Origin of the sequence: Methylobacterium sp. CCH7-A2 (assembly GCF_001557075.1) — a bacterium.
GTDB lineage: Bacteria > Pseudomonadota > Alphaproteobacteria > Rhizobiales > Beijerinckiaceae > Allobosea > Allobosea massiliensis.
In genome coordinates this window covers 55,588-111,776 of record NZ_LSKN01000308.1, presented here as the reverse complement: position 1 = coordinate 111,776, position 56,189 = coordinate 55,588, and the positions used below count along the sequence as shown (strand labels likewise).

Annotated in this window: 51 protein-coding genes (2 of these 51 only partly in view); 20 read left to right on the top strand and 31 right to left on the bottom strand. The window is 69.3% G+C overall.

The genetic code is table 11. The features are described from left to right. Positions 1-820, top strand: the 3' portion of a protein-coding gene (locus AX750_RS24180; RefSeq protein ID WP_066721029.1) for a 3-deoxy-D-manno-octulosonic acid transferase. Its footprint begins 485 nt before the window's first position; only the last 820 of its 1,305 coding nucleotides appear in the window; its start codon lies off the left edge, out of view; it ends in the stop codon at positions 818-820. Next, on the top strand, positions 820-1,833 hold the full coding sequence (lpxK, locus tag AX750_RS24175; protein WP_066721027.1) for a tetraacyldisaccharide 4'-kinase: 1,014 nt from the start codon (positions 820-822) through the stop codon (positions 1,831-1,833). Before AX750_RS24180 ends, lpxK begins: the two co-directional genes overlap by 1 nt. On the opposite strand, the gene AX750_RS24170 is transcribed toward lpxK, so the two are convergent. Further along, the gene (locus AX750_RS24170) at positions 1,810-2,031 is read right to left on the bottom strand and encodes a DUF2093 domain-containing protein (RefSeq protein ID WP_066721024.1); all 222 of its coding nucleotides are present in this window, start codon (positions 2,029-2,031) and stop codon (positions 1,810-1,812) included. The genes lpxK and AX750_RS24170 overlap by 24 nt on opposite strands. Before the next feature lie 55 nt (positions 2,032-2,086). On the opposite strand from AX750_RS24170, the gene AX750_RS24165 reads away from it, so the two are divergent. Then, positions 2,087-2,965, top strand: coding sequence for a dienelactone hydrolase family protein (locus AX750_RS24165; RefSeq protein ID WP_245282510.1), 879 nt, complete (start codon positions 2,087-2,089; stop codon positions 2,963-2,965). 9 nt (positions 2,966-2,974) lie between these two features. Here AX750_RS24165 and xseA read toward each other — a convergent pair whose 3' ends face one another. Then, positions 2,975-4,564, bottom strand: a complete 1,590-nt coding sequence (xseA, locus tag AX750_RS24160; RefSeq protein WP_066721021.1) for an exodeoxyribonuclease VII large subunit — start codon at positions 4,562-4,564, stop codon at positions 2,975-2,977. A 112-nt stretch (positions 4,565-4,676) separates the two neighbouring features. Between xseA and purD the strand changes: the two genes are divergently transcribed. Genes purD through AX750_RS24135 form a run of 5 tightly spaced genes read left to right on the top strand, consistent with a single transcriptional unit; the run spans position 4,677 to position 8,519 of the window. Continuing rightward, positions 4,677-5,960: a phosphoribosylamine--glycine ligase gene (gene purD / locus AX750_RS24155; protein WP_066721019.1), complete on the top strand. Its 1,284-nt coding sequence runs from the start codon at positions 4,677-4,679 to the stop codon at positions 5,958-5,960. Between the two features lie 59 nt (positions 5,961-6,019). Further along, the gene (locus tag AX750_RS24150) at positions 6,020-6,271 is read left to right on the top strand and encodes a type II toxin-antitoxin system VapB family antitoxin (protein WP_066721016.1); all 252 of its coding nucleotides are present in this window, start codon (positions 6,020-6,022) and stop codon (positions 6,269-6,271) included. Continuing rightward, complete coding sequence (locus AX750_RS24145) at positions 6,268-6,678, top strand: type II toxin-antitoxin system VapC family toxin (RefSeq protein WP_066721014.1); 411 nt, start codon at positions 6,268-6,270, stop codon at positions 6,676-6,678. Before AX750_RS24150 ends, AX750_RS24145 begins: the two co-directional genes overlap by 4 nt. Beyond that, on the top strand, positions 6,675-7,589 hold the full coding sequence (locus AX750_RS24140; protein WP_066721011.1) for an alpha/beta hydrolase: 915 nt from the start codon (positions 6,675-6,677) through the stop codon (positions 7,587-7,589). Before AX750_RS24145 ends, AX750_RS24140 begins: the two co-directional genes overlap by 4 nt. A gap of 27 nt (positions 7,590-7,616) precedes the next feature. Next, positions 7,617-8,519: a patatin-like phospholipase family protein gene (locus AX750_RS24135; protein WP_082735042.1), complete on the top strand. Its 903-nt coding sequence runs from the start codon at positions 7,617-7,619 to the stop codon at positions 8,517-8,519. Here AX750_RS24135 and AX750_RS24130 read toward each other — a convergent pair. Further along, positions 8,479-9,222: a helix-turn-helix transcriptional regulator gene (locus tag AX750_RS24130; protein WP_082735041.1), complete on the bottom strand. Its 744-nt coding sequence runs from the start codon at positions 9,220-9,222 to the stop codon at positions 8,479-8,481. The genes AX750_RS24135 and AX750_RS24130 overlap by 41 nt on opposite strands. A 104-nt stretch (positions 9,223-9,326) precedes the next feature. On the opposite strand from AX750_RS24130, the gene AX750_RS24125 reads away from it, so the two are divergent. Next, a complete protein-coding gene (locus AX750_RS24125) occupies positions 9,327-10,085 on the top strand; it encodes a sulfite exporter TauE/SafE family protein (protein ID WP_066721008.1) in 759 nt (252 codons plus the stop codon). An 18-nt stretch (positions 10,086-10,103) separates the two neighbouring features. On the opposite strand, the gene AX750_RS24120 is transcribed toward AX750_RS24125, so the two are convergent. Continuing rightward, positions 10,104-10,511 (bottom strand): DUF882 domain-containing protein, encoded by a 408-nt coding sequence (locus tag AX750_RS24120; RefSeq protein ID WP_066721006.1) that lies wholly within the window; start codon positions 10,509-10,511, stop codon positions 10,104-10,106. Between the two features lie 414 nt (positions 10,512-10,925). Here AX750_RS24120 and AX750_RS24115 point away from each other — a divergent pair, with 414 nt between their 5' ends. After that, positions 10,926-11,294 (top strand): hypothetical protein, encoded by a 369-nt coding sequence (locus tag AX750_RS24115; RefSeq protein ID WP_066721004.1) that lies wholly within the window; start codon positions 10,926-10,928, stop codon positions 11,292-11,294. An 11-nt stretch (positions 11,295-11,305) separates the two neighbouring features. On the opposite strand, the gene AX750_RS24110 is transcribed toward AX750_RS24115, so the two are convergent. Beyond that, on the bottom strand, positions 11,306-11,782 hold the full coding sequence (locus AX750_RS24110; protein ID WP_245282509.1) for a nucleoside deaminase: 477 nt from the start codon (positions 11,780-11,782) through the stop codon (positions 11,306-11,308). Positions 11,783-11,913: 131 nt separating this feature from the next. Between AX750_RS24110 and AX750_RS24105 the strand changes: the two genes are divergently transcribed. The 5 genes from AX750_RS24105 (at position 11,914) to AX750_RS24085 (ending at position 16,721) form a co-directional block, all read left to right on the top strand. Continuing rightward, the gene (locus AX750_RS24105; RefSeq protein ID WP_156446539.1) at positions 11,914-13,935 is read left to right on the top strand and encodes a pseudouridine synthase; all 2,022 of its coding nucleotides are present in this window, start codon (positions 11,914-11,916) and stop codon (positions 13,933-13,935) included. A gap of 10 nt (positions 13,936-13,945) precedes the next feature. After that, positions 13,946-14,512 (top strand): 16S rRNA (guanine(966)-N(2))-methyltransferase RsmD, encoded by a 567-nt coding sequence (gene rsmD, locus AX750_RS24100; RefSeq protein ID WP_066721001.1) that lies wholly within the window; start codon positions 13,946-13,948, stop codon positions 14,510-14,512. Between the two features lie 83 nt (positions 14,513-14,595). Beyond that, entirely contained in the window at positions 14,596-15,501 is a 906-nt protein-coding gene (locus AX750_RS24095) for a DMT family transporter (RefSeq protein ID WP_066720998.1), read from the top strand. Between the two features lie 189 nt (positions 15,502-15,690). Further along, on the top strand, positions 15,691-16,353 hold the full coding sequence (locus AX750_RS24090; RefSeq protein ID WP_156449849.1) for a hypothetical protein: 663 nt from the start codon (positions 15,691-15,693) through the stop codon (positions 16,351-16,353). Next, the gene (locus tag AX750_RS24085; protein ID WP_066720985.1) at positions 16,350-16,721 is read left to right on the top strand and encodes a DUF2019 domain-containing protein; all 372 of its coding nucleotides are present in this window, start codon (positions 16,350-16,352) and stop codon (positions 16,719-16,721) included. The genes AX750_RS24090 and AX750_RS24085 overlap by 4 nt, the downstream gene beginning before the upstream one ends. Positions 16,722-16,730: 9 nt before the next feature. Here AX750_RS24085 and mutL read toward each other — a convergent pair whose 3' ends face one another. The 8 genes from mutL to AX750_RS24045 form a co-directional block, all read right to left on the bottom strand. Further along, on the bottom strand, positions 16,731-18,536 hold the full coding sequence (gene mutL / locus AX750_RS24080; RefSeq protein ID WP_066720982.1) for a DNA mismatch repair endonuclease MutL: 1,806 nt from the start codon (positions 18,534-18,536) through the stop codon (positions 16,731-16,733). 262 nt (positions 18,537-18,798) lie between these two features. Continuing rightward, on the bottom strand, positions 18,799-20,094 hold the full coding sequence (locus AX750_RS24075; protein ID WP_066720979.1) for a pitrilysin family protein: 1,296 nt from the start codon (positions 20,092-20,094) through the stop codon (positions 18,799-18,801). A gap of 52 nt (positions 20,095-20,146) precedes the next feature. Further along, positions 20,147-21,433: a pitrilysin family protein gene (locus AX750_RS24070; RefSeq protein WP_066721182.1), complete on the bottom strand. Its 1,287-nt coding sequence runs from the start codon at positions 21,431-21,433 to the stop codon at positions 20,147-20,149. A 169-nt stretch (positions 21,434-21,602) separates the two neighbouring features. Continuing rightward, positions 21,603-22,247 (bottom strand): hypothetical protein, encoded by a 645-nt coding sequence (locus tag AX750_RS24065; RefSeq protein WP_066720974.1) that lies wholly within the window; start codon positions 22,245-22,247, stop codon positions 21,603-21,605. Between the two features lie 75 nt (positions 22,248-22,322). After that, complete coding sequence (gene lspA, locus AX750_RS24060; protein ID WP_066720972.1) at positions 22,323-22,805, bottom strand: signal peptidase II; 483 nt, start codon at positions 22,803-22,805, stop codon at positions 22,323-22,325. Next, complete coding sequence (gene ileS, locus AX750_RS24055) at positions 22,802-25,807, bottom strand: isoleucine--tRNA ligase (RefSeq protein ID WP_066720970.1); 3,006 nt, start codon at positions 25,805-25,807, stop codon at positions 22,802-22,804. The genes lspA and ileS overlap by 4 nt, the downstream gene beginning before the upstream one ends. 246 nt (positions 25,808-26,053) lie before the next feature. Beyond that, on the bottom strand, positions 26,054-27,022 hold the full coding sequence (locus tag AX750_RS24050; RefSeq protein ID WP_066720967.1) for a bifunctional riboflavin kinase/FAD synthetase: 969 nt from the start codon (positions 27,020-27,022) through the stop codon (positions 26,054-26,056). Between the two features lie 105 nt (positions 27,023-27,127). Continuing rightward, complete coding sequence (locus AX750_RS24045) at positions 27,128-27,571, bottom strand: MaoC family dehydratase (protein WP_066720964.1); 444 nt, start codon at positions 27,569-27,571, stop codon at positions 27,128-27,130. Positions 27,572-27,834: 263 nt separating this feature from the next. Here AX750_RS24045 and AX750_RS24040 point away from each other — a divergent pair, with 263 nt between their 5' ends. Continuing rightward, positions 27,835-28,218, top strand: a complete 384-nt coding sequence (locus AX750_RS24040) for a response regulator (protein WP_066720961.1) — start codon at positions 27,835-27,837, stop codon at positions 28,216-28,218. Positions 28,219-28,245: 27 nt separating this feature from the next. Here AX750_RS24040 and AX750_RS24035 read toward each other — a convergent pair whose 3' ends face one another. The 3 genes from AX750_RS24035 to AX750_RS24025 form a co-directional block, all read right to left on the bottom strand. Further along, positions 28,246-29,115, bottom strand: coding sequence for a TIGR01459 family HAD-type hydrolase (locus AX750_RS24035; protein WP_066720958.1), 870 nt, complete (start codon positions 29,113-29,115; stop codon positions 28,246-28,248). 84 nt (positions 29,116-29,199) lie between these two features. Beyond that, positions 29,200-30,699 carry an EAL domain-containing protein gene (locus tag AX750_RS24030; protein ID WP_066720955.1) on the bottom strand — a complete coding sequence of 500 codons (1,500 nt, stop codon included), beginning with the start codon at positions 30,697-30,699 and terminating at the stop codon, positions 29,200-29,202. 148 nt (positions 30,700-30,847) lie between these two features. Continuing rightward, complete coding sequence (locus AX750_RS24025) at positions 30,848-32,647, bottom strand: hypothetical protein (protein WP_066720952.1); 1,800 nt, start codon at positions 32,645-32,647, stop codon at positions 30,848-30,850. A gap of 176 nt (positions 32,648-32,823) precedes the next feature. Here AX750_RS24025 and AX750_RS24020 point away from each other — a divergent pair, with 176 nt between their 5' ends. Next, positions 32,824-34,164, top strand: coding sequence for an aspartate aminotransferase family protein (locus AX750_RS24020; RefSeq protein ID WP_066720949.1), 1,341 nt, complete (start codon positions 32,824-32,826; stop codon positions 34,162-34,164). Positions 34,165-34,312: 148 nt separating this feature from the next. Here AX750_RS24020 and AX750_RS24015 read toward each other — a convergent pair whose 3' ends face one another. The 5 genes from AX750_RS24015 to AX750_RS23995 form a co-directional block, all read right to left on the bottom strand. Then, positions 34,313-34,807, bottom strand: a complete 495-nt coding sequence (locus tag AX750_RS24015; RefSeq protein WP_066720946.1) for a peptide deformylase — start codon at positions 34,805-34,807, stop codon at positions 34,313-34,315. Between the two features lie 7 nt (positions 34,808-34,814). After that, positions 34,815-37,019 carry an FAD-dependent oxidoreductase gene (locus AX750_RS24010; RefSeq protein ID WP_066720944.1) on the bottom strand — a complete coding sequence of 735 codons (2,205 nt, stop codon included), beginning with the start codon at positions 37,017-37,019 and terminating at the stop codon, positions 34,815-34,817. An 11-nt stretch (positions 37,020-37,030) separates the two neighbouring features. Continuing rightward, positions 37,031-38,239, bottom strand: a complete 1,209-nt coding sequence (locus tag AX750_RS24005) for an acetyl-CoA C-acetyltransferase (RefSeq protein WP_066720942.1) — start codon at positions 38,237-38,239, stop codon at positions 37,031-37,033. Between the two features lie 148 nt (positions 38,240-38,387). Beyond that, positions 38,388-40,184 carry an acyl-CoA dehydrogenase C-terminal domain-containing protein gene (locus AX750_RS24000; RefSeq protein WP_066720940.1) on the bottom strand — a complete coding sequence of 599 codons (1,797 nt, stop codon included), beginning with the start codon at positions 40,182-40,184 and terminating at the stop codon, positions 38,388-38,390. 238 nt (positions 40,185-40,422) lie between these two features. Next, complete coding sequence (locus tag AX750_RS23995; protein ID WP_066720938.1) at positions 40,423-40,878, bottom strand: MerR family DNA-binding transcriptional regulator; 456 nt, start codon at positions 40,876-40,878, stop codon at positions 40,423-40,425. A gap of 357 nt (positions 40,879-41,235) precedes the next feature. On the opposite strand from AX750_RS23995, the gene AX750_RS23990 reads away from it, so the two are divergent. The 3 genes from AX750_RS23990 (at position 41,236) to AX750_RS23980 (ending at position 46,516) form a co-directional block, all read left to right on the top strand. After that, positions 41,236-44,619: an SEL1-like repeat protein gene (locus AX750_RS23990; protein WP_067255129.1), complete on the top strand. Its 3,384-nt coding sequence runs from the start codon at positions 41,236-41,238 to the stop codon at positions 44,617-44,619. Between the two features lie 197 nt (positions 44,620-44,816). Then, positions 44,817-45,746 (top strand): sulfite exporter TauE/SafE family protein, encoded by a 930-nt coding sequence (locus tag AX750_RS23985; RefSeq protein ID WP_066723753.1) that lies wholly within the window; start codon positions 44,817-44,819, stop codon positions 45,744-45,746. After that, a complete protein-coding gene (locus AX750_RS23980) occupies positions 45,743-46,516 on the top strand; it encodes a TIGR02186 family protein (RefSeq protein ID WP_066723765.1) in 774 nt (257 codons plus the stop codon). Before AX750_RS23985 ends, AX750_RS23980 begins: the two co-directional genes overlap by 4 nt. Before the next feature lie 7 nt (positions 46,517-46,523). Here AX750_RS23980 and glp read toward each other — a convergent pair whose 3' ends face one another. The 10 genes from glp to AX750_RS23930 form a co-directional block, all read right to left on the bottom strand. Then, positions 46,524-47,777, bottom strand: coding sequence for a gephyrin-like molybdotransferase Glp (gene glp, locus AX750_RS23975; RefSeq protein WP_066723768.1), 1,254 nt, complete (start codon positions 47,775-47,777; stop codon positions 46,524-46,526). Positions 47,778-47,784: 7 nt separating this feature from the next. Then, positions 47,785-48,315, bottom strand: a complete 531-nt coding sequence (gene mobB / locus AX750_RS23970) for a molybdopterin-guanine dinucleotide biosynthesis protein B (protein ID WP_066723770.1) — start codon at positions 48,313-48,315, stop codon at positions 47,785-47,787. A gap of 81 nt (positions 48,316-48,396) precedes the next feature. Next, entirely contained in the window at positions 48,397-49,404 is a 1,008-nt protein-coding gene (locus tag AX750_RS23965; RefSeq protein ID WP_066723773.1) for a formate dehydrogenase subunit gamma, read from the bottom strand. 151 nt (positions 49,405-49,555) lie between these two features. After that, positions 49,556-50,152, bottom strand: coding sequence for a formate dehydrogenase FDH3 subunit beta (fdh3B, locus tag AX750_RS23960; protein WP_066723776.1), 597 nt, complete (start codon positions 50,150-50,152; stop codon positions 49,556-49,558). Between the two features lie 14 nt (positions 50,153-50,166). After that, entirely contained in the window at positions 50,167-53,145 is a 2,979-nt protein-coding gene (locus tag AX750_RS23955) for a formate dehydrogenase subunit alpha (RefSeq protein ID WP_066723778.1), read from the bottom strand. Between the two features lie 13 nt (positions 53,146-53,158). Then, entirely contained in the window at positions 53,159-53,359 is a 201-nt protein-coding gene (locus AX750_RS23950; protein ID WP_066723781.1) for a hypothetical protein, read from the bottom strand. Between the two features lie 44 nt (positions 53,360-53,403). Then, the gene (locus AX750_RS23945; RefSeq protein ID WP_066723784.1) at positions 53,404-54,210 is read right to left on the bottom strand and encodes a Cro/CI family transcriptional regulator; all 807 of its coding nucleotides are present in this window, start codon (positions 54,208-54,210) and stop codon (positions 53,404-53,406) included. Between the two features lie 108 nt (positions 54,211-54,318). Next, positions 54,319-55,032 carry a DUF3306 domain-containing protein gene (locus AX750_RS23940; RefSeq protein ID WP_066723787.1) on the bottom strand — a complete coding sequence of 238 codons (714 nt, stop codon included), beginning with the start codon at positions 55,030-55,032 and terminating at the stop codon, positions 54,319-54,321. Further along, entirely contained in the window at positions 55,029-55,559 is a 531-nt protein-coding gene (locus tag AX750_RS23935) for a DUF3305 domain-containing protein (RefSeq protein ID WP_066723789.1), read from the bottom strand. The genes AX750_RS23940 and AX750_RS23935 overlap by 4 nt, the downstream gene beginning before the upstream one ends. Before the next feature lie 10 nt (positions 55,560-55,569). After that, positions 55,570-56,189: the 3' portion of a DUF6352 family protein gene (locus AX750_RS23930; protein WP_066723797.1), read on the bottom strand. The gene runs 391 nt beyond the window's last position; the window shows 620 of its 1,011 coding nt (coding positions 392-1,011); its start codon lies beyond the right edge, outside the window; it ends in the stop codon at positions 55,570-55,572.

Sequence of the window (56,189 nt, the reverse complement as noted above, 5' to 3'; positions counted from 1 at the left end):
CTCCTTCGCGCGCTGGTACAAGGCGCCGCAGACCTCGCGCTTCCTGCTGTCCTGCTTCGAATCCTGCCTCGCCCAGTCGCAAGGGGACGCCGAGCGGCTGGCGCAGCTCGGCGCACCACGCGTCAGCGTCGCCGGCAACCTGAAGTTCGACGTGCCCGCCCCGCCGGCCGATGCCGACACGCTGGCCATCCTCGACGGGCTGACGACGGGACGCCCGATCTGGGTGGCGGCGAGCACGCATCCCGGCGAGGAGGAGCAGGTCATCGCCGCCCATCTCGGGATGAAGCCCTATCTGCCTAACCTGCTGACGATCATCGCGCCGCGCCATCCGCAGCGGGGCGTCGAGATCGAGGCGCTGGCGGAGGCCAACGGCATCGCCCTTGCGCGCCGGGCCGCGGGCCAACTGCCGGAGCGCTGGGCGGAACTCTATATCGCCGACACGGTCAACGAGCTCGGCCTGTTCTACCGCCTCTCGCAGGTGGCCTATCTCGGCGGCTCGCTGGTGCCGATGATCGGCGGGCACAACCCGATCGAGCCCGCCAAGCTCGGCTGCGCGCTGCTGCATGGGCCGTTCGTCCACAACAACGCCGAGATCTTCGCCGCTTTCGACCAGGGCGGCGGGGCGCGCGAAGTCGCCGACGCTCAGGCGCTGGCGGGAGCCGTGCATCGCTGGCTGAGCGATCCCGCCAGCGCGCGCCAGGCGGCGCGGGCGGCCGCACAGACGAGCGGCGAACTGGGCGGCGCGCTCGGCCGCACGATCCAGGCGCTGGAACCGCTGCTGATGCGGATCGCACTCGGCCAGCGCGACGGCGCGGCCTGATGCGGGCGCCCGCCTTCTGGTGGCGCCGTCCGGGCCTGCTCGCCGGGCTGCTCGCCCCCTTGGGCTGGCTCTATGGCGCGATCACGCTGCGACGGATGCGGCAACCCGGCACTGATTGCGGCATCCCGGTGATCTGCGTCGGCAATTTCGTCGCCGGCGGGGCCGGCAAGACGCCGACCGCGATTGCGATCGCCGGGCTGCTGGCCCAGCGCGGCGAGACGCCCTTCGTGCTGATGCGCGGCTATGGCGGCAGCCTGCCCGGCCCGGTCGAGGTCCATCCCGAGCATCATGCCGCCCGTGCCGTGGGCGATGAGCCGCTGCTGATGGCGCGCCATGCCCGCACCGTGATCGCGCGCGACCGCGTCGCCGGGGCGAGCCTGGCGCGGGCGTTCGGCGCGAGCGTGATCGTGATGGATGACGGGCTGCAGAACCCGGCGCTGACCAAGCGGCTGAGGCTCGCGGTGATCGATGGCGCCTCGGGCGTCGGCAACGGCCTGTGCCTGCCGGCCGGCCCGCTGCGCGCGCCGCTGGCGGAGCAACTCGGCGAGGTCGATGCCGTGCTCGTCATCGGTGCGGGCGAACCGGGCGCGGCAGTGGCGGCGGCCGCCGCGGCGCGGGGCGTCCCGGTCCTGCGCGCGCGGCTTGACCCGGACCCGGCCGCGGTCGCGCGGCTCGCGGGCCAGGCGGTGCTGGCGGTCTCGGGGATTGGGCGACCGGCGAAGTTCGCGGCGACGCTGCGCGAGGCGGGGGCGCGGATCGTGGCGGAGCGCGCCTTCGGCGATCATCACGCCTACAGCCCCGCCGATGTCGAGAGGCTGGTGGCGGAGGCCGCGCTCTATGACAGCCTCGTCGCTACCACCGAGAAGGACTTGGTGAAGCTCGCGCCGATCTGGCCGGATGCAGAGCGCGGCCGGTTGCTGCCCGTGCCGGTCAAGCTCGCCTTCGATGCGCCGGAGCCGATCGCGGCGCTGCTTGCGGGCGCGACCGGCTCAGGGGCGGGCGCCGCGCCTTAGCCGCAGCTGCACGGCCTCCGGCGAGGCATAGGCCTCCTGCCAGTCGACGGACCAGTAGCGCAGCTCCTCCAGACGGATCGGAACGCCCGTCACGGCGCAGCGCACGAAAGCGCCCGGACGCACGACGCGAAACTCGCCATGGCCGTAATCGAGGGCCGCTTCGGACCCCGGCACCGGGGGGCGATCGCTGATGTTCATGACGATATATCTAAACCGTTGATCCGCGGAGGCAATGTCGGGATAATCCCTCCCCGTGATAGCGCCGCGCCCGACGAAGTCCAGCCTCGTGATTGCCTGCGTCGCGCGCCTCGCCGCGGCGATAGCGGGACTGTCGCTGCTGGCCGGGGCCGCGCTGGCCGGCGGCTACGAGCGTGTGCGCCTGCCGAGCTATGACGGCGATCTCGACGCCGTGCTCTACCGCCCCAAGGGGCCGGGGCCGTTTCCGGCCGTCGTCGCGCTGCATGGCTGCGGCGGGCTGTTCCGCGAGAACGGCAAGCTCTCGCTGCGTCATTCCGACTGGGGCGAACGCCTCGCCGCCGAGGGCTATCTGGTTCTGATGCCGGACAGCTATGGCTCCCGGCGGCTGGGCTCGCAGTGCGGCATCAAGGAAATGACGGTGCGCGCCAGCCGCGAACGGGTGGCGGACGCCGCCGCCGCGCGCCATTGGCTGCAGATGCGCGGCGACGTTCGCCCGGACCGGATCGCCCTGCTCGGCTGGTCCGGCGGCGGCTCGACGGTTCTCGCCGCGGCCCGCAAGGACCGCCGCCCGGCCGACGAACAGCCGGATTTCGCGCGCGCCATCGCGTTCTACCCGGGCTGCCGGGTGCAATCCGAATCCGCGAGCTTCGCAGCGCGCCTGCCCCTGCTGATGCTGATCGGCGATGCGGACGACTGGACCCCGCCCGGCCCCTGCGACTATCTCGCCAAGGCCGCGAAGGCCCGCGGCGAGAAGGTCGAGATCGTGATCTATGCCGGCGCGCTGCATGATTTCGACCACCCGCGTCTCGAGGTGAAGGAGCGCAGCGACATCGCCTTCTCCGCCACCGGAACCGGCAAGGCCACGGTCGGCACCAATCCGGAAGCGCGCGAGGATGCGATCAAGCGGGTTCGGGCGTTCCTGAGCGGTCTCTGATTCAGCCGATCAGAACAGATCGCCCTGCCCCGTCTTCGGCCCCTCGCGCCGGGCGGGACGCGCCGGACGGGCCGGCCCCTCCCCGCCACCGGCCACGACCACGCCGAAGCGTCCGCCCGCGACCTGCACGCCCAAGGCCTGGCCCGCGCGCAGCTGCCCCGGGTCGCGGATGACGGCCCCCGCTTCGTCGCGCACCAGCGCATAGCCGCGCGCCAGCACCGCCTCGGGACCGAGCGAGGCGAGCAGCGAAACAGAAGACCGCAAGCGCTCGCGGCGACGCATCAAGCTCTGCGCGAACGCGCGCTGCAGCCGCGCTTCCAGTGCCGGAAGCCGCTCGCCACGCAGGATGACGCCCCGCGCCAGCGCCCTTGCCCCGCGTTGCTCGAGCTCCTGAAGTCGCCGCCGGGCATCCGCGATGCGCCGGCTCTCGGCCGAGAGCGCCGTGTTGCGGGCCTGCGCCAGCACGCGCCCATAGCCGTCGAGCTTTGCCCGCAAGGCCGCCAGCCTCGCCATCGGAGACTGCCGCGCGAGGCGCTGGGCGGCGAGGCCGAGCTTCTGTTCGTGGACGCGGGCGTTCCGCGCCAGCGCCGGCGCCAGCCGTGCCGCCGCGAGATCGAGCCGCTGGCGCGGGCCCGACAGCACCGCCTCGGGGCCGGGCAAGGCGCGGGCGAGCGCACGCAGATCACTGCGGCGGCGGTCGGAGAGGCGACGCATGGCGCCGGCCTGGCGACGCGCGAGATCGGCGACGAGGCTCATCAGCTCGGCGCGCACCGGCACGACCTTCTCGGCCGCGCCGGTCGGGGTGGGAGCGCGCAGATCGGCGGCGTGGTCGATCAGGGTGATGTCGGTCTCGTGGCCGACGGCGGAGACGAGCGGGATCAGCGAGGCGGCCGCCGCGCGCACCACGATCTCCTCGTTGAAGCCCATCAAATCTTCGAGCGAGCCGCCGCCGCGCGCGACGATGATGACGTCCGGCCGCGGAATGCGCCCGCCCTCGGGCAAGGCGTTGAAACCGGCGATGGCGGCGGCGACCTCCGCGGCGCTGGTCTCGCCCTGCACCCGCACCGGCCAGACCAGCACATGGCGGGGAAAACGATCCTCCAGCCGGTGCAGGATGTCGCGGATGACGGCGCCGGTGGGCGAGGTGACGACGCCGATGACGCGCGGCAGATAGGGGATGAGCTGCTTGCGCTCCTGGGCGAACAGCCCTTCGGCGGCCAGCTTGCGGCGGCGCTCCTCGAGCAGCGCCATCAGCGCGCCGATGCCGGCGGGCTCAAGCGAATCGATGATGATCTGGTAGCTCGACTTGCCGGCGAAGGTGGTGATCTTGCCGGTGGCGATGACCTCCAGACCTTCCTGCGGCCGTGTCTTCAGCCGGCCGAAGACGCCCTTCCAGATCACCGCGTCGATCTTGGCGTTGGCGTCCTTCAGCGAGAAATAGACATGGCCCGAACCGACCGGGCCGCGATAGCCGGAGATCTCGCCGCGCACGCGCACGAAGCCGAAGGCATCTTCCAGGGTGCGCTTGAGCGCACCGGAGAGGTCCGAGACCGACCATTCGGGCGTATTGCCGACGGGCTTGGGCGATTCGCTGTCCATGGCGCGACCATAACGGCGTGACGGCGGCTGCAGAAGCGTTGCCGTCCGGGCGCGCGGCGGCTATTGGCCAGCCGACCCTTTGGCCCACCCAGCCCTGCGGATTGAGACGACGATGAAGATTCTTCTGATCGGATCGGGCGGCCGCGAGCATGCTCTGGCCTGGGCGATCTCGGCCTCGCCGCTCTGCGACCGGCTCTTCATCGCGCCCGGCAACCCCGGCACCGCGCAATGCGGCGAGAATGTCGTCCTCGATATCGCCGACCATGCGGCAGTCGCCTCCTTCTGCAAGCTGCAGGGCGTTTCCTTCGTCGTCGTCGGTCCCGAGGGGCCGCTGGTCGCCGGCCTCGCCGACGATCTCGCGGCCGCCGGCCTCAAGGTCTTCGGCCCCTCGAAGGCGGCTGCCCAGCTCGAAGGCTCCAAGGCCTTCACCAAGGAGCTCTGCGCGGAGTTCGGGATTCCCACCGCCGGCTTCGGCCGCTTCGCGGACGCGGCGTCCGCCAAGGCCTATGTCGCGGCGAAGGGCGCACCTATCGTGATCAAGGCCGATGGCCTCGCCGCCGGCAAGGGCGTGGTGATGGCGGAGACGCTCGAAGAGGCGAACGAGGCCATCGACATGATGTTCGGTGGCGGGCTGGGCGCAGCCGGAGCCGAGGTCGTGATCGAGGAATGGATGATCGGCGAGGAGGCGAGCTTCTTCGCGCTCTGCGACGGGACGAACGCCCTGCCGCTCGCCTCAGCGCAGGACCACAAGCGCGTCGGCGATGGCGACACCGGCCCCAACACTGGTGGGATGGGCGCCTATTCGCCGGCGCCGGTGATGACGCCCGCGATGGAAGCGCGGGTGATGAAGGAGATCATCGCGCCGACTCTCGCCGGCATGGCGCAGCGCGGGACGCCGTTCAAGGGCGTGCTCTTCGCCGGGCTGATGATCACAGCGCAGGGCCCCAAGCTGATCGAGTACAATGTCCGCTTCGGCGATCCCGAATGCGAGGTGCTGATGCCGCGGCTGAGGAGCGACATCGTGCCGGCACTGCTGGCCGCCTGCGACGGCGTGCTCGACCAGATCACCCTGCGCTGGTCGGACGAGGCCGCGCTGACGGTTGTTCTGGCGGCGCGCGGCTATCCGGCCCAGCCGGAGACCGGGAGCGTGATCAGGAACATCGACAAGGCCGCGGCGCTCGACGACGTGCTCGTCTTCCATGCCGGCACGAAACAGGAGGCAACGGGTGCGCTGCTGGCGGCGGGCGGGCGCGTGCTCAATGTCGTGGCGCTGGGCAAGACGGTGAGCGAGGCGCAGGCGCGGGCCTATCGCGGCGTCGATGCGATCGACTGGCCCGATGGATTCTGCCGCCGCGACATCGGCTGGCAGGCGGTCAAGCGCGAGCGCGAAGGCTGACAGAGGCAGGCGCCTAGCGTATATATCGTTGCCGCGTTCGATATATACGGAAGGGCGCCATGGCAATTCTGATCAAGGATGCCCACACGGACCGCGTCGTTCGGGAGTTGGCAGCGCGGACCGGTCGTACGATCAAGGAGGCGGTGCGCCTTGCCGCGGAACGCGAACTGGCCGAGCTCCCGAGCGACAAAGGGCGCATCGATCCCGTGAAGCTCGCGGAAACGCTTGCGCGGCTTCGTTCTTATCCGGTGACAGACGAGCGATCGGCCGACGAGATCCTCGGCTATGATGACAACGGACTGCCGAGGTGATCGTCGCCGACAGTTCGGCGATTGTCGCGATTGCCTTCGGCGAGCCAGAGGCTGCCCTTTTCCAAAGGCTGCTGACCGAAGCGTCCGACTGTGTCTGCTCTGCCGTCACCTTCACTGAATGCGTGATGGTCCTGATCGGCAAACGGGCCGCGACGCCCTTGCGCGAAGTGGAGGCCCTGTTCGGCGACCTCAAAGTTCGGCCTGCCGCCCTCGATCCAGAGCAAGGCCGCCTTGCGGCCGAAGCTTTCATCCGCTTCGGCAAGGGCCGCCACTGGGCCGGCCTCAATCTCGGCGACTGCTTTTCCTACGCTCTTGCCAAATCCCTGCAGGCCCCTCTGCTCTACAAGGGTGAGGATTTCGCCAGAACCGACATTGCATCTGCGCTGACGGCAGGAGCCCGACCATGAGCAATATCGACAGCCTCTTTCCCGGCTTCACCGGGCGCTGGATCAACGGGCCCGTGGGCAAGATCTTCGCCCGCGTCGGCGGCGAGGGGCCGCCGGTCGTGCTGATCCACGGCTTTCCGCAGACCCATGCCGAATGGCACCCGATCGCCGCCGAGCTGGCCAGGACCCACACCGTGGTCTGCCCGGATCTGCGCGGCTATGGCTGGTCGATGGCGCCGCATGGCGATGGCGGGCGCGAGACCTACACCAAGCGCGCCATGGGCGAGGACATCGTCGCGGTGATGCAGGCGCTGGGGCATCTGCGCTTCGCGGTCGTCGGCCATGACCGCGGCGCGCGGGTCGCCTACCGTCTGGCGCTGGACCATCCCGGCCGCGTCGAGAGGCTGGCGCTGCTCGATATCCTGCCGACGATCTCGATGTGGGAGGGCATGAATGCCGGCCGAGCCCTGCAGGTCTATCACTGGACCTTCATGGCACAGCCCGAACCGGTGCCGGAAAACCTGATCAAGGGCGATCCGCTCGGCTGGCTCGACCACACCATCGCGAGCTGGACGCGGGCCAAGTCGCTCGACCTGTTCGATCCGCTGGCGATGCAGGCCTATGGCGAGTCCTTCAGCGACCCCGCCCGGATCCATGCCGCCTGTGAGGATTACCGCGCCGGGGCGACCACCGATGTCGAGCATGACCGGGTCGATCTCGCCGCCGGCAACCGCATCCTCTGCCCGACGCTAGTGCTGTGGGGCGAGGCCGGCATCCCGGCCAAGGGCGCCAGCCCGCTCGAGATCTGGCGCGAGACCTTTGCGCCCCAGGCAGACGGACAGGCGATCGCGAGCGGGCATTTCCTGCCCGAGGAAAACCCGAAGGCGACGCTGGCGGCGCTCGCACCCTTCCTGTCGCAACCCATTGCCTGAGGCGACGCGAAGGGCCAGATCCGGCTGATGCCACGCAGCGAGCACCGCCCTCCCGATGCCACGCCGCAGGACGCCATCGCGGTCCGACGGCAGCAGCCCGGCCAGCCCGAACTCGTCCTCGTGCTCGGCGCCGGCGGGGCGCGCGGACTCAGCCATATCGTCGTGCTGGAGGCGCTCGACGAACTCGGCATCCGGCCGGCCCTGATCGCCGGCTGCTCGATGGGTGCGATCGTCGGCGCGGCCTATGCGGCCGGACTTTCGGGCCGCGATCTGCGCGAGCACGTCACCGCCTCCTTCAGGGACCGGGCCAAGGTGATCGCGCGGCTGCTCGACGCCCGCATCGGCAAGTTCACCGATCTCATGCGCGGGCTCGGCAACCCGGTGCTGATCGATGGCGAGCGGATGCTCGACCTGTTCTGGCCCGAAGCCGTGCCGGACCGCTTCGAGGATCTCGCCATCCCGTTCTTGGCGACGGCGACCGATTACCATCTTCATGCCGAGGTCGCGCTCGGCCGCGGCCCGCTGACGCCGGCCGTGGCGGCCTCGCTGGCGATCCCCGGACTGATCCGGCCGGTGGTGATCGAGGGGCGCGTGCTGATCGACGGCGGCGCGATCAATCCCCTGCCCTATAACCGGCTGATGGCGCCGGGCCGGATCGTCATGGCGGTCGACACCAGTGCGCCGGCCACCATCAGCGAGACCCGGGTTCCGAGCCCACTGGAGGCCATACTCGGCGTCAGCCAGATTCTGACGCGGACGATCGTGCAGCGCATGATCGAGCGCCAACCGCCGGACATCCTGATCCGCGCCGGCGCGGATGGCATCGGCGGGCTGGACTTCTTCAAGGCGAAGGCGATCCTGGACGCGTCCGCCGCGGTGAAGGACGAGGTCAAACGGCGGCTGACGCAAGCGCTGGAACAGGCGAGCTGAGAGCCTCCGGCGCGTCGCAGACGAAGCCGGGGAGCGCTGCGGCCAGTGCCGCCCGCCCGGATGCGGTGAGCGTCACCGCGCGGCTGTCCTTGCGGCGAAGGACCCAAGCCTTTTCGAAGCAGCGGCAGGCCAGGGCGGCGGCGAGATGGCCCGCGAGATGCGGCCTGCGCTCGCTCCAGTCGAGACAGGGGCGCAGAAGCGCGCGGCGCGGCGGCCTGTCCGGCAGGGCGATCCCGAGCGCGGCGAAGACGCCCTCGCCCGACGCCGTCAGGCCGTAGCCACCCTCCGCGACCGCAAGATGCCCGCCCGCCACAAGTGCGTCGTGGATATCCGTACCGAGCCGTCCGGCGAAATGGTCGTAGCAGGTCCGCGCCTGGCTGAGGTCGGCACCGACGCGCTGCGGCAGCTTGCGAGCGGCGGGCCCGGCGGCCGCGAGCACCATCAGCCCTTCCAGCGCCTGCGCGACCTCGGCACCGGCCAGGCGGTAGTAGCGGTGGCGGCCCTGCGCCGCGACGGCCAGAAGGCCACCTCGCAGCAACTGCGCCAGATGGCCACTGGCGGTCTGCGGGGCGACGCCGGCGAGGAAGGCGAGTTCCTTGGCGGTCAGCGCGCGGCCGTCCATCAGCGCGTGCAGGATGTTCGCACGAGCGGGATCGCCCATGAGGCTGGCGATCTCCGCGAGGTAGGGGCCGCTGGCGTTCATGACGCGAGGATGCGCCGTCCCGCCGCCAGCGCAAGAGGCGATGCTACGGCCCCGGCCGTTGCGTCCTGCAGAGACAGCGGGCCGCGGCAATGCGACAACACGGCATGCTTCAGCCTCTCAGCACCGATCCCACTCTCCTGCTGTTCATTGCCGCGACCTTTCTGCTCGCCGGCTTCGTGAAGGGTGTCATAGGCCTCGGTCTGCCGACCATTGCCGTCGGCGTGCTCGGCGTCGTCATGGCGCCGGCACAGGCCGCGGCGCTGCTCGCCGTGCCCAACCTCGTCACCAATGGCTGGCAGCTCGCGACGGGGCCGGGCCTCCGGCGCATCCTCTCGCGGCTCTGGCCGATGCTGGCGGGGATCGTGGCAGGAACCTGGCTGGGCGCGGGGCTGATCGAGCAGCAGAAGAACGGCTCCGCGACCTTCTGGCTCGGCCTCGCTCTGGTGCTCTACGGGCTCGTGGGGCTCAAGGCCGCGAAGCTGCGCGTTCCTGCCGGCGCCGAAGGCTGGCTGGGGCCGCTCGTCGGCCTGGCGACCGGTGTGGCGACGGCGGCGACGGGAGTCTTCGTGCTGCCGGCCGTGCCCTATCTGCAGGCGCTGGGCCTCGACAAGGACGAGCTCGTCCAGGCGCTCGGCCTGTCCTTCCTGGTTTCGACGCTGGCGCTCTCGGTCGGACTGCTCGAGGCCGGCGTCCTCGATGCCCGCGTCGCGCTGCAGTCCGGGCTCGCTCTCCTGCCCGCACTCGCCGGCATGGCCGCTGGCGCGGCGCTGCGCGCCCGCATCTCGGCCGCGAGCTTCAGGCTCTGCTTCTTCGCCGGGCTGCTGGCGCTCGGCGGCTATCTCGTGCTGCGCGCGACCGGCTGACGCCGGTCGCGCCGGGCCTCAGCGGCCGCGGGTGTTGTAGGCGAAGCGGCGATTGCTGCGCTTGATGCCGTACCAGGCCAGTTGCCGGTCGCCGACATCGACATGGACGAGCCCGTTCGAATAGGAGCCGACGCCACCGACAGCGTCCAGCGTCTTCGCCACCGCCGCGGCCTTGCGCGGCGTCGTCGCCAACGGGCGGAAATCGATGGCCTTGCCTTTGTAATGCTGGGAGTTGCGGGCGTGGCGCCCGCCGCAGGTCGAGGTGATCTGGATCGGACCGATCTTCTCGACGAGCTCGCGGATCATGGCGACGGTTTCGGCCTTGAGGCAGCGCAGCCCCTTGACCTGGGGCTGGAATGACACCTGCTCGATCGCGGAGTCGGCGCGCGCAAGAACAGGCACCGAGACCGTGAAGATCACGGCCATGACAATACAACGCATTACTAACCTGACGTGATGGGGAGAGAGGAAGGCTCAAGCCACCATCGCATGGTCTGGCTGAGCGGTTCGGGCGCTTCACTAGAGCGATCACGCGGCCAAAACAAGGCAGATCATCTGACATGATCTGAAACTGTAGCCTTCCCGTGGTCGGCACGATTCGAGATGATGGCTGAAACGCTCCGGAATCGACGCGGATTATCAATGGTTACAAACGCATTTATCAGCCTGCGCCGGTTTCGGCCGCTGGCCGACGGATTTCGGCCGACGATAAGAAGACCTCGCCCGGAGGATTCGCGGCATCGCATTGACGCAGCGCTAACCGCAGGGGCTCTCGGCGAGAGCAAGGGCTGTTCACGCGTGCTACCGTTCGACCGTCCGATCCTGCGGGGAAGACGGAGGATGACCGACGAGACGCGCAACTATCTCCTCTCCGAGATAGAGACGCTGCAGGCCACGGTGTTCAAGGCCGGGGCGCTGAACGCCAAGACGCTCGGCATGGCGGCCGAGAAGCACATCGAGAACGTGCTGCCGCTGGTGGCGCTGTCGCCGCCCCTGGAGGAGGCGACCTACCTTGCCGTAGCCCAGATCGCCCAATTCGCGCGGCTGCTCTATGGCCAGGCGCCGGTCGCCGAGATCGAGCAGGCGCGGCGCAGCACATTGGTCGCGGTCGATGCGCTGGCGGCGCTGCTGCTGGCCTCGCTGCAGGATCAGCCAGCGCAGATGCAGATGGCCGAGCCCGCCGCCGAAGCGCTTCCCCTCGCCGGCTGAGCCAGGCGCTCCTAGCGTCGATCGCTGAAGAAGTCGCGCAGCAGAGCCGCCGCCTCGCTCTCGCGCAGGCCGCCATAGATTTCGGGCGCATGATGGCAGGTCGGGCTGGCATAGAGCCGGACCCCGTTCTCGACCGCCCCGCCCTTGGGATCGCCCGCGCCGAAATAGAGCCGGCGGATGCGGGCGAAGGAGATCGCCGCCGCGCACATCGGGCAGGGCTCGAGCGTGACATGGAGATCGCAGCCGATCAGGCGCTCCGAGCCCAGCGCCTCGCAGGCCAGCCGCAGCGCTAGCATCTCGGCATGGGCCGTCGGATCCCTCAGTTCCAGCGTGCGGTTGCCGGCGCGGGCGAGCACCACACCGTCCCGGCTGACGACCGCTCCGACCGGCACCTCGCCACGCGCGGCAGCGGCGCGCGCCTCGTCGAAGGCGATGGCCATCGGATCGGTCGCGGGCATGGACAGCGGCGCGGGCTGCTGCAGGGCCATCTCACCTCCGTTTTTGACGCTCGCGGCGCCGGGAACGCTCTGCTACAAGCGCCGGCTACACAGCCAATTTCGAGCCTGTCCAGCGTGCGAAGCGGATCTCCGCCCGCGAGACGACCGGCTCAGGAGCCATCATGAGCGACGACAACAATCAGAAAAGCCGGGGCCCGCGCAAGGGTGGAACCGGCGGACGCGGCGGCGGGTCCGGCGGCGGCCGCGATGGCGGCGGCTTCGGCGGCAGGGGTCCACGCAGCGGAGCGGCCGGCGGCGAGCGCAAGCCGTTCCGCGGCCGCAGCGAGGGCGGCGACCGTCCGGCTCGCGCAGAGGGCGCAGCACGCCCGTTCCGGGCCCGCCCTGATGGAGAGCGCAGTGCGAGCCGTCCGCCGCGCGAGGGCTTTGCACCCCGCGGCGAGCGCCCTGCTTCCGGGGGCAAGCGCTTCGACAAACCCCGCTCCGACAATCCTCGCCTCGACCGGCCCCGCTCCGACGGCCCGGCGCGTCCGCGGCGCGCCCGCGAGGAGGCTCCGGCGCCCGAGGCCAAGCTGCTGCCCTCGCTGATCCCCGAGCCGGAGCGTATCGCGAAGGTGATGGCGCGCGCCGGCGTCGCCTCGCGCCGCGACAGCGAGGCGATCATCCTCGAAGGCCGCGTAAGCGTGAACGGTCGCGTGATCGACAGCCCGGCGCTGGATATCGGCCCCGACGATGTCGTGCTGATCGACGGCGAGCCGCTGCCGGCGCGCGAGCGCACGCGGATGTGGCTCTACCACAAGCCGCGCGGGCTGGTGACGACCAACCATGATCCCGAAGGCCGGCCGACGGTGTTCGACGCGCTGCCGGAGGATCTGCCGCGCGTGCTCTCTGTGGGGCGGCTCGACATCAATACCGAGGGCCTGCTGCTGCTGACCAATGACGGCGGCCTGGCGCGCATGCTGGAACTGCCCGAGACGGGCTGGCTGCGGCGCTACCGCGTGCGCGCCTTCGGCTCGGTGACACAGGACAGGCTCGACACGCTGCGCGACGGCGTGACCATCGACGGCGTATCCTATGGCCCCGTAGTGGCGCGTTTCGAGCGCCAGCAGGGCTCCAACACCTGGCTGACGGTCGATCTGCGCGAGGGCAAGAACCGCGAGGTCAAGACGGTGCTCGAGCATCTCGGCCTCGACGTGAACCGGCTGATCCGGGTCTCGTTCGGGCCTTTCCAGCTCGCCGACCTGCCCGAGGGCGAGGTCGATGAGATCCGGTCGCGCGTGCTGAAGGACCAGCTCGGCGAGGAGCTGATGGCCAAGGCGGGCGTCGATTTCGAGGCGCCGCGCCGCGACGAGGCACCGGCGGCCCCGCCGAGACCTCCGCTGAGCAAGGCTGCGCCGAGTGGCGACGATCGCCCACGGCGCCGGCGCGAGAGTGGCGAGGCGGAGGGCAAGCCCGAACGCTGGCAGAGCGACGCGGTGCGCACGCCCTCGCGCGACGACCGCAGCGACAAGCCGTGGAAGCGCACCGTCTGGCGTGACGAAGAGGCGCAGCCCCAGCGCGAGCGCAAGGCTCCGCCGCGCCGCGGCGCCGACCCGAAGGCCGAGCGCCAGACGCGCGAGGCTAGCGGCGAGGTGGTGCGTCGCCGCGACAAGGCGATCGCCGATCCCAAGGGCCGGCGCGTGCTGGTCGAGCGCGTTGCCTCCGCACGCGAGGACGCCCCGGCGCGTGAGGCCATCAACCCGAAGCGCAGGCCCGATCGCCTGCCGCGCAGCGAGCGCGGGGCGGCAGGCCGCGAGGGGCGCGCCTCCCGCGCGCCCGAGCGGGCGAGCGGCGGCGAGCGTCCCGCCCGCCGACCGCGCAGCGAAGGCGGCGAGCGCGAGCGCCTGCAGGAGCGGCCCGAGCGCGCGCCCCGCGGCGACCGGCTCGATCGGGCTCCGCGCGAGGGCGGCGAGCGTCCGCCGCGTCGTTTCGACGACGCTCCGGGCGGCGCCAAGCGCAGCTATGCGGCACGCTCCAGCGAAGGGCCGGCGGGCCGCAGCGGCGAGCGCAGCGGGGGCAAGTCCTTCGGGGCCAAGCCCGGCGGCGGCCGGCCCTTCGGCGGCAAGCCGGGCGGCGGTGGACGTCCGGGTGGCGGCCGCCCCGGCGGCGGGTCCAAGGGTCCACGCTCCGGCGGCAAGCGGGACTGACGGCTAGCCGATGCGGATCGTCGGCGGACGTTTGCGCGGACGGGCGCTGGCCGGCCCCAAGCCGGGGATCGGGACCATCCGCCCGACCTCGGACCGCCTGCGCGAATCCCTCTTCAACGTGCTCGCCCATGCCTATGACGACCCGCTCGACGGCGCGCGCGTGCTCGACCTCTTCGCGGGCACCGGCGCGCTCGGCTTCGAGGCGCTGTCGCGCGGCGCCGCTTTCGCGCTGCTGGTCGACGACGGCACCGAGGCGCGCAGCCTGATCCGCGAGAACCAGATGGCGCTGGGGCTCGCCGGCCACAGCCGCGTCTTCCGGCGCGACGCGAGCAAGCTCGGCCCGATCAGCGCCATGGACCCCTTCGCGGTCGTGTTCTGCGACCCGCCCTACCGCAAGGGACTCGGCGAGACAGCGCTCGCCTCGGCCCGCGACGGCGGCTGGCTGGCCCCCGGCGCGCTGGTGATCCTGGAGGAGGCCGGCGACGCCGAGATCGCCCTGCCGGACGGGTTCGAATTGCTGGAACGGCGGGAGTACGGTGAAACGCAGGTGCTGATCCTGCAGGCGAGCCAGCCGTGACGGTTCGCCCGATGCCCATCGCGCATCGGGCCGCAGCCGAAATCGCATGACGCCGCGCGCCGCGACCCACGCATAGTCGCGCGATGTCGCACCCGTCTGGCCGTTCGCTGCTGCTCGTCCCGCTGCTGGGCCTGCTCTGGGGCTTCAACTGGCCGGCGGTGCGGATCGCGCTGACCGAGATCGCGCCCTGGACGCTGCGGGCGAGCGGCATGACCTTCGCCGGCTTGTTCCTCGTCGCGGTCGCTCTCGTGCGCGGCCTGACGCTGGCGGTGCCGCAGGCGCAATGGCTTCGATTGGCGGTCGCCGGGTTGTTGTCGATCGCGGCCTTCAACATCCTGCTCGCCTTCGCTCAGCTCGTCGCGCCGACCTCGCGCGCGGCGATCCTGACCTTCACCATGCCGATCTGGGCGACGCTGCTCGCCCGCTTCGTCCTGGCCGAGCCGATCGACCGGCGGCGGCTGGTCGGGCTCGGGCTCGGCATGGCGGGGCTGGCCTGCCTCGGCCTGCCGCTGATCGCCGGCGGCGGCCTCTCCTTCGGCCTGCTGCTGGCGCTGATCGCGAGCGTGAGCTGGGCGCTGGGCACCATCGTCAGCAAGCGCTGGCCGGTGAGCGCGCCGGCGCTGACCATCGCCGCCTGGCAGCTCCTCATCGGCGGCGCAGCCGGGGGGCTCGGCATGCTCGTCTTCGAGGGCGTGCCGGTGCCCAAGATGCTGGAGGCGCGGACGGTGGCGGCGCTCGCCTTCCACATCCTCGGCGCGCAGGCGCTGGCCTATGTGCTCTGGTTCACGGTCATCGCCAGGCTGCCGGCCGGCATCGCGAGCCTGGGCACGCTGATGGTGCCGGCGGTGGGCGTGCTCGGCTCGGTGCTGCTGCTCGGCGAGCGCCCGACGCCGAGCGACTGGCTCGGCCTCGCGCTGGTGATCGCGGCGTCCGGCTCGATCCTGATCCCGGGACGGGCGAAGGCGGGGGGCGTCGCCGAAGCCGGCTGAGCCGCGGAGCCGCCGTCTGCCGCGGGGATAAGCAGCCCATCTTATCCCCGGTAGGCTCCGCGTGCCTGATCTTCGCATCCGTCGCGGAGGTCAGACGCACGGATGCCCCTTCCCTATCCAGATCACTGGCGTTCCCGAAGCGCCGCGCTGCAGCGCAGGCGGCTTGCGAGCCAGATCGCCGGCGACCGCATGATGCGGGCCCTGGCGCGGCTGCAGGCGCTCGTTGAGAAGGCCGGCTTCCGCGAGGATCAGCCGCGCATCCCTGCCGGCAACGGCCGCGAAAGCGGTCAGTGGCGGTATGTCGAGGGCTATGCTCAGGGCCGGCAGCCGGGCATCGGCGACAATGGCGGGCCGTCACTCGACCCGCCCGACCCTCCGAAAGAACCGCCCAAGGACAGGGTCTCGAAGACCCAGGCCGCGAAGGCGCTGGCCAAGCAGATCGCCCGCGCGGCGCTGCGGCGAGCAGGCCCGATCGGCGCGGTCGTCACCGCGATAGAAGCCGGCCACTGGCTGTACTCCGAATGGCCGTCGATCCGGTCCTATCAGGATCCGCCCCAATCGCTCACCGAACTCCAGCAGCAGGCGGGGCAGCGGCGGCCGGGTTATGACGACCATCACATCGTCGAGCAGGGTGCGGGAGGGCGTGAAGGCTTTCCGCGCTCGATGCTCGACGGCCCCGACAATGTTGTCAGCATACCCCGCTACAAGCATCATGAAATTACGGGCTGGTACACGGCCAAGAATCCAAACTTCGGCGGCCTCTCGCCACGCGATTATCTGCGAGGTCGGGACTGGTCCGAGCATGTGCGGGTCGGACAGCAGGCATTACGACAGTTCGAGGTGCTCAAATGAGCAGGGTCAATCTCAAACGGCTGTCGACGAACGATCTGCTTCTGCTGTTCGAGAAGCTGTGCGTCGAGCAGTACGATTCTCTCGATCGCCAGGAGTACGCGGCTTTCAACCGGCGATACGATCGAATCCAGGCGATCGAAGACGAGCTGAAGTCGCGTCCCGGGGATCAGCGCCGCATCCTCATGACGCTCTTCGGCCATCCCAACATGCAAGTGCGACTCACTGCAGCGCGGGCCACCCTTGCCGTCGATTATCTCGCAGCCCGTCGCGAGATCCAGGAGATCGCCGACTCCAAATGGGGTCCGCAATGCGGAGACGCCGGCATGACCCTGATCAATCTGGACAATGGGATTTATCGGCCGAGTTGAGGCAGCCCCTCATCGGCGCCCGAACAGGCGCTCGATATCGGCGAGCTTGAGTTCGACATAGGTCGGGCGGCCGTGGTTGCACTGGCCGGAATTGGGCGTGACCTCCATTTCGCGCAGCAGCGCGTCCATCTCCTCGGGGCGGAGCCGACGGCCGGCGCGGACGGAGTTGTGGCAGGCCATCGTCGCCAGGACATGGTCGAGGCGTCGCTCCAGGGAACCGGCGGTTCCGTGCTCAGCCAGCGCGTCGGCGACGTCGCGGACGAGCTTCTGGAGGTTGCCGCCCGCGAGCTGCTGGGGCGCCTCGCGAACCAGAACCGCACCCGGACCGAAGGGCTCCAGCCTCAAGCCGAGCGTCGCCAGATCCTCGCTCGCCGCGTTCAGCCGGTCGGCGTCGACGGGGTCGAGTTCGACCACCTCGGGCAGGAGCAGAGGCTGCGTCGCGATGCCGCTGCGGGCGCGCTCGGCCTTGAGGCGCTCATAGACGAGGCGCTCATGGGCGGCGTGCTGGTCGACGATGACGACACCTTCTCGCGTCTGGGCGACGATATAGGTCTCGTGGAGCTGGGCCCGGGCGGCGCCCAGCGGCCGGTCGAGCGCGTCCGGCGCGGGCTCCGCGAGATGGGCGCGGGCGTCGGCCGAGGCGACGGCGAACCCGGCGAAGCCCTGCTGCGGTCGCGCGTCGAAGCCGGCGACGGGCGCGTTCCAAGCGGGCGTCTCCGGCAGGGTCGGGCGCAAAGGCGAGGTGCTGTTGCCGGTGCCAGCGAAGACCGCGCGGAAGGCCTCCAGCGTGCGCGCGCCGCCGGTCGTGGTGGCGCGGTGGCCGGCCTGCGCCAGCGCCGCCTTCAGCCCGGACACGACGAGGCCGCGGACCAGCTGCGGATCACGGAAGCGGACCTCGCTCTTGGCCGGGTGAACGTTGACGTCGACGGCGCGCGGATCGCAGGCGACATCGAGGAAGAGCACGGGGTGGCGGTCGGAGGGCACGACATCGGCATAGGCGCCGCGCACCGCCGAGAGCAGCAGCTTGTCGCGCACCGGCCGGCCATTGACGGCGAGATGTACGCCGGCCGAGGTGCCGCGGTGGAAGGTCGGCAAACCGGCGAAGCCGGTGACGTGGACGCCCTCGCGTGCCGCATCGAGCCGCAGGGCGTTCTCGGGGAAATCGCGCCCGAGCGCGCGGCCGAGCCGGCGCAGCTGCCCCTCCTCGCCGATCGCTTCCGCCGGCCAGTCGAAGGGCGAGACATGCTCGCCCTCGAGCGAAAACCGGATCGCCGGATGGGCGATGGCGAGGCGCCGCAGCATCTCCGAGACGGCCTGCGCCTCGGCCCGGTCGCTCTTGAGGAATTTCAGCCGGGCGGGGGTGAAGGCGAACAGATCGCTGACCTCGATGCGCGTGCCGGGTGCGGCGGCGACAGGGCGGACCACGCCCTTCTCGCCGGCCTCGACGATGAGGCCGACGCCCTGGGGGGCATCGTGGCGGCGGGTCGCGATGGAGAGCCGCGCGACCGAGCCGATCGAGGGCAGCGCCTCGCCGCGGAAGCCGAGCGACTGGATCGCGAAGAGATCCCCATCGGGTAGTTTCGAGGTGGCGTGGCGCTCGACGGCGAGCGCCAGATCCTCGGGCGTCATGCCGGCCCCGTCATCGACGACGCGGATCAGTTCGCGCCCGCCTGCCCGGATCGTGACCGCGATCGATCGCGCGCCGGCGTCGATGGCGTTCTCGACCAATTCCTTCACCGCCGCAGCCGGCCGCTCGATCACCTCGCCGGCGGCGATGCGGTCGACCAGGACGGGATCGAGGCGGCGGACGGGCATGCGGGTTCCGGAGCGGCGGGCGGCGCGGCGAATCGAGGGGTAGCGTCACGGCAGGATAGGGGATGGGGGCGAGTCGTGCCCAAATCGGATTCGCCAGCCCCAAATGAACGGGCGCGGGGAACCCCTCCCCCTTGTGGGGAGGGGCAGGGGTGGAGGTCGGGCCGCTCGGTCAGCGGTCACCAAGCGGAACCACCCCCATCCCCATACCCTTCCCCACAAGGGGGAAGGGAGGAGCGCTACTGGGCCGGCCTCGTCTGCGAACTCACACCAGCCCGACCGGCCGGCCGACCGCCTGGACCAGCAGGCGCGGGTCACCGAAGAGGCGCTCCGCCACGCGCTTGACGTCGGCCAGCGTCACCGCGGCGAAGAGGCTGTTGCGTTCGCTGAGGAACTCGGGCTCGAAGCCGTTGACGGCGAGGCCCAGCAGTTCCGAGGCGATCTTCGGCGAGGTGTCGAAGCGCAGCGGGTAGGAGCCGATGATGTAGCGCCTGGCCTCCTCGACCTCGTGCTCGCTCGGCCCCTCATTGGCGAGCTTGGCCATCTCCTCGCGGATCACGCTCATGGATTCAGCGGCGCGCTCGTTCTTGGTGGCGGTGCCGCCGACCAGCATGGCGCCCTGGCGCAGCGGCAGCAGGCTGGAGGAGACGCCATAGGCAAGGCCGCGCTTCTCGCGCACCTCCATAAACAGCCGCGAGGTGAAGGCCGAGCCGCCCAGGATGTGATTGAGCACGCTGCCGGCGATGAAATCCGGATCGTGCCGCATCAGGCCGGGGCCGACGAAGCGCAGCACGGTCTGCGGTACGTCGAGATCGATGGTGTGGGTCTGGCCGAGACCCTGGATCGGCAGGGCCTCGGCCGGCTGCGCGCGCGGCAGCCCTTCCGGCAGCGCACCGAAGATCTGGTCGAGCCGGCTTGCGAGTTCGTCGGCCGTGATGTCGCCGACGACGACCAGCTTCAGCCCGGCCCGTGCCAGCAGATCGCGCGAGAGCGCCTTCAGCGCGGTCGCTTCGAGCTGCGAGACGCTGTCGACATCGCCCTTCTCGGGCCGGCCATAGGGGTGGCCGGGGAAGGCGGCGGCGTAGAGCGCGTTGCGGCAGAGGGTTTCGGGGTTCTGGGCCTGGCGCTGCAGGCCGGAGATGACCTGGCCCTTGACGCGCGCGACGGCGTCGTCATCGAAGCGCGGGGCGTTCAGCGCCAGCGCCAGCAGCTCGAAGGCGGTGTCGCGGTGGCTCGACAGCGTCTGGAGATGGCCGTGGAAGTCGTCGCGGCGGGCATCGAAGCCGAGGCTGATGGCGTGGTCGGCGAGCTTGCCCTGGAAGGCCTCGGCGTCGAGATCGCCCGCGCCTTCGTCGAGCAGGCCGGAGACGAGATAGGCGCTGCCGGCGGCGTTCTCGGGATCGAGCGTCGCGCCACCGTCGAAGGCGAAGTCGACCGCGATCAGCGGCAGGCTGTGTTCCTCGACCAGCCAGGCCTCGACGCCGGCGGACGAGCGGACCTTCTGGACCGGGACCGAGGGGCCAGCGAGGCTGGTGGCGGCAGCGGGAATCGGAGCGTTCATGTCATGTCCTGGCTCGGGCCGGAACGCGGCCCCGTGCGGAAGGAGGACGGAGTCAGGCGGCGGGCAGGAGCAGGCCGGTGACGCCGCGGTCGGGCCGCAGATAGCGCCGCGCCGCTTCGAGAACAGCCTCACGCGACACGGCCTCGATCCGCTGCGGCCAGGCCAGCACGTCCTCGACCGTCTCGCCGACGGCCAGCGACGCCCCGAAAATGCGGGCGAGCGAAGACTGGCTGTCGCGGGCGAAGACCGTCTCGGCGACGAGCCGGGTGCGGGCGCGGGCGAGTTCGAGTTCGCTCGGCCCCTCGCTGAGGAAGGCGGCGAGCGCTGCATCGAGCCCGGCTTCCAGCGCGGCCATCTCGACGCCGGGGCGGGGGCTCACCGAAAGTTGGAAGGCGGCGCGGTCGACCATCGAGCCCATGAAGTAGGCGCTGGCGCCAGCGGCGAGATCGGCCTCGACACAGAGGCGGCGATAGAGCCGCGAGGTGGTGCCGCCACCGAGGATCTCGGCCAGAAGCTCGAGCGCGAAGACCTCGCCGGCATCGCCGCTGAGATAGGTCGGCGTCAGCCAGCCGCGCCGCAGCGAGGGCTGGCGCACGCGCGGGTCGCTCAGCGAGACCCGGCGCGCCGCACGCGGATGGGGCTCGGCCGGGCGCTTGCGGACCGGGGCCTCGCCGCGGGCGGGAATGGCGCCATAGGTCTCTTCCGCGAGGCGGCGGACGGTCGCGGCATCGGTGTCGCCGGCGACGACGAGGATCGCGTTTTCCGGCGTGTAGAAGCGCTGGTAATAGGCGAAGGCGTCGTCCCGATTCAGGCCCTCGATCTCGTGCTCCCAGCCGATGATCGGGGTGCCATAGGGGTGATGGACAAAGAGCGCGGCCGAAAACTCCTCGCCGAGCTGGGCGGCCGGGTCTGCATCGACGCGCATCTTGCGCTCTTCCAGCACCACGTCACGCTCGGGCCCGACGACGCTCTCGTCGAAGGCCAGCCCGGTCATCCGGTCGGCCTCGTAATCCATCATGGCGCGCAGATGCTCTTTCGGCACGCGCTGGAAATAGGCGGTGTAGTCGAAGGAGGTGAAGGCGTTCTCCTGGCCGCCAAGCCCGGCGACGATCTTGGAGAACTCGCCCGCCGGCCATTTCGCCGTGCCCTTGAACATTAGATGCTCGAGGAAATGCGCGATGCCGGACTTTCCGGCCGGATCGTCGGCGGAGCCGTTGCGGTACCAGACCATGTGGGTGACGACGGGCGCGCGCCGGTCCGGCACCACCACGATGTCGAGACCATTTGCGAGGCGAAAGGATTCCACCGGCTGGGCGGCTCCGGTCGGCTGCGCATGCATGTTCACCTGGACCGTCTCCGTGATGGGGGCGCCGGCGGCGCGTTCAGATGTCAGTGAGGCGGCCGCGCCGGGACGACGCGCCGCCTCTCCATGCATTTATGTGTTGCCGGCGCGAACCGCCAGTGGCCGGCCCGGGGCCGCGACACCGCAGGGCGCCGCCGCACGCGTCTTATTGCAGCGGGATCTGACCGGTCAGGAATTCGCGCTGACCGACCGCCTGCTTGTCCTCAACCGGACCGCCCTGGCCCGGACCCAGCGGGGCGGAACCGGCGGGGCGACGGTAGCCGACCGGCGGATCGGCGAGCGTGCGGCGCGGCGGCTCCGAGCCATAGGTGAGTTGATCGAGCGCCACCTGATTCTGGCGGCTGGCCAGTTCACGACCGGTGCGGATCGGCGCGATCTGGTTGTTGTAGTTGTTGTGTTCCTCGACGATCTCGGGCCGGCCGGTGTCGCGGGTGGTGCGGCCGCGGCGCAGTTCCTCCTGGCTCAGCATCGGGTTGTTGCGCCAGTTGGGGTTGGAGCCGGCGGGCGCGCGGGCGGCGGCGGCATCGGCGCGGCGGGCGGCGACGTCGGGATCGTTCGGCCAGGCGGCGTTGCGGGTGCTGGCGGATTCCTGCGGCCGCGGCAGGGTCGAATTCGGCGGAACGACCAGCGGCGGCCGCTGGCGATACTCGATGTCGTCACCCGGACGGCCGCCGACGACGCCTTCCAGCAGGTTCTTGAAGAGCATGCCTTCCTGGGCGAGCGCGGGCTGGCCCGCCAAAGCGAGGCCGCCGGCCAGCAGCAGATGCGTCACGCGGATGCGATGCGCCATGTCAAACCTCCCTCGGGGATATTGCTTCCCCGTCTCAAACCGCACGCGAACGGCAAAACGATGGCGGAGCCGGGTTCAAGCCGCGTTTTCGGCCGCCGGCCGGAAGGACTCATACAGCAGCCCGACCACCCCGACAACGATCGCGGCATCGGCGATGTTGAAGATGTACCAGCTGAAGCTGCCCCAATGCAGGTGAACGAAGTCGACGACCGCGCCATAGACCCCACGGTCGAGCCCGTTGCCGAGCGCGCCGCCGACGATGAGAGCAAGGCTCGCGACCGTCAGCGGGCGCTGCTCGCGCCACATCCAGCGGCCGAGCCAGATCGCGGCCGCGATCGAGATCACGACGAGACCCCAGCGGCCGAGATCGCTGTGCTGCTGGAACAGCCCGTAGGAAATGCCGCGGTTCCAGGCGAGCACGATGTCCATGAAGGGCGTGACCGCATAGGGCCCCGTTTCCGCCAGGCGCAGCCCGAAGAGCAGCCAGAGCTTCAGCGCCTGGTCGACGAGGAAGACGACCAAGACGATGGAAAGGCCGAGCCGGCGGGCGGGCGTCACGCGGCGCTCCGGCCGAGTTCGCGCAGCGCCTTGGCGTCGCGCGGCGTCACGGCGGGATAGGCCGGATCGGCCGTCGCGGGATCGAAATACTTCCAGGAGCGCGCGCATTTGACGCCATCGGCGCGATGCGGGACCACCGCGACGCCCGGCACCTCGGGCAGGCGGACGGCCTCCGCCGGCCCCTCCCCGCTCTCGACGCGGATGGCCGAGGTGATGCTGATCTCGGCGAGATCGGCGCCCGAGAGCGCAGCCAGCAGATCGGGATCGGAGACGAAGACCTGCGGGGCGGCCTCCAGCGAAGAGCCGAGACGCTTGGCCGCACGCTCGAGTTCGAGCGCACCGGTGACGACGCGGCGGACCTTGCGGATCTTGCTCCAGCGCTCGGCCAGTTCGGCATCGAGCCAGGCCTCGGGCACGCTGGCGAAGAGCTCCAGATGGACCGAGCCTTCGAGCGTCTTCTGCTCCGGATAGCGCTCCAGCCAGGCTTCCTCGGCGGTGAAGACCAGGATCGGCGCGAGCCAGGTCGTCAGGCAGCGGAAGAGATGGTCGACGACGGTGAGCGCGCTCTTGCGGACATGGCTGGAGAGCGGGTCGCAATAGAGCGCGTCCTTGCGGACGTCGAAATAGAAGGCCGAGAGCTCGGTGTTCATGAACTGCGAGAGCAGCGTCACGACCTTCTTGTAGTCGTAGGTGCGGTAGGCCTCCTCGACCTGCGGGCCGATCTCGGCCAGCCGGTGCAGCATCAGCCGCTCCAGCTCCGGCATGGTCTGAACCTCGGCCACACGGATGTCCTCGCTGAAATGGGCGAGCGTGCCGAGCATCCAGCGCATCGTGTTGCGGAGCTTGCGATAGGTCTCGACGAAGGTCTTGAGGATCTCCTTGCCGATGCGCAGATCGTCGGAATAGTCCGCCGCCGCGACCCAGAGGCGCAGGATGTCGGCGCCCGAATCCTTGATGATGTCCTGCGGGGCGGTGACGTTGCCCTTCGACTTCGACATCTTCTCGCCCTTCTCGTCGAGGCAGAAGCCGTGCGTCAGCACGATGTCGTAGGGCGCGCGGCCACGCGTGCCGCAGCTTTCCAGCAGCGAGGAGTGGAACCAGCCGCGATGCTGGTCCGAGCCTTCGAGATACATGACGCGGTCATTGCCGCCATCGCCGCGACGGCGGGCGCGCAGATCGGCGCGCTTCTCCAGCGTGAAGGCATGGGTCGAGCCTGAATCGAACCAGACGTCGAGCACGTCGGTGACGCGCTCGTAGTTCGCCGGGTCGTAGCCGAAGGGCTTGAGGAAACGGGCGCCGTCGGTGTCGGTGAACCAGGCATCTGCCCCTTCCGCCTCGAAGGCCTCGGCGATGGCCGCGTTGACCTTCGCGTCGACCAGTATCTCCTTGCTCTCCTTCTCGACGAAGACGGTGATCGGCACGCCCCAGGCGCGCTGGCGCGAGACCACCCAGTCGGGGCGGTTGGCGATCATGCCATTGATGCGGTTTTCACCCGCTGCGGGAACCCATTGGGTGTCCTTGATCGCGCCGAGGGCGACTTCGCGCAGGGTACGGTTGCCGAGCGTGTCGACCGCTTTGTCCATGGCGATGAACCATTGCGGCGTGTTGCGGAAGATGACCGGCTTCTTCGAGCGCCAGCTATGCGGATACTGGTGCTTCAGGCGGCCGCGCGCGACGAGGTTGCCCGACGCCGCGAGCGCCTTGATGACGACCTCGTTGGCGTTGCCCTTCTCGCCGGTGTCGGTGATGACCTGAGCGCCCTCGAAGCCCGGCGCGTCCTTGGTGAAGCGGCCATCGGCATCGACGGTGTAGGGGATGCGGGTCTCGATGCCGCGCTCGGCGAGCTGGCGGCCGTTGCTCATCCAGACGTCGAAATCCTCGCGGCCATGGCCGGGCGCGGTGTGGACGAAGCCCGTGCCGGCGTCGTCGGTGACATGGTCGCCGTCGAGCAGGGGAACGTCGAAGTCGTAGCCGTGCCCACGGAGGGGGTGGGCGCAGGTGAGGCCGGCGAGCGCGGCCGCCGGGACGTCGGCGACGAGTTCAAAGGCCTCGACCTTCGCTGCCTTGAAGACGCTTTCGGCGAGATTTTTAGCGAGGACATAGGTTGCACCAACCTTGGCCCAGTTGTTCTCGGGCGCAACGGTGACGCGGTAAAGCCCGTAAGCAATCTTATGGTTGAACGAGATCGCGCGGTTGCCGGGCATCGTCCACGGCGTTGTGGTCCAGATGATGACAGATGCGTTTCTTAGTTCCTCAGCGAATTTCCAAATCTTCGGCCACGGCGTCGCCCCCATGTCGCCCGTCATCGGCTGAACAATTGGAAACGCCACGAACACCGTGTCGCTCGTGTGCTCCTCGTATTCGACCTCGGCCTCGGCGAGCGCGGTCTTCTCGACCACCGACCACATCACCGGCTTGGAGCCGCGATAGAGCTGGCCGGTTTCGGCGAACTTCATGATCTCGCGGGCGATCTGCGCCTCGGCCGGATAGGCCATGGTCAGGTAAGGATCGTCCCAGTCGCCCTCGACGCCGAGCCGCTTGAACTCCTCGCGCTGGACCGAGACCCAGTGCTCGGCGAAGCTGCGGCATTCCTTGCGGAACTCGACGACCGGCACGTCGTCCTTGTTCAGCCCCTTGGCGCGGTACTGCTCCTCGATCTTCCACTCGATGGGCAGGCCGTGGCAGTCCCAGCCCGGGACGTAGTTGGAATCGAAGCCCAGCATCTGCTGCGAGCGCGTGACGAGATCCTTCAGGACCTTGTTGAGCGCGTGGCCGATATGGATGTTCCCGTTGGCATAGGGCGGGCCGTCATGCAGGACGAAGCGGTCGCGGCCCTTACCGGCCTCGCGCAGCTTGCGGTAGAGGTCGATCCTGGCCCAGCGCGCCAGCAGTTCCGGCTCGCGCTGCGGCAGGCCGGCCCGCATCGGGAACTCGGTCTGGGGCAGGAACAGCGTCTGGGAATAGTCGGTCGCGTCGGTCTTATCGGCGGTCTGGTCGGTCATGGTCCGGCTCGGGCACTGGGACAGGCGGCGGCGGTGGCCGCGCTCATCCTCTGGAAACGGGAAAAGCGGTCTTCAACCCGGACTGCGCAGGCGCCCGCGCTCAGCGCGAGGCGGCAGCCGGGCCTGTAATTCGCCGGAGAAGGCACATAGGCAGCATGACCATCGGCAGCTTCTAGACCAGATCTCTCGTCGCCGGAACCGCCACCGCGCGTGGTTGAACGTCGTCGCTGCTCTAGCAAAGCCCCGTCAAGGAAGGAAGGGCGGCGTCGTGCTGAGGATCTCGCGGGCGCGGGCGCTATCGGCGTCCATCTGGACGATCAGGGCTTCGAGCGAGTCGAACTTCGCCTCGCCCCGCAGCCAGGCGACGAAGGCGACATCGACCTGCTTGCCGTAAAGATCGCCGGAGAAGTCAAAGACGAACGTCTCCAGCCGTGGGGCGCCGTCGTCGAAGGTCGGCCGGCTGCCGAAGCTTGCGACGCCGTCGTGCCAGATGCCGTCGATCTTCATACGCACCGCGTAGATGCCGTATTTCAGCCGGCAGTCGCGGGCGAGATGCATGTTTGCGGTGGGGTAGCCGAGATCGCGGCCCCGCTTGTCGCCATGGGCCACGACGCCGCGCACGAACCAGGGGCGGCCGAGGAAATCGGCGGCGCGGGCGACGTCGCCCTGCTCCAGCGCCGTTCGGATCAGCGTCGACGAGACGGGCTCGCCGTCGCGGGCGAAGGGCGGCACGACGACGACCGGGATGCCCTTACCCGCGCAACGCTCCTGCAGCATCTCCGGCGCGCCGCGGCGACCCTGGCCGAAATGGAAATCATAGCCGCAGACGAGGCCGGCGGCGCCGAGGCGCCCGAGCAGGAGATCGTCGACGAAGGCTTCGGCCTGGATCGCGGCAATGGTGCGGTCGAAAGGCAGGACGAAGGTCAGCGGCAGCCCCATGGCGCCGAGTAGCTCCGTCTTCAAGGCCGGCGGCGTCAGGCGGAACACCGGCTCCTCCGGACGGAAGACGCTGCGCGGGTGCGGCTCGAAGGTCAGCGCCGCCGGGCGCCGGCCCAGTCGTTCGGCCAATCCGACCGCCTCGCGCGCCAGCTCGGCATGGCCGCGATGGACACCGTCGAAATTGCCGAGCGCGAGGACGCAGCCGCGCAGCGCGGCCGGTACGGGCTTGTCGAGGTCGATCACGAAGCTGGAGGGCGCGTCGGCGGGCGAAGTCATCTGTGCGGGCGATCCGGGCATCCCGGCTTACGCCGGACCGGCCCCTCATTGGCCAGCGGCGGCGAAGCGTCAAGCCGGACCGTCGCCCGATGGCCCTCGGCCGCGTCAGCTCCGCGGGCGCGCGGGCGGCAGGGCGACCCAGGCCTCGCCCTCCAGCACGGCCTTGCCGTCGACGAGGCATTCGCAGAACAGCCGCGCCCGGCGACGCTCCGCCACCAGCTCCATCACCTCGACACGCGCCGTGACGACGTCGCCGATCTTGACGGGGGCGAGAAAGGTCAGGGTCTGCGACAGATAGACCGCTCCCGGCCCCGGCAGCCTTGTGCCGAGCAGGGCGGAAACCAGGCTCGCGGTGAGCATGCCATGAGCGATGCGCTGGCCGAATTTGGTGTTGGCGGCGTAGCGGTCGCAGAGATGGATCGGGTTGGCGTCGCCGGACAGATCGGCGAAGAGCGAGACGTCGCGCTCCATCACCGTCCGCATGAGGCTCTGGCTCATGCCGACCGTCAGATCCTCGAAGGCATGGACGGTATAGAGGGCGCTGGTCATGGGTGTCGGTGCCTGGGCTCGACCGCGGCGCGGGGGTCGCCGGGTCGATTTTTGCTGCGTCGCAGCCTCTCACAGCGGCAAAAACCCGGCCATTGGACTTTCGTGGCTGGTGGCAAAAACGCCATGACCAAGCGTCACTGCGGCATTGGATTAACGGCTTTGAAACACGGCCGCGGTAACGCTGGGTTCACTGACTGCCGCTGCGCTTGCAGCGGCCCGGCGCGGCATGTTCCGCGCCGTCACCGTTTGCTTGGAGCACCGCCATGGCTCTCGATCCGTCCATGCCCATTCTGGTGGTCGACGATTACCAGACGATGGTCCGGATCATCCGCAACCTGTTGAAACAGCTCGGGTTCGAGAATGTCGACGATGCCGCCGACGGCCAGGCGGCCATCGCCAAGATGCGGGACAAGCGCTACGGCCTGGTGATCTCGGACTGGAACATGGAGCCGATGACGGGCTTCGAGCTGCTGCAGCGCGTGCGCGAGGAAGACGCGCTGGCCTCGACGCCTTTCATCATGGTGACGGCGGAATCCCGCACCGAGAACGTCATCGCCGCCAAGAAGGCCGGCGTGAACAACTACATCGTCAAGCCGTTCAACGCGCAGACGCTGCGCTCGAAGATCGAATCCGTCTGCACGGGCTGATCCGCGCACGAGGCGCCAGCCCGCGCCTCACCAGACGAGATGCGGCAGCGCATAGGCAGGGCGATGGCTCTGTCGGCCGAACCAGCCATGGCGCTCGTCCCAGGACGCCTCCATCAGATCCTGCGCGTGGATTCCGGCCAGAACCATGATGCCGGTGATGCCGAAGGCCTGCGCGCCGGCGATGTCGGTGCGGATCGCATCGCCGATGCCGCAGATCCGCTCGCGCGGGATCGACGCGCCGCGCAAGCCGTCGGCGACGGCCAACGCCGCCTCATAGATCGGCGCATGTGGCTTGCCGGCATAGATCGCCCGCCCGCCCATCTCCTCATAGGCGAGCGCAACCGAGCCGGCGCAGGGCACGATCCGGCCACCGCGCTCCACCACGAGATCGGGATTGGCGCAGATCATGTCGAGCCCGCGCGCGGCGAAGCCGGCGAGAAGGCCGGCATAGGTCTCGGCCGTATCGGTCTCGTCGTCGAGCAGGCCGGTGCAAAGCACGTAGCTGGCCTCCTCCGGCGCGACCTCTGGCGCATCGAGCCCCGCGACCAGCGGCTTGTCGCGCTCCGGCCCGAGCCGGAACATCGGCCGGCCCGCGCGCGCGGCAATCAGGCCGCGACAGACATCGCCGGAGGTGACGATGGCATCCCAGGCTGCACGGGGCACACCGAAGCCATCGAGCTGCTGCTCGATCACGGCCGCCGGGCGCGGCGCATTGGTGACAAGGACAACGCTGATCCCGCGTTCGCGCATCGCGACCAGCGCCGAGACGGCCTCGCCAAAGGCGGCAACGCCGTTATGGACCACGCCCCAGACGTCGCAGAGGCAGAGATCGAAACGGCCGGCGATCTCGGAGAAGCCCGACAGCGGCAGGGTCGGCGGGGTGGTGGATGACGGCACGGCGGGTGGCTCCCAGACTCGGTGCCGCCGGCTTTACAGGATCACGCCGCGCCTCGCATCTGCGAAAGGTCGCAGCGGCGCCGATCAAGCCGTGGCGCGGCGCAGGACCGAGCGGAAGGATTGCCGCTCCGGCGGAGCCTCGCGGGTCGCCGCCGGCTGGCCGGGATAGTCCACGACCTCGGCCAAGCGCTGCTCCGGTGCGGGAGCCGGCGACGGGGAAGGCTCGGCAGCGGCGGGTGCGGGCTCGGCCGGCTCGGCGAAGACATCCGGCTTGACCGGGCGCGGCGGCGAGAAGACCGGCCCCTGCCCCATCCCGACGCCGAGGTCGATCATGTCCGCGACCGTCGGGTCGTCGGCGACCTGGTCGGCGACCAGAACGATCGAGGCACGCGCCAGCAGAGCAGAGAGATCGGCCGGCGCAATGTCGGCGGTCTCGCTGTCGACCTGCTCCATCAGAAGAGCGGCCGGCGCCTTGACGAAGCGGATGCCGCGATCGAACAGCGCGACCGGATCGAGCCTGAGATCGACCAACTCATCCAGCGCGAAGCGCACGCCATTGGCCGACATGGCGCCGAGCAGGCCGAGGCTGGTCGGGTCCAGGCCGCGGAACACGCGCTGCGGCATCTCGATGATCAGATGGCCGGTGTGCTCGCGATACTTCTCGAGGATGCGCGACAGCGTCGCCAGCGCCTTGGACGAACTCCAGGTCGCGCCGCTGAAATTGCAGGACACGAAGAGCTCGCCCGGCTTGGAGCCGAGATGACGGGCGATGGCGAGCGCCCGGGTCAGCACCAGCGCATCGAGCGTCGGGCCGAAGCCGCGCTCCTCGATCACCGGGATGAACTCGTGCGGGAGCAGCAGGGTGTGCTCGTCCAGCCGCAGGCGCACCAGCGCCTCGTAGCCCCGCGTGCGGCGCTGCGGCAATTGCACGATCGGCTGCAGATGAACCTCGACGCGCCCTTCGGACAACGCTGCGCCGATGACGGCGGCGCGCTCTGCGGCGGCCCGTTCCTCGGCCTGGCGCGCGGCTTCCGCCCGTTCGGCGGCTTGCGCCTTGAGACGCTCCTGCCGCGCGGCCTCCGGATCGACGACGACGAGCGGCGCGACCCTGGGAGCGGGCGGAGCGACAGCCGTCGACCGCTCATCCGCCGCCGGCGCAGCGGCGCGCGCCTGGACCGCGGCCAGCGCGGCGTCGTGATCGGCCAGAGTCGTGGCGACCTGATGGATCAGATCGCCAAGCAGGCCGACCTCGGCTGTCAGTTCGTTGATGGCGGCTCGCGCCGGTGCCGCGTCGACATCGCGCATCGGCATCTGCTCGACTCTCTTGGAGAGTGCATCGAGGCGGATCGCATTGGTCGCCAGCCGGACCTTGACCTCCCCGACAGCGGCGAGAACCTGCTCGCGCTGCGCTTGGGCTCGCCGTTCGGCCAGCCACATCGAGCCAAGGCCGCCCCCGCCCGCCAGCAACAGGCCGAGCGCGGCCCCCAGCGGAGTCGGCCAGAGCAGCGTCAAGACCGCGCCTGCCGACAGCCCGGTGACGGCGCTGGCGAGAGGATGCAGAGCGTTCGGTCGGAGAGGGGCCAAGGCAGCGGTCGCGCGAGGGGTTGATCGGGAAGAAACGGCGAATCACACCACTGTGACAACACTAGCCGCAGAGCCGCGCGGAGGCGAGCTTTCGGCCGTTTTGGCTGTTGGGAATGCCGGTTTCGCCCAGCGAAGGCAGCCGGCATCGTCAGTGACGGACGACGCCGAGATCCGCGAGAAGTCGGTCGGTGATTTCCGCCCCGAAACCGCGCTTCATCAACCAGACGCGCGGCTCGCGATGAAAGGCTGGGAACTGTTCGCACAGCTCGGCGATGGCGCGGGACCGCTCCTCGGCATCTCCGGTCTGCACGGCGTGGAGCGCGCGTCCCAGCAGGGCAAAGGGGTTTCCGCCACCGGCCAGGAACTCGCCATGTCCACGCGCCACCTGCCGGGCGCCGAGCAGATGCGCGCCCAGCAGAGCGTAGAAATCATAGGAAGCCGGGCGCCCTGCACTCAGCGCGATCGCCTTCTCGAGGAGGGGCAGCCCCTCGGCCGGTCGATTGAGCTGGATGTAGCGCGCGCCCAGCATCGCCATGATGTCGGGGTCGTAGGGGTTGCGTCCCATTGCGGCGCGCCCGGCCGCCAGCCCTTCGTTGATGGCGCCGCGCTTGAACAGCGTCGACATCAGCGCCTGATGGGCGCGGGCGCTGGAAGGAGCCAGCCGCACCGCCGTCAGCGCCGCGGCATGGGCACGCTCCAGCGCATCCGGCAACTGGTTGAAGCCAAAGCTTTGCTCGAACACCGACAGCAGCGAGAGCTGGATCCAGGCGGGGTAGAAGGTGGGGTCACGCCGGACGAGGTCCTGAAGACAGTTGCGCGCCGCCAGATGCGCCGCTGCGGTCATCGTCCGCCGCACATCGATCGCCTCATAGATGCAGCTCATCGGACCGGCAGTCCGATTCTGACGAATGTCGGCATGGATGATCCCGAACGGCTCGGCCAGCCGCGTCGCCAGGCGCCGCGCATTTTCGGGAAGGTCCTCGTCATTCGCCCTGAGCACGCGTGTCGACGAAGCGGACCAGATGATGCGCCCGTCCGGCACCGCCCTCAGTCGGCCGAAGCCTTCCGTGCCCGTGGCAACGCTCTGAGCCGACATCTCCAGCACATAGTCGGCCTCCCGTGGCAGCGGCTGCCCCTGGGCCGGCACCTTGATGGTCAGCAGGTCGTCGAAACGGGAGAGCGCATCGACCAGGAAATTCGTAAAGCGGCGGGAGGCTGCAGCGAGTTCGGCATCAGCGAAATCCGGCACCGAGACGACCAGGACGGTCGTCTCGAGCGGCGCCGCTGCGGGTTTGTCGAGCCTGGCAAGCGGCATCTCCCGATCCATGCTCGCCAGCGCCGTGCCGGGCGCATCGACCGAGGCCACCCGATCGGCCGTGCGCGGGCCCAGCAGGCCACCATACCAGGCGACGAGCGAGAGCAGCGCCGCTGTGAGCGCGAGACCAGCCGCCAGCGGCCAGCGCTTCGCCAGACCTCGTTCGAGGGGCCTCTCCGTGATCGGCGCCACCGTCGGGGGCTCGTCGCCCCGATCATCCGTTGCGCTTTCGCTGCGATGCGCCTGCCCTGCGTCGGTCTGCGCCGGCTCGACGCGCTCGAAGGCCGGGACATAGGCGCCGACGGGAATGGTGATTCGCACCGGATCCGCGGCGCCCTCGCCGGCATAGTACTGCGCCAGTGCCCGACGCAGGCGGCCGGCCTCGACGCGCACGATGGGGTCAGATTGCGGGTCGAAATCCGGCGAGCGGCCGAAGGCTTCGACTGCGATGGTGTAACCCTTCAGCTCGCCGCCGCGGCCTGCCACGGCGCGATCGACGATGAAGGCGAGGAAGGCCGAGAGCTGCGGCGCCGCGCGGAAGGCATCCGACGCGAGGATCCGCGCGAGCCCGGCGCGGATGTCCGCGAGGGGCTCGTGATCGAGCGTTTCCGAGCCTGCGCCTGATACGTCCATGGGGGTCCGGTTCAGTTTACGCCCCTTGTTCGGAGTACAGCAAAAGCGACGCTGGGTCACCCCATTCGCGACGCGACCCGCCGTTGCGGCGCCGCAGGGATGCCCTGTCCCGCATGCGATTTACAGCCTGGATCGTGCTGTTAGGTTGAGTGATTGTTAAACACAGGATCCGCCCGATGACCGCAGCCTCTTCCCCGATCGCTAACCCCAACGATCTCGAGGCCTTCTGGATGCCGTTTACGGCAAACCGGGCCTTCAAGCAGCGGCCGCGCATGATCTCCCGGGCGGAGGGCATGTATTATTACACCCCCGAGGGCAAGCCGGTGATGGACGGCACGGCGGGTCTCTGGTGCTGCAATGCCGGCCACAAGCGCCGGCCGATCATCGAGGCGATCCAGGCCCAGGCCGAGGAACTGGATTTCGCCCCGAACTTCCAGTTCGGCCATCCCAAGGTCTTCGCGGCGGCCGCGCGCATCGCGGCGCTGGCCCCGGGCGATCTCGATCATGTCTTCTTCGCCGGCTCCGGCTCGGAAGCCGCCGACACGGCACTGAAGATCGCGATCGCCTACTGGAACGTCACCGGCAAGGGCTCCAAGACCCGCCTGATCGGGCGCGAGCGCGGCTATCACGGCGTCGGATTCGGCGGCATCTCGGTCGGCGGCATCGTCTCCAACCGCAAGTTCTTCGGCTCGCTGCTGGCGGGCGCCGACCACCTGCCCGCGACCTATGACCGCGAGAAGCAGCGCTTCACCAAGGGCGAGCCGGAGTATGGCGCGCATTTCGCCGACGAACTGGAGCGGATCGTCACGCTGCACGACGCCTCGACCATCGCGGCCGTGATGGTCGAGCCGATGGCGGGCTCGACCGGCGTGCTGCCGCCGCCCAAGGGCTATCTCCAGCGCCTGCGCGAGATCTGCACGAAGCACGGCATTCTGCTGATCTTCGACGAGGTCATCTCCGGCTTCGGGCGGCTCGGCTTCGCCTTCGCGGCCGAGCGCTACGGCGTCGTCCCCGATATGATCACCTTCGCCAAGGGCGTGACCTCGGGCACCGTGCCGATGGGCGGCGTGATCGTGCGCAAGCCGATCTTCGACGCCTTCATGAACGGCCCGGACAACGCGATCGAGCTGTTCCACGGCTACACCTATTCGGGTCACCCGCTGGCGGCGGCGGCCTCGCTGGCGACGCTCGACATCTATCGCGACGAGGGGCTGTTCGAGCGGGCGAAGACTCTGGAGCCGCTCTGGGCCGATGCCATCATGGAGCTGAAGGAAGAGCCCAACGTGCTGGACATCCGCACGCTCGGGCTCGTCGCCGGCATCGACCTCGCCTCGCGGCCGGAGGGCGTCGGCAAGCGCGCCTATGCCGCGATGGAGCATGCGTTCCATGAGGAGGGCCTGATGATCCGCGTCACCGGCGACACCATCGCCCTGACCCCGCCACTGATCGTGACCGAAGACCAGATCGGCGAGATCGTCGAGAAGACGAGGCGCGTGATCAGGGCCGTGGCGGGGTAAGCCAGCGTCAGCACCCTCGCGCTGTCACGTCATGGTCGGGCTTGTCCCGACCATCCACGTCTTCCGTCGGCAAGACCTGTGTTCAAAACGTGGATGCTCGGTACAGGGCCGAGCATGACGCGCAAGGCGTGGTGTCCGTTAGGCTGCCCTACCCCCGCCCCAGTTTCCCATACCGCGCGATCACCCGCTCGCGCTTCAGCCGCGAGAGGCGCTGGAGCCAGAAGATGCCGTCGAGCTGGTCGATCTCGTGCTGGTGGCAGGTGGCGAGGAAGCCTTCGGCCTGCGCCTCATGGGCGGTGCCGTCGAGATCGCGCCAACCCACGCGGATTTTCGCGGGCCGCTCGACCTCTTCGGTAACGCCCGGCATCGAGACGCTGCCTTCGGTGGCGCGGCTCGTCTCCGTCGAGGCCCAGAGGATCTGCGGATTGGCGTAGGTCCGCACCTCGCCGGGCGTCAGCTCCAGCACGACGACCCGCAGTGGCACGCCTATATGAGGCGCGGTGATGCCGACGCCGGGCGCGGCGCGCATCGTCTCCAGCAGATCGGCGGCGAGCTGCCGCAGCTCGCTGTCGAAGCGCTCGACCGGCTCCGCGACCGCGCGCAGGCGCGGATCGGGGAAGCGGAGGATCGGCCGGATCGCCAAGGCCGCCTCAGGCGGCGACTTTGGCCGCCGCTGCGCCGTAATAGCTCTCGCCGGTCTTGGCCATGCGCTTGAGCTGCCGGTTGGGCCTGAAGCGCTCGCCATGCTTCTTCGCCAGGCTCTCGCAGAGCTTCACGAAGGCGGCCGCACCCATATTGTCGATGAAGGAGAGCGTGCCGCCCGAATAGGGCGCGAAGCCGAAGCCGATGATCGAGCCGACATCGGCCTCGCGCGGATCGGTGACGACGCCCTCCTCATAGGTGCGGGCCGCCTCCAGCGCCTGCGTGACCAGAAGGCGGTGCTGCAGCTCCTGCATGTCGACCTGTTCCGGCGCCAGACGCTTGCCGACCAGATCGGCCAGCCCCGGCCAGAGGCGCTTGGGCCCGGCTTCCGGATAGTCGTAGAAGCCCTTGCGGTTCTTGCGGCCGAGACGTCCGTTCTTCTCGACCATGTCGGAGAGCAGCTTCTCCTGCGCTGGATCGACGGCGCCCTCGCCGAGCTGGGCCTTCGTCGCCTTCAGCACCTTGAAGGCGAGATCGACCGCGACCTCGTCATTGAGCGAGAGCGGGCCGACCGGCATGCCGGCCTGCTTGCCGGCCGCCTCGATCATCGCGGGCGGCACGCCCTCCATCAGCATGAGATGGCCTTCGCGCAGATAATTGCCGACGCAGCGATTGGCGTAGAAGCCGCGCGTGTCGTTGACGACGATCGGCGTCTTCTTGATGGCGCGGACGAAGTCGAGCGCCATGGCGAGCGCCTTCTTGCCGGTCTTTTTGGCCATGATGACCTCGACCAGCAGCATCTTCTCGACCGGCGAGAAGAAATGGATGCCGATGAAGTTCTGCGGCCGCAGGGAGTGCGACGCGAGACCGGTAATGGGCAAAGTGGAGGTGTTGGAGCCGAAGATGGTCTTCGGCCCGACGGCGGCTTCGACCTTGGCGATGACCTCGGCCTTGACCTTGGGATCCTCGAAGACGGCCTCGACGACGAGGTCGCAGCCCTTCAGCGCCGCGTAATCGGCGGTCGCGGTGATGCGGGAGAGCAGCGCGTCGCGGTCGGCGGTCTTGGCGCGGCCCTTCATGATCTGGTCGGAGACCAGCTTGTGCGAATAGGCCTTGCCCTTGTCGGCCGCCTCCTGGTCGCGGTCGACCAGCACGACCTCAAGGCCGGCCTGGGCCGTGACATAGGCGATGCCGGCGCCCATGAAGCCGGCGCCGACGACGCCGACCTTCTTCAGCTTGCTCGGCGGGAGATCGGCCGGGCGGCGCGCGCCCTTGTTGAGCTCCTGCATCGAGACGAAGAGCGAGCGGATCATCGAGGCCGCCTCCTTCGTCCGCAGGATCTTGGCGAAGTAGCGGCTCTCGACCTTCAGCCCGAGATCGATCGGCAACTGCAGGCCCTCATAAACCGCGGAGAGGATGGCGCGGGCGGCCGGGTAGTTGTCGTTGGTCTCGCGGCGATAGATCGCGTTGGCGGGCGGCCAGATCTGCATGCCGGCCGGCGAATAAACCTTGTTGGAGGGCAGCTTGAACTTCGGATCGTCCCAAGGCGCCTTCGCCTGCGGGTTGGCCTTGAGCCACTCCTTGGCGTTGGCCACGAGCTGATCGCGCGGGACGACGGCATGAACCAGGCCGGTGTTGCGGGCCGGCAGCGCCTTCACCTGCTCGCCCTTGAACATCATCTGCAGGGCGTCGCCGGTCTGCATCAGCCGGGCGACACGCTGGGTGCCGCCGGCGCCGGGGAAGAGCCCGACCTTGATCTCCGGCAGACCGACGCGGGTCGAGGCATCGTCGGAGACGACGCGATACTGGCAGGCGAGCGCGAGTTCGAAGGCGCCGCCGAGGCAGACGCCGTGAATCGCGGCGGCGAAGGGTTTCCCGCAGGTCTCGAGCTTGCGGTAGAGCAGCGAGAGCTTGCGGCTCTCGTCGAAGAAGGACTGCATCGCGACGGGCTCGCCCTTCTCCTTGGCGAGACGGATGTAGAGGTCGCGCAGGCCCTGCAGCATGGTCAGGTCGGCGCCGCCGGAGAAGGCCTCCTTGCCGGAGGTGATGACGCAGCCCTTGATCGCCTCGGTCGAGGCAACCGTGTCGATGATCTGGTCGATCTCGGCCATCAGCTCGGGCGTGATGACGTTCATCGAGCGGCCCGGCATGTCCCAGGTCGCGGTGGCGATGCCGTCGGAATCGGTCTCGAAGCGGAAATTGGTGAGGTTCATGGCGGCTCTCCTCAAACCCGTTCGATAATGGTGGCGACGCCCATGCCGGCGGCGACGCAGAGCGTCACCAGAGCGGTGTTCTTGTCCGTGCGCTCCAGCTCGTCGAGCACGGTGCCCAGGATCATCGCCCCTGTCGCGCCGAGGGGGTGGCCCATGGCGATGGCGCCGCCATTCACGTTCAGGATGGCATCGTCGATGTCGAAGGCCTGCTGGAAGCGCAGCACGACCGAGGAGAAGGCCTCGTTCAGCTCGAAGAGGTCGATGTCCTTCGTCGTCATGCCGGCCTTGCGCAGCACGAGCTCGGTGACGTCGACCGGGCCGGTCAGCATCAACGCGAGGTCCGAGCCGATGGTGGCGAAGGCGCGGATGCGAGCGCGGGGCTTCAGGCCGGCCGCCTTGCCGCCCTTCTTCGAGCCGACGAGCACAGCGGCGGCGCCATCGACGATGCCCGAGGAGTTGCCGGCGTGGTGGACGTGGTTGACGAACTCGACATCCGGGTGCGCCGCGGTCGCGACCGCGTCGAAGCCGCCCATCTCGCCCATCTGGACGAAGGAGGCCTTCAGCGCGGCGAGCGCCTGCATGTCGGTGCCGGGGCGGATCGTCTCGTCGCGGGCGAGGATGGTCAGCCCGTTGACGTCGGTGACCGGCACGACCGAATTCGCGAAGCGCCCGGCCTCCCAGGCGGCGTGGGCGCGCTTGTGCGAGCGCACGGCATAGGCGTCGACATCGTCACGCGAGAAGCCGTATTTCGTCGCGATCAGATCGGCCGAGATGCCCTGCGGCATGAAGTAGGTGTCGATGGCGACCGAGGGGTCGACCGCGATGCCGAAGCCCGAGGCGCCCATGCCGACGCGGCTCATGCTCTCGACGCCGCCGCCGATCGCCAGTTCCTTCTGGCCCGACATCACCTGTGCCGCAGCGAGGTTCACCGCATCCAGCCCCGAGGCGCAGAAGCGGTTGATTTGGATGCCCGGCACCTCCTTGCCGTAGCCGGCCTTGAGCGCGACCGTGCGGGCGATGTCGGCGCCGGCCTCGCCGACGGGATCGACGCAGCCGAAGACCACGTCCTCGACGAGCTTGGTGTCGAGCTCGTTGCGGTCGCGGAGCGCGCGCAGCGTCGTCGTGCCGAGCTCGATCGCGGTGACCTCGTGCAGCGAGCCGTCGGCCTTGCCCTTGCCGCGCGGCGTGCGGACATGGTCGTAGATGAATGCGTCTGCCATCAGGGGCCTCCCGGGCTGGCCGCAGCGAGGCGGCTCGTTCTCGTGCCGGACGTCATGGTCGGACTTGACCCGACCATCTCGTCATCCAGCGGGGTGTGCAAGGTCTTCGAGAGATGGTCGGGCCAAGCCCGACCATGACGCGCGATGCTCAGAACTGCTCGGCGCTCAGCGCCATCGTCGCATCGGCGCCGCTGGTGATCCGCGCCAGATGCGCCGCCGTCTCGGGCATGCTGCGCTCCATGAAGAAGCGGGCTGTGACGAGCTTGGTGTTCATGCGCTCGGTCGCGCCATTGGCGCCGGCCTTGAGCTTGTCCTGCGCGACCTTGGCCATCTTGGCCCACATGTAGCCGAGCGAGACGAGGCCGAGCAGGTGCATGTAGTCGGTCGCGCCGGCGCCGGCATTGTCCGGCTTGGCGAGCGCGTTGTTCATGAACCACATCGTCGCCTGCTGGAGATGGCCGAGCGAGGCGGCGAGCGGCGCGAGCAGGGGCTTCAGCGCCTCGTCCTCGCCGTTCTCCTTCAGGAAGCCGCCGACCTCGTTGAAGAAGGCCATGATGGCGCGGCCGCCGTCGCGGCCGAGCTTGCGGCCGACGAGGTCCATCGCCTGCACGCCATTGGCGCCCTCGTAGATCATGGCGATGCGGGCATCGCGGACGAACTGCTCCATGCCCCATTCGGCGATGTAGCCATGGCCGCCGAACATCTGCTGGGCCTTCACCGTGTTGTCGAAGCCGACATCGGTGAGCACGCCCTTCAGCACCGGGGTCATCAGGCCGAGTTGGTCGTCGGCGGCCTGCCGCTCGGCGGCGTCGCCCGAACGGTGGGCGATGTCCGATTTCAGCGCGTTCCAGAGCACGAAGGCGCGCGCCGCCTCGTTGAAGGCCTTGATCGACATCAGCGTGCGGCGGACGTCGGGGTGGACGATGATCGGGTCGGCGGCCTTGTCGGGATTCTTGGCGCCGGTCAGCGAGCGGCCCTGGATACGGTCCTTCGCATAGGCGACGGCGTTCTGATAGGCGACCTCGGACTGTGCCAGGCCCTGGATCGCGACGCCGAGACGCGCCTCGTTCATCATCACGAACATGGCGTTGAGGCCCTTGTTCTCGGCCCCGACGAGCCAGCCCTTCGCCCCGTCATAGTTCATGACGCAGGTGGCGTTGCCGTGAATGCCCATCTTGTGCTCGATCGAGCCGCAGGACACGCCATTGTTGGCACCGACCGAGCCGTCCGGGCCGATCTGGTTGCGCGGCACCACGAAGAGCGAGATGCCCTTGGTGCCGGCGGGCGCACCCTCGATGCGGGCGAGCACGAGGTGGATGATGTTCTCGGTGATGTCCTGCTCGCCGGCCGAGATGAAGATCTTGGTGCCGGTGATGGCGTAGGAGCCGTCGCCGTTGGGGACCGCCTTGGTCTTGATCAGGCCGAGATCGGTGCCGCAATGCGGCTCGGTCAGGTTCATCGTGCCCGACCACACGCCCTCGATCATCTTCGGCAGATAGGTGCGCTTCTGCTCGTCCGAGCCGTGGACGTTGAGCGCCGCGATCGCGCCCATGGTCAGGCCCGGATACATGGCGAACGCCATGTTCGCCGAAGAGGCGAACTCGTTCATGACGGCGCCCAGCGTGTAGGGCAGGCCCTGGCCGCCATACTCCGGATCCATGGCGAGGCCGATCCAGCCGCCCTGGGCATAGGCCTCGTGAGCGGCCTTGAAGCCCTTCGGCGTGGTGACGCGGCCGTCGGTGTGGCGGGTGCAGCCCTCCTGGTCGCCGGAATGGTTCAGCGGCTGGAGCACCTCCTCGCAGAGCTTGGCGCCCTCGCCGAGGACCGCCTCGACGACGTCGGGCGTCGCATCGGCGAAGCCCGGCAGGTTGTTGTAGCGCTCGATGGCGAAGACGTCGTTCAGCAGAAACAGGGTGTCTTCGACGGGTGCCTTGTAGACCGGCATGGCGTTCCTCCCTCGCGTCGGCCGGGCGTCTGCGACAGCGACGCTCCGTGATAGTTCACATCTAAACTATCTAGCTACGCTTGGCAAGGAAGCTCGCGCGTTCGTGCTCGCAGGACAAAGGCGGGAGGCCCGGAAAGACGAACGCCCCGGCCGCTGGCCGGGGCGTCGATGACGGGTATCGCTGTTCACAACATCCGGCGGGCGGAGCCGACCGGCGTCGCAAGGCCCAGGGCGGAGCTCAAGCCTTGGCGAAGCGGGCAGCGGACGCTTCCAGCTCGGCGATGGCGTCGTCGATCTCGGATCGCTGAGTCCGCAGCAGCTCGAGCTGCTCGAGGACCTGCTCGCGGCTGAGCTGGAGGCCGCCGACGGAGGCGGCGCCACCCTCGGCGCCCTTCTTGTCCTCATTGGCCAGCATGGCGCGGATCTCGACCAGCGTGAAACCAAGCTGCTTGCCCTTCAGGATCAGGGCGAGGCGGGCGCGATCGCGGCTGGAATAGATGCGCGTCATGCCCGAGCGGGCCGGCGCGATCAGACCGCGTGATTCGTAGAAGCGCAGCGTGCGCAGCGTTACGCCGAAATCGCGGGCGAGATCGCTGATGGTGAAGCCGCCGGAAGCATCGGCGTCGTTCTGAGCGGGATCGGCACGGCCGTTATCGATCGAGGCGGCCGCCAGAGCGGAGCTTTGGCGAGACATCGGGTTCAATCCTTGAATGCGGAAAATAGGTCGCCATGAGAATCAGGCGATCTTGGGATGGCCCCTTCTACGACAAACCCTCTCCTAGCGTCAGGTAATGTGACCCTTACCTGAGGTAAGTTACCGTTAGCCGAAGCCCGGGGCCGGCTTGCGTCCCCTGCCGTTCGGGAAAAATTAACCCTTGGGGTCGGAATCTTAACCCGCTGTTTACCACGTCGACCAAAAGCTCGCGCTTGCAGATCGGCGTCCTGCCTGTGGCAACCTATTCTTCAGGTGTCGACGATCCGCAGGAAGCCGCGGCGTTCAGGGGCCTGCGTCTTCCGGTCTGGTTCGGAAGCCCCGAAGGCGAGCGTCAACATGGCCACCAGCCTGCCCTGGAGCGTCAAGGGCGTCGATCCCCGCACGCGCGATGCCGCCAAGGCCGCCGCTCGGCGCGCCGGAATGACGCTGGGCGAATGGCTGGACCACAAGCTGCGCGAGGAAGCCGCACCCGAGCCGGCCCCGCCACCGGAGCAGCTCGACATCGCCGCCCTCTCCGAACGCCTGGCGCGGCTCTCCCAGGGCCAGATGGATACCGCGCCGCAACCGGCCGCCCCGATCTCCCGAGACGACCCGTCCCGTCGGGACATCGACACGGTCCTCGCCCAGGCGGCGCAGATCGAAAAGCTGACCCGCGAATCGAGCGCCAAGACCGCCGGCGCTCTGGATTCGATCGCCCGTTGGATCGAGACCGCCGAGCAGCGGATGAGCTCGGGCGAGCGCGCTGCCGCCGAGCGTCAGGACCGCGCGACCAGCGTCATCGCCGATGCGATCAAGACCATGGGCGAGCGCCTCGCCGAGATCGAGCGCCGCACGGTCGAGGCCGCGCGTACGCCGGCCCGCAGCGAAGCGGCCCCGCGTCTGGCCTTCAGCCGTGACGGCCTCGCCGCCGCCGTCACTGACATCCGCACCCGCCAGCGCGTGCTGGACGAGGAAGACGGCTCCGCTCTTCGCGCCCCCTCCGCCGCAGCGGAAAGCCGCATCTCCGCCCTGCGGCAGGATCTCCGCGACCTCAGCGCCCGCATTGCGCCGGCGGCAGCCCGCACGGAACGCCCGTTGGCACCGGTCCGCCCGGCCCCGCCCGCCCGCGACCCACAGATCGACCAGATCGAAGGCCGGATCGCGGAGCTCGGCGCCAAGCTCGACCGGCTCGACACGCGCGACCGGCTCGAGCCCATCCTGAAGCCGCTGGCGCGGATCGAATCCGAGGTCGCGCGACTGGCGCATGACCGTTCCGGCGAGAGCTTCCAGCGCTTCGAGCTCGAGATCGCCCATCTCGCTGCCAAGGTCGATGCGCTGACGGCGCGCGGCGGCGACCGCACGATGCTGGTGCCGCTCCAGCGCGACATTGCCGAGCTGCGCGACATTCTGGCCAGCAGCGGCAACGAGGCGCGGCTGGGCGAGCTGTCGCAGCAGGTCGGAGCGCTTTCGCTCGAAATCGGCCGGATGCGCGACAGCCGACCGGACGGTCGCGAGTTGCACGGCCTGACGGCGGCCATCGACGACATCCGCGACGCCATTCTCTCCGACCGCAGCCAGTCCCGTCTCCAGGATCTCGAGCCTCTGGCGGCGCTATCCCGGCAGATCGAGACGCTGGCCGGAAAGCTCGACACGCGCTCCGACCGCCAGATCGAGGACCGGATCGACGCGCTGCAGGCCCGGATCGAGCAGCTGGCCGAGAAGGGCCCCACTGCTGTCACGCGCCAGATCGAGGCGCTGGCCGGGCGCATCGAAAATCTCGCAGCCTCCAGCAGTCTTGCGCATCTCGTCAGCGACGGCCAGCCGGTCCAGGTCACCCAGGTCGACCTGCGCCCGGTCGAGGAGATGCTGCGCAATCTCGCCGAGAAGATCGACGAGGCCGGGCGTCCCGGCGCCGACACCGGCGCCTTCGATGCGCTGGAGCGCCAGATCTCCGGCCTCGCGCAGCGCCTCGACGCCGCTGCTGCGACGCGTTCGGCCGAGACCGGCATGGAGCGCACGCTGCAGGATCTCGTGCTGCATCTTCGCTCGCTGCGCGAGGAAACCACGGAAGCCGCCGAACGCGCCGCCCGCGCCGCTATGTCGGACCATCTCGGCAAGGCGCCGCAGGCCAGCGGCCTGTCGGAGCTGAGCACGCTGCTCTCAGGCCTGCACGCGACGCAAGCCTCGACCGGCCGCGAGACGCAGGACGCCATCGGCGCGGTCCACCAGACGCTCGAGACCATCATCTCCCGGCTCTCCAGCCTCGAGGCGGAGCTGGTCGCGGACCGGCAGGCCGCCGCGGCCGCACCCGCGCAATCGCCGATGCCGCCGCGCGTGGCCGCGGCCGGGCGCGCCGCCGCCAAACCCCCGGCCGCCCCCGCCGGCATCAGCCTGGCGCTGGAGGACCGCATCGCTGCGCCCGAGCGCGCCCCCGCCGCCAAGGCCGAACCGGCCGCCGCCGCGACGGCACAGCTCAATGCGGCGCTGGACGTGCCGCTCGAGCCCGGCTCCGGACGGCCGCGGGCCGAGGCGCCGGCCGGCGCGACTGCCGACGCACAGTCGATTCGCCAGAACCTGATCGCCGCAGCGAGGCGCTCCGCCAAGGCAGCGACGGAGGCCGCCGCCACCGCGCCGGCGGCTGCCCCGGAGACGGCGAAGGGCGGCAACCGCATCAAGGAGATGCTGGAGAAGCGCAAGCGCCCGCTCCTGCTCGGTCTCGCCGCGCTGGTGCTGGCGCTCGGCACCGCGCATCTCGTCAGCGGCGCGCTGAAGGGTCCGCGCACCGCCGCGACCGGCGAAGCCGTCCAGAGCCCGATCGCGCCGCGCGAGGAGGCCCCGGCCCTGCCTCCGCCGGCAAAGGACCAGTCTTCCGCGCTGCAGCCCGGCACCGCCGCGCCGCAGGCGAGCACCCTGGCCGCGATCCCCGCCGGTGCTCCCCCCGCCGCCGAGGTCACCGGCTCGACCACGCAGCCCCCGGCTCCGCCGCTGGCGGCCCCCGTCGCCGCTCCGCCGGCGGCGAATGCCGAGGCGGTGCAGCCCGTGACCGGCCTGGGCGAGTTGCCCCCCGGACTGGGCGGGCCGGGGCTGCGCAAGGCAGCGCTCGATGGCGACGCCCGCGCCGTCTACGAACTCGCCAGCCGCGCCGCCGACGGCCCGGCCGCCACGCGCGATCCGAAGCTCGCCATGCGACTGTTCGAGCGCGCCGCCGTAGCCGGTCTTGCCCCGGCGCAGTTCCGCCTCGGCAACATGTTCGAGAAGGGCATCGGCACAGCGCGCGACCTGTCGCTGGCCCGCGTCTGGTACACGCGCGCCGCCGAGCGCGGCAACGCCAAGGCGATGCACAATCTTGCCGTGCTCCATGCCGAGGGCGTCTCGGGCAAGCCGGATTATGCCTCGGCCACGGACTGGTTCCGCCGCGCGGCCGAGCACGGCGTGCGCGACAGCCAGTACAACCTTGCCGTCCTGCTCGGCCGCGGGCTCGGCGCGCCGACCGACCTCGCCCAGTCCTATCTCTGGTTCGCGGTCGCGGCCAGCCAGGGCGACGACGACGCGACGCGCAAGCGCGACGAGGTCGCCCAGCGCCTGAGCCCGACCGATCTCGCCGCCGCCAAGGCCGAGGCCGCCGCCTGGAAGCCGCGCCAGGCCAGCGCCGCCGCCAACGAGGTGACGCCGCCCGCGCGCGGCTGGGAAGCCGCGCCGACCGCCACGGCGCCGAAGCCGGCCAAGCCCGCCCGCATCTGAGCTCGAGGCGAGCGGCCGGAGGAGCCCACAGGGCGGAACCGTCATGGTTTCGACGCGTTGGCGCGCCATCAGGACGAGGCCGGCTTTCGCCCGCGTCGTCCTCGCCGCATCGGAAACTCCCCTTAACCGGATCGGTGCAGAGTGAGTCCCGGCGGGCGGGGCCGCCAGCAGACGCCCGCGTCGCGTGAGGAGCCGAGGTGCAGATCTATCTCCCGATCGCCGAGCTGCCGATCAGCATCCTCACGGTGCTGGGGCTCAGCGGCGCGGTCGGCTTCGTCTCCGGGCTGTTCGGTGTCGGCGGCGGCTTCCTGCTGACACCGCTGCTGATCTTCCTCGACATTCCTCCCGCGGTCGCAGTCGCCACCGTCGCGGCCCAGGTCGCCGGCTCCTCGACGACCGGCGTGCTGACCTATTGGCGGCGGCGCGCTCTGGATCTGAAGCTCGGCAGCATCCTGGTCGCGGGCGGTATCCTCGGCACGCTGCTCGGCGTGCTGTTCTTCAACTCGATGCGGCGCCTCGGCCAGCTCGAGCTGGTGATCACCCTGTCCTATGTGACGCTGTTCACGATCATCGGCGGGCTGATGCTCTATGACGCGCTGCGCGCCATGTTGCGTGTCCGCGCCGGCAAGCCGGCGCGGCTGAAGCGACGGGCCGGTACCCATCCCTGGTGGATGGGGCTGCCGCTGCGGATGCGCTTTCCGGATTCGCAGCTCTATTGCAGCGTCATCCCGATCGCGACGCTCGCCATCGTGATCGGCTTCATCGGCGCGGTGCTGGGCGTCGGCGGCGGCTTCATTCTCGTCCCGGCTTTGATCTATTTCTTCCGCATCCCCACCGCGATCGTGGTCGGGACGTCGCTGTTCCAGATCCTGGTCACGATGACCGGCGCGACGCTGTTGCATGCGCTGACCAACCAGTCGGTCGACATCGTGCTGGCGATCCTGCTGCTGCTCGGCGGCGTGATCGGCGCACAGTTCGGCGGCCGGGCCGCGCGCAACCTCAACGTCGAATCCTTCCGTCTGCTGCTGGCCTTGCTGATCCTCTCGGTCGGGCTGCGCTTCGCCATCGAGCTGTTCATCCCGCCCAGCGAGCCGTTTTCCGTCGTGATCTCGGAGGGGACGCGATGAGAGCGCTGGCACGCCTCGCGGCGATCCTCGCCCTTCTCGCGGGCAGCCTCGGCTCGGCGCGCGCGGAGTCGCTGATCGCGGCGATGTCGAGCCACCAGATCCTGATCACGTCCAACTACACCGGCAGCCAGCTCACCGTCTTCGGCGTGGTCGAGCGCGACGGCCGCACCGTGGCGCGTGGCGACCCCTACGACATCGTCGTCACAGCGCGGGGGCCGCGGCGGATGCTGCTGGTGCGCGAGAAGGAGCGGCTCGGGCCGATCTGGATCAACCGCACACAGCGGCGCTTCCCCGACAGCTCGCTGTTCCTGACGGTCGCCAGCAACCGGCCGCTGAGCGAGATCATGAGCCCTGAGACGGCGCGGCGCGAGCGTGTGGGGCTCGAAAACGCTCACCGGACGCGCGACGCCGCGCTCGACTTCGATACCACCACCGCCCGTTTCTCCGACGGGCTCCTGCGCATCCTGTCCGAGAAGGGGCTCTACTCGGCGGCTGAGCGGGGCGTGACCTTTCTCTCCAGCACGGTGTTCAGCGCGCCGATCGAGGTGCCGGCGACGGCGCCGACGGGATCCTACGAGATCGAGATCGTGCTCTATGCCGGGGGCGTTCCCCTCGCCCGCCAGACCACCAATTTCGAGGTGGTGAAGAGCGGCATGGAGCAGCGCCTGGCTGCGGGCGCGCATGAACTGCCGCTGGTCTACGGACTCGTCACCGTGCTGATGGCGCTGCTGCTGGGCTGGCTCGCCAGCGTCGTCTTCCGGCGGGACTGAAAGCCCCTCAGCCGATCAGCAGCGCATAGGCGAGGAAGGGCACGATGGTTCCCTCCTCGATCCGCGTCATGTCCTCTTCGAGTTCGACCAGGCCGTCGGTGCGGGTGAGCGAGGTCAGCACGCCGGCTCCGTCCTGCGGGTGCTTACGAGCAATTTGGACGCCATCGGGGCCCGGCTCGAGCGAGACCCGGACATATTCGCGCCGCCCCTCCTTCTTGCGGTAGGCGAAGCCGAGCCGCACCGGCAAAGACAGGGGCGCGACAGGCGCCGTGCCGGCGAGCCGCGCGATCAGGACGCGGGCGACGAAAGCGAAGGTGACGAAGACCGCGACCGGGTTGCCGGGCAGGCCGATGAACGGAACCGTGCCGATGCGCCCCAGCGCGACGGGCCGGCCAGGCTTGATGCCAATGCGCCAGAAAGCGAGCTCGCCGACCTGCTCCAGCGCCGCCTTGACGTGATCCTCCTCGCCGGTCGAAACGCCGCCCGAGGTCAGGACAAGGTCGCAAGAGGCTGCCGCCTCGGCCAGGCGCTGCGCGAGGCCCGCGCGCTCGTCGCGCAGGATGCCGAGATCGACGACCTCCGCGCCGGCGCGCGTCACCATCGCCCGCAGCAGGGCGCGGTTGGCATCGTAGATCGCGGCCGGGGCCAACGGCTGTCCGGGTTCGGTGAGTTCATCGCCCGTCGAGAAGATGGCGACGCGCGGCCTCCGGCGCACCACCACCTCCGTGACGCCCAGCGCCGAGAGCAGTGCGAGATCCTGAGGGCGCAGGCGCTGGCCCGCCGCGGCGGCCAAGGCACCGCGGGCGATGTCCTCTCCGGCCGGTCGGGCATTGGCGCCCGGAGCGAGTCCCGCCGGGAGGAGCACCGCCCCGTCCTCGAGCACGACATCCTCCTGCATGAAGACGGTGTCGGCGCCCGGGGGCATCGGCGCGCCGGTGAAGACACGGATGGCAAGGCCCCGCGCAGTGAAACCGGCCGCGTCGGCACCCGCCGCGACGCGGCCGCCGAGGGGCAGGCGTGTCGTGCCGGAAGGCGCCAGATCGCCGGAGTGGACGGCATAGCCGTCGACGGCCGAGTTCGCGAAAGGCGGCAGATCGAGAGGAGCGAGAACGGTGTCCGCCAGCACGCGACCATCGGCCGCCGCCAACGGGACGGTTTCCGTTCCGCCCACCGGGGCGACAAGCGCCGCGACGCGCTCGCCCGCCTGTTCGAGGGTCATCAGGGCGCCAAAGGCCTCGTCGTCGCGGCTGAGTTGGGCCATGGCGGCGTCACTCCCTCCCGCTGCAGCGCACCAGCGCCTCGGCCAGCGGCAGGGCCTGTGCCAGCACGATCTCCGCCACGGCGGCGATGTCGTCGAGAGCGACAACCGGGCGTCCGGCGTCGGGAAAGGCGGTGTCGCTCGCGACCGCGACGATGCTGTCGTCGCCCGGATGCAGGGGCGGCTTGCCGTTGGCGGCGCGGTGGATCTCGATCTTGGCGTGGCGCTGGCGCTTGAAGCCCTCGACCACCACAAGGTCGACGGGCGACAGTCGCACCAGCAGGTCCGGCAGTTCAGCCTCGGCCTCTCCGCGCAGCTCCCGCATCAAGGCCCAGCGCCGCTCCGACGAGATCAACACCTCGCGCGCGCCGGCCTCGCGATGGGCGTGCGAATCCTTGCCCGGTGTATCGAGATCGAAAGCATGGTGGGCGTGCTTCAGCGTCGAGACGGAGACGCCGCGCCGCCCGAGTTCCGGGATCAGCCGGGTCAGCAGGGTGGTCTTCCCTGCACCGCTCCATCCCGCCAGGCCGATCACACGCATCGAAGAGCTTCACCCCAAAACGAAACCGGGCGCCGAAGCGCCCGGTCGTCATCGGTCAGCCGACCCTGCGGGTCAAGCGGATCATTCGGCCGGCTGGAGCCGGTTGTCGGCGCCGGCGCGGGCCTTCTGCATCTCTTCTTCCACCCAGAGCGAGTGATGCGCCTTGGCCCAGTTCAGGTCGACCTCGCCGGAGCCCATGGCATCGAAGGCACCCTCCATGCCGATCGAGCCGATATAGATGTGGCCCAGCATCAGCGCGATCATCAGCACCGAGACGATCCCGTGCACGACGTTCCAGAACTGGAGGTTGAGCACACCGCCCGCCGAGAAGGGGAAGAGCAGGTAGAAGCCGGACACGGAGAGGGCCGCGCCACCCAGGACCACGCTCCAGAACACGACCTTCTGGCCGGCATTGAAGCGCCGCGCCTCGGGATGACCCTTGCCGATGATGCCGCCGCCGGCCGCAAACCAGCGGATATCCATCGCGTTGGGGATGTTGTCCTTGATCCAGATGACGAACATCAGCGCGATGCCGAGCATGAAGGGCCATGCCAGGAAGTTGTGCGCCCATTTGGCGGCGATCGACAGGTTCGTGAAGGCCTGCGGCCCGATCAGGGGCAGAAGGACCAGTTTGCCGAAGGTGACGTTCAGGCCCGACAGGGCGAGAATGATGAAGCAGCCGGCGGTGAGCCAGTGGATGAAGCGCTCGAAGGCATTGAAGCGCGTGATCGTCTGCCCCGCCGGCCCTGCCTCGGTGCGGATGCGCCCGCGGATCAGGAAGAACGCCGCCAGGACCAGCAGGGTGCCGAGCACCGCGATCACCGCCGTCCGCAGCATGGTGCCCTGGTGGAAGGCGCGCCAGTCACGGCCCGCGGGCCGCTCCAGCGTCGCGGCCTTCTGGTCGGGGATGGAGATGCGGCCCTGGAGTTCGGCCTGGGGGTTGCCCTTGAGGGCATCGAGGAACTGGCGCTCGCGGACGGCGTCGGCCGTCGGATTGACCTGCTGGGCGCCGGCTGGAACGGCGAGAGCGACCGCGAAGGTCAGCAGCAGGCCGGTCACCAGCAGGCGGATATGGGCGCCGAAACGCATGGCTCTGTTCCCTTGCTCCGGCCCTCGTCGCGAGAGGCCGATCTGTCTGAAAGGGGCGCCCCGGCGAAGGGACCGGCAAGGCCGGCTTTCGGTCGAAGCACCTGTCGTGGCCCCTCTTCGCGGGGGCCTCTCTCCGTCTCCAGACGGGACGTCAGATGGCGATGGTTTCCTTGTAGGCCGTCTGCCAGCCCCAGGCGCCCGAGCCGTAACCGCGCTTCACCACCCGCTCCTTGTAGATCTGGGCGATGATCTCGCCGTCGCCGGCCAGCAGAGACTTGGTCGAGCACATCTCGGCGCAGAGCGGCAGCTTGCCCTCGGCGAGGCGGTTCGAGCCGTATTTCTGGAACTCGACCGGCGAGAGATCGGCCTCCGGACCGCCCGAGCAGAAGGTGCACTTGTCCATCTTGCCGCGCGAACCGAAGTTGCCGACCTTCGGATACTGCGGCGCGCCGAAGGGGCAGGCGTAGAAGCAGTAGCCGCAGCCGATGCAGAGGTCCTTGCTGTGCAGCACCACGGCGTCCGCCGTGGTGTAAAAGCAGTCGACCGGGCAGACCGCCGCGCAGGGCGCGTCGGTGCAGTGCATGCAGGCCATCGAGACCGAGCGCTCGCCGGGCTTGCCGTCATTGATGGTGACGACGCGCCGGCGGTTGATGCCCCAGGGCACCTCGTTCTCGTTCTTGCAGGCGGTGACGCAGGCGTTGCACTCGATGCAGCGATCCGCGTCGCAGAGGAATTTCATCCGGGCCATGGTTCAGTTCCCCCTTACGCCGCCGCAATCTGGCAGAGCGTGACCTTGCCTTCGTGCATCGCCGTCACCGGGTCGTAGCCATAGGTGGTGACGATGTTGACGGATTCGCCGAGTACGATCGGGTCCGTTCCCTTCGGATAGTTCCCGCGCTGGTCCTGCCCCTGGTAGAACCCGCCGAAGTGGAAGGGCATGAACGCGACGCCCTTGCCGACGCGCTCGGTGACCAGCGCCTTGACGCGGGCCTTCGAGTTGTTCTCCGGGCCCGACACCCAGACGAAGGCGCCGTCCTTGATGCCGCGCGCGGCCGCATCCGCCGGGTTGATCTCGACGAACATGTCCTGCTGCAGCTCGGCCAACCACTTGTTCGAGCGGGTTTCCTCGCCGCCGCCCTCGTACTCGACGAGACGGCCGGAGGTGAGGACGATCGGGAAGGATTTCGCGATGCCCTTCTCGACCGCCGCCTTCTGGACGGAGGTGTGGAGGTTGGGGATGCGGAGCGTACGCTCGTCCGGACGGGCCGGCCATTTCGCCACGAGGTCGACGCGGGGCGAGTAGATCGGCTCACGGTGAGTCGGCACCGGGTCAGGCAGGTTCCAGGCATTGGCCCGGGCCTTGCCGTTGCCGTAGGGCACGCAGCCATGCTTCAGCGCAACGCGCTGGATGCCGCCGGAGAGGTCGTTCGCCCAGCTCACCGCATCGATGTTGTTGCCACCGATCCAGGTGATGGTCTCGAGCTCCTTGGGCGTCAGATCGGCATCCCAGCCGAGCTTCTTGAGCACGCCCATGGTGAACTCGGGATAGCCGTCCTTGATCTCCGAGTTGAGGGAGTAGGAGCCGTTCTCCGCCAGCAGCGTGTCATTGACCTTGCTGCCGTCGGCGAGCGTGCGCTCGCGGGTGAGGCCGAAGCGGGGACGGAAGGTGCCGCCGCCGTTCCCCGCCTCGAGCGAGGTATTGTAGAGGATGTGGGTACCGGGATGCTTGAGCTCCGGCGTGCCCCAGCACGGCCAGGGCAGGCCGTAATAGTCGTTCTCGACGGGCGAGCCCTGGGCGCCGCGCAGGCTCACGAGATCGAACTTGTCCTGATGCTCCATGTGGAGCTTCAGGCGCTCCGGCGACTGGCCGGTGTAGCCGGTCGACCAGCCGCCGCGGTTGATCTCGCGCAGGATGGACTCAGGCGAGGGCTCGGGGCCGTACTTGCCCTGCACCATCTCGTAGTTCTTGTGCATCTGCTCGGCAAAGCCGAGCTTCTGCGCCAGCTTGTAGATGACGAAATAGTCGCTCGCGGCCTCGAAGATCGGCTCGACGACCTTTTCGCCCCACTGCACCGAACGGTTGGAGCAGGTGCGCGAGCCCGAGCATTCGAACTGCGTGCCGATCGGCAGCAGATAGGTGCCGTTCTTGCGCCCGCCGAGCGAGACGAAGTTCGTCGGGTGCGGGTCGGCGACCACGAGGAGTTCGAGCTTCTCGAGCCCCTTCACCGCGTCGGGCATGCGGGGAATCGTGTTGCCGCCATGGCCCATGACGAACATGGCCTTGAGGTTGTCCATCTGATCGACCTGCTCGGCCGGCAGATTGGCCGCATCGAACCAGCGGGTCGAGGTGTGGCCAGAGGTCTCCATATTGGCCTTGCGCGTCCGCGCCGGCCGGCCGCCCTTGGCCGGAACCTCGTCGAAGCGGGTGACGAAGTAGTCGTAGGGCACGTCCCAGACGCGCGCCCAGTGGCGCCAGGCGCCCTCGACCAGCCCGTAGTAGCAAGGCAGGTTCGAGATATCGAGGCCGAAGTCGGTCGCGCCCTGCACGTTGCAGTGGCCGCGGAAGATGTTGGCGCCATTACCCATGCCGCCAACGTTGCCGGTGGCGAGGAGCAGGTTGCAGATGGCACGGACGTTGGCGGTGCCGACCGAGTGCTGGGTCACGCCCATGCACCAGATGAAGGTGGCGGGCTTGACCTTGGCAAAGGTTTCGGCGGCACGCTTGAGCTGCGCCTCAGGCACGCCGGTGATGTCCTCGACCGTCTTGGGGTCGTATTTCTCGACCTCCTTGCGGACGTCATCCATGCCGTGCACGCGGGCGGCGAGGAATTCCTTATCTTCCCAGCCGTTCTTGAAGATGTGCCACATCATGCCCCAGATCACCGCGATATCGGTGCCCGAGCGGATGCGGATGTAGTCCGTCGCATGGGCCGCGGTGCGGGTCAGACGCGGATCGAAGACGATGACGTTGGCGCGGTTCTGCTCCTTGCCGACGAGGATGTGCTGCATCGAGACCGGATGCGCCTCGGCCGCGTTCGACCCCATGAACATGATCGTCTTGGAGTTGCGGATGTCGTTGTAGGAGTTCGTCATCGCGCCGTAGCCCCAGGTGTTGGCAACACCCGCGACCGTGGTGGAGTGACAGATGCGCGCCTGGTGGTCGACGTTGTTCGTGCCCCAGAAGGCGGCGAACTTACGGAACAGATAGGCGCCCTCGTTCGAGAACTTGGCCGAGCCGAGCAGATAGACGGAGTCGGCGCCGGACTTGGCCCGGATCTCCATCATCTTGTCGCCGATCTCATTGATCGCGACGTCCCAGGAGATGCGCTGCCACTGGCCGTTGACCAGCTTCATCGGATACTTGATGCGGCGGTCGCCATGGACCAGTTCGCGCACGGACGCGCCCTTGGCGCAGTGCGAGCCGCGGTTGATCGGGCTCTCCCAGGCCGGCTCCTGGCCGACCCAGACGCCGTTGGCGACCTCGGCCTTGACGGTGCAGCCCACCGAGCAGTGCGTGCAGATGTTCTTGACGACCTTGGTGCCGGTCGCCGGGCCGAGGCCGGCGGCCTCGGCCTTGCGGACGGACCCGATCTGAAGGGCGCCGGCGGCGGCGATGCCGCCCGCGACGAGACCCGAACGGCGCAGGAAGGCGCGGCGGTCCATGACGCCGGACGACAGGCCGGCGATCGCGGACTGGAGCCGGCCGCGCTGGACGTCGGCGGATTTACGCTTGATCAGCATGGTGCGGCGCCTCTCAGTAACGGTTGACGCGGTAGAAGTCCTTGACGTGCTCCGACTCGCGGTAGCGCGCCTTGGTCTCCTCCTTGCCCGGATCGACGGCCGCGGCCGGCGTCACCATCGCCGGCGTCGCCGCCAGCGTGGCACCCGCGCCCAGCGCCTTGAAGAAGCTGCGGCGATCGACGGCCGGTTTTCCGGTTTCTTTGCTGTTCGACATCGTCGTCTCCCACGCGTCGGGTTGAGCGTTTTGTGTGTTGCCGGTCATGCGGGCAGCCCCGCAGCCTGCGTTTCGATGGACAGGAACAGGCTGCCGAGCCGCCCCACCGCCTTGTAGAATTTCGCGGCCTTCGCGATCTCGAGATCGGCAAAGAAGCGCTCGCCCCAGGGCTGGATGTGCCGGGCGTAGAAGCGATCCGCGTCGATGCCGTCGGCGGCGACCTCGCCGCGCAGCAGCTTCGCCATGATGTCGAGCAGCACGGCGATGTGGTCTTCCGGCTCGCCCGCACGCGCATCGCGGGCCAGGCCGAGGGCGCCCATGTCCTCGCGCACCAGCGCCAGCGGGCGCTCATGCAGGAAGCCGGTCAGGTAATAGGACGCGTACGGGAGCAATTCTCCGCGGCCGACGCCGATGAAGAGTTCGAAGAACTCATCGCGCAGGCTTTCGGGCGTCGCCTCGTCGGCGGCTTCCGCCAAAGCGAGATGCGCCATGCCGAAGGGCGAGGCGTCGCCCTGCAGGCTGCGGAGGACCTCAAGCGTCTCGGTCGTCGGGGCCCGCCACAACAGAGCGCCGATCAGTTCGCACTCTTGCGCCCGCGCGGCATCGATCTCGTCGATCGGTTGCGTCAGCGTGATTTCGGAGTGGACTGGGGCTGTGGCCTCCGGCTGGGGATAGAGGTCGGGCCGCAGCTCGGTACGCGGAATGCCCGTCGTCGCCTCGACGGACAGCACACGGTCGGCCGGCACGCGCTTCCAGCTCGAGATCGCCGGCTGCGAAATGCCGAGACTGCGCGCCAGAGCCCGGACGCCGCCGACGCTTCCGATCGCTTTTTCCAGTGCCGGGTCGCGCATTTGACTCAGATCAATGTCCTTTGGGCGGGGCGGCTCGACAATTGGCCGCCCGAGTTGCCGTGATAACGGCAGGTTATTGCCCAAAAATAAAACGATTCCAATCTCTTTTCAGATTGGAATTGCGCCACCTCCACGCTTGCGCACACGCACGGAGACCGGCTCGCGCGGGGCCTCTTGCTGCATTGCAGCATCAAGATCTAATGGCGTCGAAGCGCGCGCCCGCGGCGGATTTGGGCGGTTTTCCGGACCTCCCGTGAGGCGCAGCGGGGCAGGCTCTTTGTCCGCAGACTCGCCTTCCCGCACCGCAGCATCGATGCTCTCCGCCTTGTCCTTAGACGAAAGGGGATGCGACATCCCGTCGCCGGGTGCCTCTTCGGTGACCAGGGTGGCTGCCGTTGGGGCAGGCTGCTCGCCGAAGATGCCGCGGACCAACTCGGCGATGTCGTCTGATTCCGTCAGCGGGCCATATCCCGGCGCCCCGCCAGGCGTGTTCCAGTCGAGCGCATAGTCGCGGGCGGGGTTCTCGAAATTGGCGATGGCCGGATCGTTCTCCCAGGCGCGCCGCATGGCGGCGAGCTTCCACGTCTCCGGCACGTTCTGCTTCAGCCACGAGGCCAGGTCGAAGTCCTTGTCGATCAGATCGAGCGACGGGGGCTCGATCATCTCGACCTCAGGCTCGGGCGCTTCGGTCGCGGCCGGCGCAGCGCTCTCGCTTGCCGGGGCGGCAGGGAGCGATGCCGGCTGCTCCTCAGGCTCACCCTCGCGCTTGCGGCGCGACCAGCGGCTGAGGAATCCCTCGTCTGACGGCGTGCGCGTGCTCATGCTGCGCCCCCGGGCCCGCTTTCGCGCCGACGCAGGCCCGGCTCGGACCGGGGTGCCGGCCCCTTGCGCGGGTCATGCTCGCTGCGCTTGCGCTTGATGAATTCGCGCTCGACATGGTGCGCCTCGAAGAAGGCGAGCACCGCCTCGGCGATGGCGAGCGGCATCGGCAGCGCCTCGACGATATCGCCGACATTCTCACAATAGACCTCGCCCTCGAAGGGGTCGGCGGTCACGCCGACGAACTCGATCTCGGGCTCTATTCCGGTCGGGCGGATCGCGACCCAGAGCTTGGCGCGGCCCGCCTGGAAATTCTCGCGGAAATGGGCGGTGTCGACCGAATGCAGCGTCAACGTCGCCGGGCCGAGATAGAATTGGCGACGGCCCCGCTCGTCCGGCAGCTCGGTCCAAGGCGCAAGCGGCGGCGGCTCCGGCAGCACGGCCAGCGGCGCCCAGGCGTGGTCCGCCCAGGGCGAGTCGATGGCGCGTCGTTCGACGACGATCCCGACCTCGATATGCTGCTGCGTCATCGCGGACTCCTCAGTTCGCCATTTCGCGCCGGGCGAGCGGCAGGCCGGCGACGAGGTTCTGCGGCTTCAGCCGCAGCAGATTGTCACCCGACATGGCCATGATGAGATAGATGGGCTTGCCCTTCGCCGCCGGCAGGACCGGGACGTCGGCGGGCAGCGTCAGGGTGAACAGGGCGAGCACGCGCGCCATCTCGGCCGCGGCGACGGTCTTCCCCTGCCAGAGCGCATTGCCGACGGCGGTGGCCTCTGCGTCGAGCCCGACGAACCAGCGCCAGTCCGCATCCGTCACCGTCTCCAGCGGTTCGATGGCGACGTCGAAACCATGGATCTGGCGGATCCAGTGGCGCAAGGCCTGGCCAAGCGCCGCCCGGCCGGACGGCGACCCGCCGAGATCCAGCACCATGTCGAACCCGTCCGAGCGCTGCCAATAACGATCGGCATTCGCCGGCTTGAGGATGTCGAGTTCGGTCGCCGCCGGTCCGCCCAGCATCGCGAGCAGCGGCGAGGCGTGCCGGTCGGCCTCGTGGCCCTCGATCATCTCGGCATCGGCGAGCAGGATCGTATTTTCGTGGAACGTCACGCGCTGCGGGCGGAACAGGCATTCGGCCGCGCGGGTGACGAAGGGATCGT

What these genes read in the sequence shown, in the direction of transcription:
- mutL (WP_066720982.1), bottom strand. Translation starts at nt 18,536, where the DNA reads ATGCCCGTCCGCCGCCTCGATCCCGTCCTGGTCGACCGCATCGCCGCC.
- AX750_RS24115 (WP_066721004.1), top strand. Translation starts at nt 10,926, where the DNA reads ATGACCGACGAGACGCGCAACTATCTCCTCTCCGAGATAGAGACGCTG.
- AX750_RS24085 (WP_066720985.1), top strand. Translation starts at nt 16,350, where the DNA reads ATGAGCAGGGTCAATCTCAAACGGCTGTCGACGAACGATCTGCTTCTG.
- AX750_RS24090 (WP_156449849.1), top strand. Translation starts at nt 15,691, where the DNA reads ATGATGCGGGCCCTGGCGCGGCTGCAGGCGCTCGTTGAGAAGGCCGGC.
- AX750_RS24075 (WP_066720979.1), bottom strand. Translation starts at nt 20,094, where the DNA reads ATGAACGCTCCGATTCCCGCTGCCGCCACCAGCCTCGCTGGCCCCTCG.
- lpxK (WP_066721027.1), top strand. Translation starts at nt 820, where the DNA reads ATGCGGGCGCCCGCCTTCTGGTGGCGCCGTCCGGGCCTGCTCGCCGGG.
- AX750_RS24000 (WP_066720940.1), bottom strand. Translation starts at nt 40,184, where the DNA reads ATGCCGGTCTACAAGGCACCCGTCGAAGACACCCTGTTTCTGCTGAAC.
- AX750_RS24125 (WP_066721008.1), top strand. Translation starts at nt 9,327, where the DNA reads ATGCTTCAGCCTCTCAGCACCGATCCCACTCTCCTGCTGTTCATTGCC.
- AX750_RS24120 (WP_066721006.1), bottom strand. Translation starts at nt 10,511, where the DNA reads ATGGCCGTGATCTTCACGGTCTCGGTGCCTGTTCTTGCGCGCGCCGAC.
- AX750_RS23990 (WP_067255129.1), top strand. Translation starts at nt 41,236, where the DNA reads ATGGCCACCAGCCTGCCCTGGAGCGTCAAGGGCGTCGATCCCCGCACG.
- AX750_RS23950 (WP_066723781.1), bottom strand. Translation starts at nt 53,359, where the DNA reads ATGTCGAACAGCAAAGAAACCGGAAAACCGGCCGTCGATCGCCGCAGC.
- AX750_RS24020 (WP_066720949.1), top strand. Translation starts at nt 32,824, where the DNA reads ATGACCGCAGCCTCTTCCCCGATCGCTAACCCCAACGATCTCGAGGCC.
- AX750_RS23965 (WP_066723773.1), bottom strand. Translation starts at nt 49,404, where the DNA reads ATGCGTTTCGGCGCCCATATCCGCCTGCTGGTGACCGGCCTGCTGCTG.
- xseA (WP_066721021.1), bottom strand. Translation starts at nt 4,564, where the DNA reads ATGGACAGCGAATCGCCCAAGCCCGTCGGCAATACGCCCGAATGGTCG.
- AX750_RS24045 (WP_066720964.1), bottom strand. Translation starts at nt 27,571, where the DNA reads ATGACCAGCGCCCTCTATACCGTCCATGCCTTCGAGGATCTGACGGTC.
- AX750_RS24130 (WP_082735041.1), bottom strand. Translation starts at nt 9,222, where the DNA reads ATGAACGCCAGCGGCCCCTACCTCGCGGAGATCGCCAGCCTCATGGGC.
- AX750_RS23935 (WP_066723789.1), bottom strand. Translation starts at nt 55,559, where the DNA reads ATGACGCAGCAGCATATCGAGGTCGGGATCGTCGTCGAACGACGCGCC.
- AX750_RS23945 (WP_066723784.1), bottom strand. Translation starts at nt 54,210, where the DNA reads ATGCGCGACCCGGCACTGGAAAAAGCGATCGGAAGCGTCGGCGGCGTC.
- AX750_RS24170 (WP_066721024.1), bottom strand. Translation starts at nt 2,031, where the DNA reads ATGAACATCAGCGATCGCCCCCCGGTGCCGGGGTCCGAAGCGGCCCTC.
- purD (WP_066721019.1), top strand. Translation starts at nt 4,677, where the DNA reads ATGAAGATTCTTCTGATCGGATCGGGCGGCCGCGAGCATGCTCTGGCC.
- AX750_RS24110 (WP_245282509.1), bottom strand. Translation starts at nt 11,782, where the DNA reads ATGGCCCTGCAGCAGCCCGCGCCGCTGTCCATGCCCGCGACCGATCCG.
- AX750_RS24150 (WP_066721016.1), top strand. Translation starts at nt 6,020, where the DNA reads ATGGCAATTCTGATCAAGGATGCCCACACGGACCGCGTCGTTCGGGAG.
- AX750_RS24070 (WP_066721182.1), bottom strand. Translation starts at nt 21,433, where the DNA reads ATGCATGCGCAGCCGACCGGAGCCGCCCAGCCGGTGGAATCCTTTCGC.
- rsmD (WP_066721001.1), top strand. Translation starts at nt 13,946, where the DNA reads ATGCGGATCGTCGGCGGACGTTTGCGCGGACGGGCGCTGGCCGGCCCC.
- AX750_RS23940 (WP_066723787.1), bottom strand. Translation starts at nt 55,032, where the DNA reads ATGAGCACGCGCACGCCGTCAGACGAGGGATTCCTCAGCCGCTGGTCG.
- AX750_RS24040 (WP_066720961.1), top strand. Translation starts at nt 27,835, where the DNA reads ATGGCTCTCGATCCGTCCATGCCCATTCTGGTGGTCGACGATTACCAG.
- AX750_RS24065 (WP_066720974.1), bottom strand. Translation starts at nt 22,247, where the DNA reads ATGGCGCATCGCATCCGCGTGACGCATCTGCTGCTGGCCGGCGGCCTC.
- fdh3B (WP_066723776.1), bottom strand. Translation starts at nt 50,152, where the DNA reads ATGGCCCGGATGAAATTCCTCTGCGACGCGGATCGCTGCATCGAGTGC.
- AX750_RS23995 (WP_066720938.1), bottom strand. Translation starts at nt 40,878, where the DNA reads ATGTCTCGCCAAAGCTCCGCTCTGGCGGCCGCCTCGATCGATAACGGC.
- AX750_RS24050 (WP_066720967.1), bottom strand. Translation starts at nt 27,022, where the DNA reads ATGACTTCGCCCGCCGACGCGCCCTCCAGCTTCGTGATCGACCTCGAC.
- AX750_RS24135 (WP_082735042.1), top strand. Translation starts at nt 7,617, where the DNA reads ATGCCACGCAGCGAGCACCGCCCTCCCGATGCCACGCCGCAGGACGCC.
- AX750_RS24025 (WP_066720952.1), bottom strand. Translation starts at nt 32,647, where the DNA reads ATGGACGTATCAGGCGCAGGCTCGGAAACGCTCGATCACGAGCCCCTC.
- AX750_RS23955 (WP_066723778.1), bottom strand. Translation starts at nt 53,145, where the DNA reads ATGCTGATCAAGCGTAAATCCGCCGACGTCCAGCGCGGCCGGCTCCAG.
- AX750_RS24105 (WP_156446539.1), top strand. Translation starts at nt 11,914, where the DNA reads ATGAGCGACGACAACAATCAGAAAAGCCGGGGCCCGCGCAAGGGTGGA.
- AX750_RS24010 (WP_066720944.1), bottom strand. Translation starts at nt 37,019, where the DNA reads ATGAACCTCACCAATTTCCGCTTCGAGACCGATTCCGACGGCATCGCC.
- ileS (WP_066720970.1), bottom strand. Translation starts at nt 25,807, where the DNA reads ATGACCGACCAGACCGCCGATAAGACCGACGCGACCGACTATTCCCAG.
- AX750_RS23980 (WP_066723765.1), top strand. Translation starts at nt 45,743, where the DNA reads ATGAGAGCGCTGGCACGCCTCGCGGCGATCCTCGCCCTTCTCGCGGGC.
- AX750_RS24005 (WP_066720942.1), bottom strand. Translation starts at nt 38,239, where the DNA reads ATGGCAGACGCATTCATCTACGACCATGTCCGCACGCCGCGCGGCAAG.
- glp (WP_066723768.1), bottom strand. Translation starts at nt 47,777, where the DNA reads ATGGCCCAACTCAGCCGCGACGACGAGGCCTTTGGCGCCCTGATGACC.
- AX750_RS24140 (WP_066721011.1), top strand. Translation starts at nt 6,675, where the DNA reads ATGAGCAATATCGACAGCCTCTTTCCCGGCTTCACCGGGCGCTGGATC.
- mobB (WP_066723770.1), bottom strand. Translation starts at nt 48,315, where the DNA reads ATGCGTGTGATCGGCCTGGCGGGATGGAGCGGTGCAGGGAAGACCACC.
- AX750_RS24095 (WP_066720998.1), top strand. Translation starts at nt 14,596, where the DNA reads ATGTCGCACCCGTCTGGCCGTTCGCTGCTGCTCGTCCCGCTGCTGGGC.